Origin of the sequence: Curtobacterium sp. VKM Ac-2887 (genome assembly GCF_015350935.1) — a bacterium.
In the GTDB taxonomy this organism is placed as follows: Bacteria; Actinomycetota; Actinomycetes; order Actinomycetales; family Microbacteriaceae; genus Curtobacterium.
On sequence record NZ_JADKSB010000020.1, the window covers coordinates 1 to 57,670 of the forward strand.

Annotated in this window: 49 protein-coding genes and 3 tRNA genes; 40 read left to right on the forward strand and 12 right to left on the reverse strand. The window is 71.8% G+C overall.

Annotation, left to right across the window (positions count from 1 at the left end; all coding sequences use genetic code 11):
• Window positions 1–168: 168 nt before the first annotated feature.
• The 9 genes from gltX (at window position 169) to ITJ69_RS17275 (ending at window position 14,687) form a co-directional block, all read left to right on the forward strand.
• A complete protein-coding gene (gene gltX, locus ITJ69_RS17235) occupies window positions 169–1,656 on the forward strand; it encodes a glutamate--tRNA ligase (RefSeq protein WP_194673447.1) in 1,488 nt (495 codons plus the stop codon).
• Between the two features lie 10 nt (window positions 1,657–1,666).
• Window positions 1,667–2,665, forward strand: a complete 999-nt coding sequence (locus ITJ69_RS17240) for an NAD(P)/FAD-dependent oxidoreductase (protein ID WP_159572612.1) — start codon at window positions 1,667–1,669, stop codon at window positions 2,663–2,665.
• 45 nt (window positions 2,666–2,710) lie between these two features.
• Window positions 2,711–2,782 (forward strand) — tRNA-Gln (locus tag ITJ69_RS17245).
• 339 nt (window positions 2,783–3,121) lie between these two features.
• The gene (locus tag ITJ69_RS17250) at window positions 3,122–5,917 is read left to right on the forward strand and encodes an alpha/beta fold hydrolase (RefSeq protein ID WP_194673448.1); all 2,796 of its coding nucleotides are present in this window, start codon (window positions 3,122–3,124) and stop codon (window positions 5,915–5,917) included.
• 342 nt (window positions 5,918–6,259) lie between these two features.
• On the forward strand, window positions 6,260–7,201 hold the full coding sequence (locus ITJ69_RS17255) for a glycosyltransferase family 2 protein (protein WP_123937655.1): 942 nt from the start codon (window positions 6,260–6,262) through the stop codon (window positions 7,199–7,201).
• A complete protein-coding gene (locus ITJ69_RS17260) occupies window positions 7,198–8,160 on the forward strand; it encodes a glycosyltransferase family 2 protein (protein WP_123294830.1) in 963 nt (320 codons plus the stop codon). The genes ITJ69_RS17255 and ITJ69_RS17260 overlap by 4 nt, the downstream gene beginning before the upstream one ends.
• Window positions 8,157–11,708, forward strand: coding sequence for a glycosyltransferase (locus tag ITJ69_RS17265; RefSeq protein ID WP_194673449.1), 3,552 nt, complete (start codon window positions 8,157–8,159; stop codon window positions 11,706–11,708). The genes ITJ69_RS17260 and ITJ69_RS17265 overlap by 4 nt, the downstream gene beginning before the upstream one ends.
• Window positions 11,695–13,683 (forward strand): PIG-L family deacetylase, encoded by a 1,989-nt coding sequence (locus ITJ69_RS17270; protein WP_194673450.1) that lies wholly within the window; start codon window positions 11,695–11,697, stop codon window positions 13,681–13,683. The genes ITJ69_RS17265 and ITJ69_RS17270 overlap by 14 nt, the downstream gene beginning before the upstream one ends.
• Entirely contained in the window at window positions 13,668–14,687 is a 1,020-nt protein-coding gene (locus ITJ69_RS17275; protein WP_323743142.1) for a glycoside hydrolase family 16 protein, read from the forward strand. The genes ITJ69_RS17270 and ITJ69_RS17275 overlap by 16 nt, the downstream gene beginning before the upstream one ends.
• Window positions 14,688–14,745: 58 nt before the next feature.
• Here ITJ69_RS17275 and ITJ69_RS17280 read toward each other — a convergent pair whose 3' ends face one another.
• The 4 genes from ITJ69_RS17280 to ITJ69_RS17295 form a co-directional block, all read right to left on the reverse strand.
• The gene (locus ITJ69_RS17280) at window positions 14,746–15,927 is read right to left on the reverse strand and encodes a glycosyltransferase family 4 protein (protein ID WP_194673452.1); all 1,182 of its coding nucleotides are present in this window, start codon (window positions 15,925–15,927) and stop codon (window positions 14,746–14,748) included.
• Complete coding sequence (locus tag ITJ69_RS17285) at window positions 15,924–17,468, reverse strand: lipopolysaccharide biosynthesis protein (RefSeq protein ID WP_194673453.1); 1,545 nt, start codon at window positions 17,466–17,468, stop codon at window positions 15,924–15,926. Before ITJ69_RS17285 ends, ITJ69_RS17280 begins: the two co-directional genes overlap by 4 nt.
• On the reverse strand, window positions 17,465–18,379 hold the full coding sequence (locus ITJ69_RS17290; protein WP_111086034.1) for a beta-1,6-N-acetylglucosaminyltransferase: 915 nt from the start codon (window positions 18,377–18,379) through the stop codon (window positions 17,465–17,467). The genes ITJ69_RS17285 and ITJ69_RS17290 overlap by 4 nt, the downstream gene beginning before the upstream one ends.
• Window positions 18,380–18,525: 146 nt before the next feature.
• A complete protein-coding gene (locus ITJ69_RS17295) occupies window positions 18,526–18,750 on the reverse strand; it encodes a hypothetical protein (protein ID WP_133937168.1) in 225 nt (74 codons plus the stop codon).
• Window positions 18,751–18,932: 182 nt separating this feature from the next.
• Here ITJ69_RS17295 and ITJ69_RS17300 point away from each other — a divergent pair, with 182 nt between their 5' ends.
• A complete protein-coding gene (locus ITJ69_RS17300) occupies window positions 18,933–20,225 on the forward strand; it encodes a glycosyltransferase family 2 protein (RefSeq protein WP_194673454.1) in 1,293 nt (430 codons plus the stop codon).
• A 160-nt stretch (window positions 20,226–20,385) separates the two neighbouring features.
• On the opposite strand, the gene ITJ69_RS17305 is transcribed toward ITJ69_RS17300, so the two are convergent.
• Window positions 20,386–21,705 (reverse strand): glycosyltransferase, encoded by a 1,320-nt coding sequence (locus ITJ69_RS17305; RefSeq protein WP_194673455.1) that lies wholly within the window; start codon window positions 21,703–21,705, stop codon window positions 20,386–20,388.
• Between the two features lie 295 nt (window positions 21,706–22,000).
• Here ITJ69_RS17305 and ITJ69_RS17310 point away from each other — a divergent pair, with 295 nt between their 5' ends.
• The 12 genes from ITJ69_RS17310 (at window position 22,001) to ITJ69_RS17365 (ending at window position 30,281) form a co-directional block, all read left to right on the forward strand.
• Window positions 22,001–23,284 carry an ABC transporter substrate-binding protein gene (locus tag ITJ69_RS17310; protein WP_123294821.1) on the forward strand — a complete coding sequence of 428 codons (1,284 nt, stop codon included), beginning with the start codon at window positions 22,001–22,003 and terminating at the stop codon, window positions 23,282–23,284.
• A 156-nt stretch (window positions 23,285–23,440) separates the two neighbouring features.
• On the forward strand, window positions 23,441–24,418 hold the full coding sequence (locus ITJ69_RS17315) for a carbohydrate ABC transporter permease (RefSeq protein ID WP_194673470.1): 978 nt from the start codon (window positions 23,441–23,443) through the stop codon (window positions 24,416–24,418).
• Window positions 24,415–25,326: a carbohydrate ABC transporter permease gene (locus tag ITJ69_RS17320; RefSeq protein WP_194673456.1), complete on the forward strand. Its 912-nt coding sequence runs from the start codon at window positions 24,415–24,417 to the stop codon at window positions 25,324–25,326. Before ITJ69_RS17315 ends, ITJ69_RS17320 begins: the two co-directional genes overlap by 4 nt.
• Before the next feature lie 5 nt (window positions 25,327–25,331).
• Window positions 25,332–25,802: a hypothetical protein gene (locus ITJ69_RS17325; RefSeq protein ID WP_194673457.1), complete on the forward strand. Its 471-nt coding sequence runs from the start codon at window positions 25,332–25,334 to the stop codon at window positions 25,800–25,802.
• 21 nt (window positions 25,803–25,823) lie between these two features.
• Window positions 25,824–26,864, forward strand: a complete 1,041-nt coding sequence (locus ITJ69_RS17330; RefSeq protein WP_194673458.1) for a LacI family DNA-binding transcriptional regulator — start codon at window positions 25,824–25,826, stop codon at window positions 26,862–26,864.
• 130 nt (window positions 26,865–26,994) lie between these two features.
• Window positions 26,995–27,630 carry an MBL fold metallo-hydrolase gene (locus ITJ69_RS17335; RefSeq protein WP_194673459.1) on the forward strand — a complete coding sequence of 212 codons (636 nt, stop codon included), beginning with the start codon at window positions 26,995–26,997 and terminating at the stop codon, window positions 27,628–27,630.
• 423 nt (window positions 27,631–28,053) lie between these two features.
• Window positions 28,054–28,129: transfer RNA gene (locus ITJ69_RS17340), tRNA-Glu, on the forward strand.
• A gap of 33 nt (window positions 28,130–28,162) precedes the next feature.
• Window positions 28,163–28,238, forward strand: a tRNA-Glu gene (locus tag ITJ69_RS17345).
• A gap of 67 nt (window positions 28,239–28,305) precedes the next feature.
• Window positions 28,306–28,713, forward strand: a complete 408-nt coding sequence (locus ITJ69_RS17350; protein WP_194673460.1) for a RidA family protein — start codon at window positions 28,306–28,308, stop codon at window positions 28,711–28,713.
• Between the two features lie 136 nt (window positions 28,714–28,849).
• A complete protein-coding gene (locus tag ITJ69_RS17355; RefSeq protein WP_159572581.1) occupies window positions 28,850–29,293 on the forward strand; it encodes a fluoride efflux transporter FluC in 444 nt (147 codons plus the stop codon).
• On the forward strand, window positions 29,290–29,679 hold the full coding sequence (gene crcB / locus ITJ69_RS17360; RefSeq protein WP_111086045.1) for a fluoride efflux transporter CrcB: 390 nt from the start codon (window positions 29,290–29,292) through the stop codon (window positions 29,677–29,679). The genes ITJ69_RS17355 and crcB overlap by 4 nt, the downstream gene beginning before the upstream one ends.
• On the forward strand, window positions 29,676–30,281 hold the full coding sequence (locus ITJ69_RS17365) for a histidine phosphatase family protein (protein WP_123937670.1): 606 nt from the start codon (window positions 29,676–29,678) through the stop codon (window positions 30,279–30,281). Before crcB ends, ITJ69_RS17365 begins: the two co-directional genes overlap by 4 nt.
• 115 nt (window positions 30,282–30,396) lie before the next feature.
• Here ITJ69_RS17365 and ITJ69_RS17370 read toward each other — a convergent pair whose 3' ends face one another.
• Window positions 30,397–31,464 carry an FUSC family protein gene (locus ITJ69_RS17370; protein ID WP_131846386.1) on the reverse strand — a complete coding sequence of 356 codons (1,068 nt, stop codon included), beginning with the start codon at window positions 31,462–31,464 and terminating at the stop codon, window positions 30,397–30,399.
• A gap of 167 nt (window positions 31,465–31,631) precedes the next feature.
• On the opposite strand from ITJ69_RS17370, the gene leuC reads away from it, so the two are divergent.
• The 6 genes from leuC (at window position 31,632) to ITJ69_RS17400 (ending at window position 38,183) form a co-directional block, all read left to right on the forward strand.
• Window positions 31,632–33,092 carry a 3-isopropylmalate dehydratase large subunit gene (gene leuC, locus ITJ69_RS17375; RefSeq protein WP_111086048.1) on the forward strand — a complete coding sequence of 487 codons (1,461 nt, stop codon included), beginning with the start codon at window positions 31,632–31,634 and terminating at the stop codon, window positions 33,090–33,092.
• The gene (gene leuD / locus ITJ69_RS17380; RefSeq protein ID WP_194673461.1) at window positions 33,092–33,688 is read left to right on the forward strand and encodes a 3-isopropylmalate dehydratase small subunit; all 597 of its coding nucleotides are present in this window, start codon (window positions 33,092–33,094) and stop codon (window positions 33,686–33,688) included. Before leuC ends, leuD begins: the two co-directional genes overlap by 1 nt.
• Entirely contained in the window at window positions 33,688–35,055 is a 1,368-nt protein-coding gene (murA, locus tag ITJ69_RS17385) for a UDP-N-acetylglucosamine 1-carboxyvinyltransferase (protein WP_123294811.1), read from the forward strand. Before leuD ends, murA begins: the two co-directional genes overlap by 1 nt.
• 119 nt (window positions 35,056–35,174) lie before the next feature.
• Window positions 35,175–35,948, forward strand: coding sequence for a lysophospholipid acyltransferase family protein (locus tag ITJ69_RS17390; RefSeq protein ID WP_111086096.1), 774 nt, complete (start codon window positions 35,175–35,177; stop codon window positions 35,946–35,948).
• Between the two features lie 79 nt (window positions 35,949–36,027).
• Complete coding sequence (locus ITJ69_RS17395) at window positions 36,028–37,041, forward strand: NAD(P)H-dependent glycerol-3-phosphate dehydrogenase (protein WP_194673471.1); 1,014 nt, start codon at window positions 36,028–36,030, stop codon at window positions 37,039–37,041.
• 32 nt (window positions 37,042–37,073) lie between these two features.
• A complete protein-coding gene (locus ITJ69_RS17400) occupies window positions 37,074–38,183 on the forward strand; it encodes a D-alanine--D-alanine ligase family protein (protein WP_279432384.1) in 1,110 nt (369 codons plus the stop codon).
• 29 nt (window positions 38,184–38,212) lie between these two features.
• Here ITJ69_RS17400 and ITJ69_RS17405 read toward each other — a convergent pair whose 3' ends face one another.
• On the reverse strand, window positions 38,213–38,698 hold the full coding sequence (locus ITJ69_RS17405) for a DUF3515 family protein (RefSeq protein ID WP_194673462.1): 486 nt from the start codon (window positions 38,696–38,698) through the stop codon (window positions 38,213–38,215).
• 24 nt (window positions 38,699–38,722) lie between these two features.
• Here ITJ69_RS17405 and thiL point away from each other — a divergent pair, with 24 nt between their 5' ends.
• A complete protein-coding gene (gene thiL, locus ITJ69_RS17410) occupies window positions 38,723–39,718 on the forward strand; it encodes a thiamine-phosphate kinase (RefSeq protein WP_194673463.1) in 996 nt (331 codons plus the stop codon).
• 216 nt (window positions 39,719–39,934) lie between these two features.
• Here thiL and ITJ69_RS17415 read toward each other — a convergent pair whose 3' ends face one another.
• Window positions 39,935–40,498, reverse strand: coding sequence for an RsmD family RNA methyltransferase (locus ITJ69_RS17415; RefSeq protein ID WP_194673464.1), 564 nt, complete (start codon window positions 40,496–40,498; stop codon window positions 39,935–39,937).
• 86 nt (window positions 40,499–40,584) lie between these two features.
• On the opposite strand from ITJ69_RS17415, the gene ITJ69_RS17420 reads away from it, so the two are divergent.
• The 7 genes from ITJ69_RS17420 to ITJ69_RS17450 all read left to right on the forward strand — a co-directional run bounded on the left by ITJ69_RS17420 (window position 40,585) and on the right by ITJ69_RS17450 (window position 49,924).
• Window positions 40,585–42,813: an ATP-dependent DNA helicase RecG gene (locus ITJ69_RS17420; protein WP_194673465.1), complete on the forward strand. Its 2,229-nt coding sequence runs from the start codon at window positions 40,585–40,587 to the stop codon at window positions 42,811–42,813.
• 43 nt (window positions 42,814–42,856) lie between these two features.
• Window positions 42,857–43,342: a pantetheine-phosphate adenylyltransferase gene (gene coaD, locus ITJ69_RS17425; protein ID WP_111086053.1), complete on the forward strand. Its 486-nt coding sequence runs from the start codon at window positions 42,857–42,859 to the stop codon at window positions 43,340–43,342.
• A 118-nt stretch (window positions 43,343–43,460) separates the two neighbouring features.
• Entirely contained in the window at window positions 43,461–44,042 is a 582-nt protein-coding gene (locus ITJ69_RS17430) for a YceD family protein (protein WP_111086054.1), read from the forward strand.
• 55 nt (window positions 44,043–44,097) lie between these two features.
• The gene (rpmF, locus tag ITJ69_RS17435; protein ID WP_017888273.1) at window positions 44,098–44,301 is read left to right on the forward strand and encodes a 50S ribosomal protein L32; all 204 of its coding nucleotides are present in this window, start codon (window positions 44,098–44,100) and stop codon (window positions 44,299–44,301) included.
• A 13-nt stretch (window positions 44,302–44,314) separates the two neighbouring features.
• Window positions 44,315–45,040 (forward strand): ribonuclease III, encoded by a 726-nt coding sequence (rnc, locus tag ITJ69_RS17440; protein WP_228506018.1) that lies wholly within the window; start codon window positions 44,315–44,317, stop codon window positions 45,038–45,040.
• A gap of 4 nt (window positions 45,041–45,044) precedes the next feature.
• Window positions 45,045–46,016 carry a bifunctional DNA-formamidopyrimidine glycosylase/DNA-(apurinic or apyrimidinic site) lyase gene (mutM, locus tag ITJ69_RS17445; RefSeq protein WP_194673466.1) on the forward strand — a complete coding sequence of 324 codons (972 nt, stop codon included), beginning with the start codon at window positions 45,045–45,047 and terminating at the stop codon, window positions 46,014–46,016.
• A 68-nt stretch (window positions 46,017–46,084) separates the two neighbouring features.
• The gene (locus tag ITJ69_RS17450; RefSeq protein WP_194673472.1) at window positions 46,085–49,924 is read left to right on the forward strand and encodes an AAA family ATPase; all 3,840 of its coding nucleotides are present in this window, start codon (window positions 46,085–46,087) and stop codon (window positions 49,922–49,924) included.
• Window positions 49,925–50,125: 201 nt separating this feature from the next.
• On the opposite strand, the gene ITJ69_RS17455 is transcribed toward ITJ69_RS17450, so the two are convergent.
• A complete protein-coding gene (locus tag ITJ69_RS17455) occupies window positions 50,126–51,154 on the reverse strand; it encodes a TerC family protein (RefSeq protein ID WP_111086101.1) in 1,029 nt (342 codons plus the stop codon).
• Window positions 51,155–51,371: 217 nt separating this feature from the next.
• Here ITJ69_RS17455 and ftsY point away from each other — a divergent pair, with 217 nt between their 5' ends.
• Window positions 51,372–52,241: a signal recognition particle-docking protein FtsY gene (gene ftsY, locus ITJ69_RS17460; RefSeq protein WP_111086057.1), complete on the forward strand. Its 870-nt coding sequence runs from the start codon at window positions 51,372–51,374 to the stop codon at window positions 52,239–52,241.
• Window positions 52,242–52,301: 60 nt separating this feature from the next.
• A complete protein-coding gene (locus ITJ69_RS17465; RefSeq protein ID WP_139199230.1) occupies window positions 52,302–52,460 on the forward strand; it encodes a DUF4175 domain-containing protein in 159 nt (52 codons plus the stop codon).
• Between the two features lie 162 nt (window positions 52,461–52,622).
• Here the strand turns inward: ITJ69_RS17465 and lipA are convergent, their stop codons facing one another.
• Together lipA and lipB are read right to left on the reverse strand one after the other, a co-directional pair.
• On the reverse strand, window positions 52,623–53,606 hold the full coding sequence (gene lipA, locus ITJ69_RS17470) for a lipoyl synthase (protein ID WP_111086058.1): 984 nt from the start codon (window positions 53,604–53,606) through the stop codon (window positions 52,623–52,625).
• Complete coding sequence (gene lipB, locus ITJ69_RS17475; protein WP_194673467.1) at window positions 53,603–54,394, reverse strand: lipoyl(octanoyl) transferase LipB; 792 nt, start codon at window positions 54,392–54,394, stop codon at window positions 53,603–53,605. Before lipB ends, lipA begins: the two co-directional genes overlap by 4 nt.
• Before the next feature lie 89 nt (window positions 54,395–54,483).
• On the opposite strand from lipB, the gene ITJ69_RS17480 reads away from it, so the two are divergent.
• Window positions 54,484–55,146, forward strand: coding sequence for a hypothetical protein (locus ITJ69_RS17480; protein ID WP_194673468.1), 663 nt, complete (start codon window positions 54,484–54,486; stop codon window positions 55,144–55,146).
• Between the two features lie 54 nt (window positions 55,147–55,200).
• Here the strand turns inward: ITJ69_RS17480 and ITJ69_RS17485 are convergent, their stop codons facing one another.
• Window positions 55,201–55,995, reverse strand: coding sequence for a DNA polymerase beta superfamily protein (locus ITJ69_RS17485; RefSeq protein WP_194673469.1), 795 nt, complete (start codon window positions 55,993–55,995; stop codon window positions 55,201–55,203).
• 70 nt (window positions 55,996–56,065) lie between these two features.
• Between ITJ69_RS17485 and ffh the strand changes: the two genes are divergently transcribed.
• Complete coding sequence (gene ffh, locus ITJ69_RS17490; protein ID WP_111086061.1) at window positions 56,066–57,619, forward strand: signal recognition particle protein; 1,554 nt, start codon at window positions 56,066–56,068, stop codon at window positions 57,617–57,619.
• Window positions 57,620–57,670 lie beyond the last annotated feature (51 nt).

Consider the following 57,670-nt stretch of genomic DNA (forward strand, 5'->3'; position numbering starts at 1 on the left):
AGCTAAGCCTCTCAGCGCCGATGGTACTGCAAGGGGGACCTTGTGGGAGAGTAGGACGCCGCCGGACTTAACGTAGGTAAGACCAGGGAACCCCTGACCAGCACTGGTCAGGGGTTTTCTGCGTTCACGGGTCGCTCGAGCAGGGCGTGACGGTAGCATTGGCGGGTCATGACTGCGCCATTCACCACTGCTTCCGGGTCCGAGATCCGCGTCCGTTTCTGCCCGAGCCCGACGGGGACCCCGCACGTGGGGCTCATCCGCACGGCGCTCTTCAACTGGGCGTACGCACGCCACACCGGCGGCAAGCTCGTGTTCCGCATCGAGGACACCGACGCCGCGCGGGACAGCGAAGAGTCCTACGCGCAGATCCTCGACGGCCTGCGCTGGCTCCGGCTGGACTGGGACGAGGGCGTCGACGCCGGCGGTGAGCACGGACCGTACCGGCAGTCGGAGCGGACCGCGATCTACGACGACGTCATCGCGAAGCTCAAGGCGTCCGGGCACATCTACGAGTCCTTCGTCACGCCCGAGGAGATGGAGGCCCGCAACAAGGCTGCCGGGCGCGATCCGAAGCAGGGCTACGACAACCACGAGCGGGACCTGTCCGACGACGAGCGTCAGGCGTTCCGCGACCAGGGCCGCGAGCCGGCGCTGCGACTCCGGGTCCCGGACCGTGACCTGAGCTTCGACGACCTCGTCCGTGGCGAGATCACCTTCAAGCAGGGGACGTTCCCGGACTTCGTGGTCGTCCGGCCGAACGGCAAGCCGCTGTACACGTTCACGAACCCGGTGGACGACGCCCTGATGGGCATCACGCACGTCCTGCGCGGCGAGGACCTGCTGTCGTCGACCCCGCGGCAGATCGCCCTGTTCGAGGCGCTGTACGAGATCGGGCTCGCACCGGCGATCCCGGTGTTCGGTCACCTGCCGTACGTCATGGGCGAGGGCAACAAGAAGCTCTCGAAGCGCGACCCCGAGGCGAACCTGTTCCACCACCGCGACGCCGGCATGATCCCCGAGGGGCTCGTCAACTACCTGGCCCTGCTGGGGTGGTCGATCGGCGCCGACCGCGACGTCTTCTCGATCGACGAGATGGTGGCGAGGTTCGACGTCACCGACGTCAACCCGAACCCGGCGCGCTTCGACCACAAGAAGGCCGAGGCGATCAACGGCGACCACATCCGGTTGCTCGAGCCGTCGGACTTCCGCTCCCGGCTCCTGCCGTACCTGACCGACCTCGTGGCCGACCCGCCGACCGCGGAGCAGACCGAGGTCCTGACGAAGGCGGCGCCGCTCGTCCAGGAGCGCATGCAGCTGCTCGGTGAGGCCCCGGCGATGCTCGGGTTCCTGTTCACCGCCGACGCCGACTTGGTGGTCGAGGACGACGCACTGGCATCGCTCAAGGGCGACACCGGCGCCGTGCTCACGGCCGGCATCGCGGCGCTCGAGCAGCTCGACGACTGGCGCACCGAGGCGATCGAGGGTGCCCTCCGCACGGCGCTCATCGACGACCTCGGGCTGAAGCCCCGGGTCGCCTTCGGTCCGCTGCGCGTGGGGGTGTCCGGACGCCGGATCAGCCCGCCGCTCTTCGAGTCGATGGAGATCCTCGGCAAGGAGTCCACCCTGACGCGGCTCCGCACCCTCGCGGCCCGCTGAACGGCGAACGATGAGCACCGCGGGAAGCGCTGCAGGACCCACCGACGCGCCGAGTACCCCGGTCGTCCACGACGTCGCGGTCATCGGCGCCGGGCCGGCCGGCTTGAGCGCTGCGCTCAACCTGGTGCGGGCGAAGCGCACGGTGCTCCTCGTCGACGCGAACCGGCCACGCAACGCCGCGACCCTGCGCTCGCACGGCTTCCTGACGCGTGACGGGATCTCCCCGCTCGAGCTCCGGAAGCTCGGTCGCGCCGAGGTCGAGGAGTACCCCGAGGCGACGATCGTGCAGGCCGTGGTCGACCTGGTGACCCCCGACGCCGACGGCTGGCGGCTGCACGGGACGTGGCGTGGTGCCGAGGTGGACGCGCGGGCGCGGTCCGTCGTCGTCGCCACGGGGCTGCGCGAGGAGTTCCCGGCACTGCCGATGCTCCGTGCGTTCTACGGCACCGCGGTGCACAGCTGCGTCGAGTGCGATGCGTACGAGAAGGCGGGGGAGCCCCTCGCCTTCATCTGCGAGACCGACGACGTCGTGGACCGGGCACTGCTCATCGCGGCGTGGGCCGACGACCTCATCGTGTACACGAACGGTGTCGCCCCGCTCGACGACGCGGGGCGAGCCCGACTGGCACGTGCCGGTGTCGTGGTCGACGAACGAGTGATCGAGGACCTCGAGGGCGACCGGACCGGCATGACCGGGGTCCGGTTGGTCGACGGCCACGTGGAACCGCGGACCGGCGGGTTCGTCCGGCCGACGTGGCACGCCGACCTCGACTGGCTGCGCGCCGACACGCCCGGTGCGCCGACGGCCCCGGAGCGCGATGCCCACGGACTCCTCGTCGTCGACCGGGTCGGTCGGACCACCGTTCCCGGGCTGTACGCCGTGGGGGACGTGACCCCTCCCGGGCCGGAGCAGCTCATCGTCGCCGCCGGGCACGGTGCCACGACGGCCGCGGCAGTGCACCGAGACCTCGTGGGTGGTCTCGTGGACCTCCGGGATGCTGTACAGTAGTTGATCGTGCCCCGGACAACGGGGACAGAAGGCCAGCAGGCCTTTTGGGGTATGGTGTAATTGGCAACACAGCGGTTTCTGGTACCGTCGTTCTTGGTTCGAGTCCAGGTACCCCAGCACTCGAAGAACAGCCCCCGGGATCCCCGGGGGCTGTTCTCGTCTCCGGACTCGTGCGCCGCCATCGCCTCCATCGGCGATCCACAGGCTCCGGACTGCGCATTCCGAGGTTGCGCGGAACCGCACGATGCTCCGCGCCCACCCGGGCCGCCCCCGGCTCTGGACCGTCCCCGTACGGGGGCCGAGCACGCTGGCGGAGGTGCACCGGGCCTCCCGGTCGGGTTGCGTGACCCCGCACCCCGCGCGACACGGCTCGTGGGCCGTACCGCGTCGGACGTACCGTCGCAGGACCGGCGCGGGACCCGCGGCGGCCCGCCGACGAGCATCCGAGGTGTCATCGTGACCTCCGCCGACCCGCTGACGACGACCGAGCACTGGACCCACCGCGCCGCGATCCCGCTGGCCGACGACCACTCCGTGCTGGACCGCTGGGACCGTGTGGTCGCGCTCCACGGCGACGCCGCTGCTCTTGCCGGGGACGGCCGTCCCTACACGTTCAGTGAGGCGGACCGGGCGGCGCGCGACCTCGCGTCGGTGCTCGGGGCCGAGCTCCGACCCGACGACCACAGTGGTGCCGGCGTCGGCGCCGTGGCCGGTGGGGCATCGAAGCCGGTCGGCGTCATGGCCGGCCAGACCACCGAGGCCGTCGTCGCGATCCTGGCGCTCGTCCGCGCGGGGCGCACCGTGGTGGTGCTCGACGAGCACCTGCCAGCCGTGCGACTCGGGCACGTCGCGCAGCTCGCGGGGGTCGACGAGATCGTGGCGGACGCCGCGCGCGCCGACCTGGCGGCGACCGTCGTCGCCGACCGGGACGGCCGGGTGCACGCACTCGACGAGCTGATCGAACGACGCGGCGAGACCGCGGGCAACGAGACCGCGGGCAGCGAGACAGCCGGCGGCGAGACCGAGCGCAGCGAAACGCAGACGGACACAGCGGCCGACGCGCCCGGCACCCGCCCGGGCGGCCACGACGCGTTCGCGATCGTGTTCACCTCCGGCTCGACGGGCATGCCGAAGGGTGTCGTCCTGACGCACCGGCAGCAGCTCGCGAACGCCGAGCAGGACGCCGTCGCCCTCGGCACCGGACCCGGTGACCGCCTCGGCGTGGTCCTGCCGCTGTCGTTCGCCGCCGGTCTGCTGTTCTCGTTCGACACCCTGCTGAACGGCGGCAGCGTCGTGCTCCTCGAACCCCGCGAGCTCGGGGTCGAACGCCTGCTCGCACGGTTCGCCGACGGGGGCGTGAACGTCCTCGTCTGCACCCCGCACCTGCTGCGCTCGATCGTCGGCTCGCAGACGGCACCCGGGGCGCAGGCGTCCGGGGCGGGCCCCGCGCTCGGCGGCCTCCGCTTCCTGATGACCACCGGCGAGGCGGTGACCGGTGCCGACATCGCCGCCGCCCGACCGCACCTCGACCCGACGACCCTGCTGCTGAACGCCTTCGGGTCGAGCGAGACCGGCTGCGTGGCCTACTGCCCCGTGGAGCCCGGTGCCCCGGTGCCCGAGGGCGTCGTGCCCGCTGGGTGGCCGCTGCCCGGCAAGCAGGTGCTCGTGCTGCGCGAGGACGGCAGCCCCGCCGACCCGGGGGAGACCGGCGAACTCGTCATCGTCTCCCAGGGCCTGACCGCCGGGTACTGGGGTGCCCCGGAGAAGACCGCCGAGCGCGCCGGACGCACCGACGACGGCACGCCGACGTGGCGGCAGGGCGACCTGGCCCGGATCGAGCCGGACGGCCGGCTCGTGCTGCTCGGACGCTCCGACGACGCCGTCAAGGTCCGCGGGTACCTCGTGGAACCGAGCGAGGTCGAGGCGGCGCTCCGCGCGATCCCCGAGGTGCACGACGCCGTCGTCACCGCGCAGGTCGACCCGCCCGCCGTCACCCGCCTCGTCGCGTACGTCGTCGGCCGTCCGGGCCAGCGCACACCGGCGCCCGCGGCCCTGCGCCTGGCCCTGCGGGACCGCCTGCCGGAGTACATGGTGCCGGCGTCGATCGTGCCGATGACCGAGCTGCCGCGGAACGAGCGCGGCAAGGTCGACCGGGCCGAGCTGCCGGGTGCGCCGAGCATCGAGACCGAGATGGTCGAGGGCGAGTACGACCAGTGGGAGCTCGTGGTCGGGCAGATCTGGGCCGAGGCGCTGGGCCTGCGCGGCGTCCACCTCGACGAGGACTTCTCGGCCCTCGGCGGGGACTCGTTGTCGGCGGAGGAGATGCTCGCGCTCGTGCAGAGCCGTCTCGGCATCGACCTGCGATCGTCGGACGTCCTGCAGCACCCCACGCTCCGGGCGTTCGCCCGACGGGTGCGGAGCGGCACGACGGCGCTGCCGGGCCACCCCGACGTCGTCAAGGTGTCCGGCGCGCGCGAGTCCGGCCGCCCGCCGGTGTTCTGCTTCGCCGGCGGTGGAGCGCTCGCCCTGACGTTCCTGCCGTTGTCCCGCTACCTGCCCGAGCACGACGTGTACGCGTTCCAGCAGCACGGCCTCGAGCGTCGGGGCATGCCGGACTGGAGCGTCCAGGCCAGCGCCCGCCGGTACGTCGCCCTGATGCGCACCGTGCAGCCGCGCGGACCGTACCTGCTGGTCGGCCACTCGCTCGGCGGGCTGATCGCGCTCGAGATCGCCCGGCTGCTCACCGAGAGCGGCGAGCAGGTCGAGCACGTCGCGCTGCTGGACACCTACCTGCCGCGGACCGGGGCCGAGGGGGTCCGGAAGCACTTCGGACGGCTCGAGCCCCGCGAACACCGCAACCCCGCCGTCCGTGTCGTCGGCCAGCGCCTCGCCGGGGCCGTCCGGCGGGTCATGCCGTCCGGCATGTCGTGGGCCGAGCACGTCGCGAAGCGCGCGCGGGCCTACAGCGCTGGTGTGCTGCGGCACGGCGGGCAGAAGGACTTCGACGCCTTCTTCGACCAGGCCGAGCTCGTCACCCGGCGGCACCATCCGACGCCGTTCCACGGACGGGCGACGTACGTGCTCGCCGATGCGAACCCGGACGCGACCGGCTGGTCCGCGCTGCTGCGCGGGCGGACCGAGACCGTGCGGATCGCGGCCGAGCACAGCTCGCTGCTGCGGGAACCGCACGTGGCCGACCTCGCGACGGCGCTGCGTGCGGCGTTCGCGACGGAGGGCGCGGCCCGGAACTGAGCCGGGTGACGGACGGGAGGCGCGGGGCCAGCTGGCACCGCGCCTCCCGTCCGCCTGTCGGTGCGTCCACGGCACGTGGCCGGCACGCGGTGTTGCGGGTTTCCGTATCCGCGGCCGAGTGTCCGCAATGGACCGCACCGCGCATTGACCGCCTGCCAGCCCGCGACGATGGTTGGACACGCGGGGGAGAGTACCCACTCACCTGCGAAGCCGGCGGCGTCGTACCCGCGTCCCGCTGCTCGACCGACGACGGTCACCGTCGTCGATGCGTCATCCGAGGACGCGCCGCTCGTCACACGAGCCACAACCCGACAGCAACCCTGACCCGACAGGACCGCGCCCATGCCCGCACGTACCGTTCGCCCTGCAGACCCGAGGGTCTCCGTCGTCATCCCGGCGCGGAACGAGGCCCGAAACCTCGAGATCATCCTGCCGAAGCTCCCGCCGGTGTACGAGGTGATCCTGGTCGACGGCAACTCCGTCGACGACACCATCGCCACCGCGCAGCGCGTGATGCCCGACATCCGCGTCGTGCACCAGACCCGCAAGGGCAAGGGCAACGCCCTCGCCTGCGGGTTCGAGGCCGTCACCGGCGACGTCGTCGTCATGTTCGACGCCGACTGCTCCGCCGACCCGGACGAGATCCCGCGCTTCGTGCAGGCGCTCGTCGAGGGCGCCGACGTCGCGAAGGGCACCCGCTACTCGCTCGGCGGCGGCAGTGACGACATCACGATCGTCCGCAACCTGGGCAACCGTGGCCTGAACATGCTCTGCAACATCATCCTCGGCACCCGCTACAGCGACCTCTGCTACGGCTACAACGCCTTCTGGGCCGACGTCCTGCCGGAGATCGGCCTGCTGTCCTCCGAGCTGCCGAAGCCGTCCGACGGCTCGATGCTCTGGGGCGACGGGTTCGAGATCGAGACCGTGCTCACCTGCCGCTGGTCGGCCGCCGAGCTCGCGATCACCGAGGTCCCCAGCCACGAGAAGCTCCGCGTGCACGGCTCGAGCAACCTGAACGCCGTGACCGACGGCATCCGGGTGCTGAAGTCGATCATGCACGAGCGTCGTCGCGCAGCGATCGGCCGCTCCGAGGTCCGTCGTGCCGCGATGAGCGTCGTGCCGCCGGCCGAGCAGCTGGCCGCCGTACCGCACGCCGCCGCACCGCACGCTTCCGCTCCGCACGCTCCGGTCCACGCGGCCGGGCACGCCCCGCTCGGCGCGCACGCCCCGCACGGCGCCCCCGTCGCGGCCGTCGCCAGCCTCGAGGAGGAAGTCGCGTGACGACCGTCGCGGTCGTCATCTGCGCCTACACCCAGCAGCGCTGGGGCGACCTGCAGGACAGCGTCGAGTCCGCCAAGCGCCAGCCCGAGGCCCCCGAGGTCGTCGTCGTGATCGACCACGAACCCGAGCTCCTCGCCCGCGCCGCGGCGCGCTGGCCCGAGCTCCGCGTCGTCCCGAACACCGAGGACCGCGGCCTGTCCGGTGCCCGCAACACGGGCGTCGCCCTCACCGACGCCGACGTCGTCGCGTTCCTGGACGACGACGCGACGGCCGACCCGGACTGGCTCGGCCACATGCTCACCGCCCTCGAGGACCCGGACGTCGTCGGCGTCGGCGGCCGGGCCACACCGTCCTGGCCCACCGCCACCGGTGCCGGCCCGTACGCCGACGAACTCCTCTGGATCGTCGGCTGCTCCTACCGTGGCCTGCCCGAGACCCCCGGCGACGTGCGCAACGTCATCGGCTCGAGCATGGCGTTCCGCCGTGACGCGATCATGCTCGCCGGCGGGTTCCGCTCCGGCATCGGCCGCGTCGGCAACCAGCCGCTCGGCTGCGAGGAGACCGAACTCTGCATCCGCATCGCCCAGGCCCGTCCGGGTGCGCGCATCCGCCACGAACCGCGCTCGAACGTCTCGCACCGGGTCTCCCCGGACCGCGTGACGATGCGCTACCTGCGCCGTCGCAGCTACTACGAGGGCATCTCGAAGGCCGTCCTGAGCCGTCGCGTCGGCACGGGTGACTCGCTCGCCAGCGAGTCGACGTACCTGACGAAGGTCATCCCCGGAGCGGTGTTGCGCGAACTGCGCCACATCGGTCGTGGCGGTGCCCTGCGTGCCTTCGCGATCGTGCTCTCCGTCGCGTCGACCGTCACGGGCTACGCCGTCGGTCGTGTCCTCGGCGGCGTCGTCGTCCGCACCCCGGCGGCCGCCCCCGTCCCCCAGCCGGTGGGGACGCGGTGACCCGCGCGACCCTGGCGATGGTCATCTCGCCGATCGTGACCGGGCCGCTGTCCCCGACGTGGGACGGCGCCCTGTGGGTCGGCGAGGTCGACCGCGCCGACGTGCACGCGTCCAGCCACCGTGACGTGGTCGCACTCGAGGGTGCCGCGGGCTACCGGCGCGCTCGACTGCTCGTCCGCGACCACGGCGAGCCGCTCGGCTTCGTCGAGGCGGACATCACCGAGCGTCGCCGCATCGGCGGGACCATCGACGTCCGCACCCTCCAGCGCGCGATCCGGCCGATGCCGGTGCCCGAGCGTCGGCCGGCAGCAGGTCTGGTGCTGCCGTCCGTCACCGTGGTGCTCTGCACGGACGGGGCCGCTGGCACCACCATGCGGTCGGTGCTCGCCAACGAGTACCCCGACTTCGACGTCGTCGTCGTCTCGCACGGCGCCGACGACAGCGGCACCGCGACGGTCGAGATCGGCGGGCGAAGCGTCACCACGATCGCCGCGCCGACCGGTGGCCTCGCCGCCGCCCGCAACGCCGGACTCCTCGCCGCGAGGGGCGAGGTCGTCGCGTTCGTTGCCGAAGGCGCCGTCGTGGACGGTGACTGGGTCGCCGCGTTGGCCACCGCCTTCGCCGCGGACCCCGACGTCGCCTGCGTCACCGGGCTCGTCCCCAGCGCCGAACTGCGCACCCCCGCGCAGCGCTGGCACGACGACCGCACCGCAGCTGGCCGCACCGTCCGCCGTCGGGTGTTCCGCCTCGACGACACCGACGACGCGCCCCCGCACCACCCCTTCGCCGCCGCTGCCTACGGCACCGGTGACAACCTCGCCGTGCACCGCGCGACCGCGCTCCGGATCGGCGGCTTCGACACCGCCTTCGGACCGGGCACCCGCGTCGGTGCCGGCGACGACCTCGACCTCTTCACACGACTGCTGTTCGCCGGATCCGCGATCGCCGTCGAACCGGCCGCCATCGCGTGGCAGCGATCGGCGGACGACGTCGCGTCGCTCCGCGCCGCTGCAGCCGCGCACGGCCACGGACTCGGAGCCTGGATGACCAAGAACGCCATCGACCGCGAGTCGCTCACCGCATCGGTGGACGCAGCGCCCGAGGCGCTCAGCGCCTTCGCACGACTCGGCCTCGAGCAGGGCGACCGTGCGACGGACATCGCCGGCGACCAGCCCGGTGACGCGGACCGCGTGCCCGACGCGGTCGACGCCGAGTTCGCCGCCACCCAGCGGCGGCTGCGCGGGGTCGAGCAGCGCTCGGTCCTGACGGCGCCGTTCCTGGCGCTCGTCGAACGACTGCGTGGTGGTGGCACGATCGACCGGAACGCCCGCGGTCGCCACGAGCTCCGGCACGGTCTGGCCTCGGCCGGTCCCGCCCGCCCGCTCGCGGTGGACGCGATGAGCCCGATCGCACGACTCACCGCAGCGGCGATCGTCGTCCTGACGCTCCTCGTCGCCGGGGTCGCCGCGATCGCCGGACTCCCGGTACTGCGGGGGAGTGCGATCGGCGTGTACCTGTTCGCGCTGCTCGGCGTCGCACCCCTGCTGCTCGTCCGCCCGATGCCGCTGGCACGCTTCAGCGTCTTCGCGGTCACGGCGTCGCTCGTCGGCACGATCGGCATCGGCTACACGATGGCGACGTTCCAGCTCTGGAACCCCACGGCGCCGTTCGTCGGGGTCGTCGTGCTCACCGCCGTCGCCCTCGCGATCGCCGTGCCACGTGACGTCGCCGAACTGCAGCGCGCCCGCCTCGAGCCGGCCGCCGAGGGCGCCACGGCCCGTCGCTGGACCACCACCCACACCGTCACCGCCGGCTCGGTCGTCGGCCTGCTCGTCATCGTCGTCGCCGCGCTCACGCACATCGGCGACCCGGTGCCGGACGGGCTGTTCGGGTCGCTCGGCCCGGCCCTGGTCATCGGACTGGCGCTCGTCGTCGCCGCTGCCGTCGTCGCCCTGGTGCGCGGTCGCGGACTCGCGATCCCGGTCGTCGTGCTCGGCGGGTCGATCCAGCTCGCACAGGCCATCACCTACGGCATGCCCACCGTGATGGCGGCCGCTCGCCACATCGGCGTGCTCGAGTACATCCGCCGCTGGGGTTCGACGAACCCGGCCGCCGACATCTTCCAGACGTGGTCCGGCCTGTTCGCCGGCGGCGCCTGGGTCGCGGACGTCGGCGGGATCGACAACGCGATGACCATCGCCGCGTGGGTCCCCGTCCTGCTGGCCTTCAGCACGACGATCGCCGTCGGGGTCCTGGCCGCCAACTGGCTGCCGGGCAACCGTCGCCCCTGGATCGCCGCGTTCCTGACCGCGATGACCGGCTCGCTCAACACGACGTACTTCTCGCCGCAGTCGGTGGGCATCCTGATGTCCCTGGTGATCCTCGTGCTGGCCGTCGGCCCGCTGCGACGCACCGCGGTGACCGCCGCCGACGGCGTCCGCTCGACGATCCTGCGGGCCCGCCGCGTCGGCCTGTCCCGGATCATCGCCATCACGCTGATCGGCATCGTGCTGGTCGTCACCCACCAGATCTCGCCGTACCTGACGGTCGCCGCACTCGTGACGCTCATCGTGTTCCGACTGCTCCGCCCCTGGTGGCTGCCCGTCGTGGTGCTCGTCCCCGCCGTCGGCTTCGCCCTGCTGAACGACGACATCCTCGGCAAGTTCCTGTCCCTGGGAGCCGTCGGCAAGGTGCTCGACAACGTGCAGCCGCCGTCGCACGACATGACGGTCCTGCCGAAGCCGCTCGTCACACGGCTCGCGTTCGACATCCCCGCGGCGGCCCTCGTGGTCCTCGGCCTCGTCGCCGTGATCACCGTGCTGATGCGCCGCGACCGCGTGCACTGGGGACTGCTGGCCACGGCAGCGAGCCCGATCTCGCTGCTCGTCGCGACGAACTACGGCCAGGAGGGCATCTTCCGCGTCGTGCTGTTCGCGACACCGTGGATCGCGATCCTGGCGGCGGGGCTCCCGATGCCCAGCGGCCGGCTGGCTCCCGTCGGTCGACTCGTCACCCGTGCGGTGCAGCCCACGGCGGTCAAGGTCGTCGTCGCTGCGGCCGCGGTCGCCGCGATGGTCGGCATCGGCGCGTTCGGTCAGACCGCCCTCGACTGGAACCGCGTCCCGACGCGCAGCCAGTCGGCGGCGACGCAGTTCTACGACGCGACCGCGCCGATGGGCTCCATGATGCTGCTGACCGGTTCGGCGAACGCCGTCCCGAGCAACACCGGCGCACGCTACTTCGACGTCGGGGCGTTGTCCCGCGAGGTCCTCGGGGCGTACCCGGAGCCGGAGGGCTACGACGCCGAGGCCGACGTGTCCACGATGACCCGCCAGCTCGTCCTGGACTGGCCGGCGACGAAGTACTACGCACTGGTCGCCGAGCCCTTCGGCGCCTACGACGAGCGGTACGGGTACCAGACCGACGCCGACTACCAGGAGCTCGCGGCCGCGATGGCCGACTCGCCCTACTGGAAGCGCGTCTTCGGCTCCGGCACCACCGCCGTCTACGAACTGACCCCGGCTGGGCTGGCGCATGCGACGAACTGAGGAACGCACGGCCCGGGCCTCCCGGCGGACGTGGCGCACGCGCGCCGCGTCCGCCGCGGCGGTCCTGGGGGTCCTGGCGGTCGTCGTCGCCGTCATCGCCGGACCCGGCGGTGCGATGTCCGCCGACGCACGAGGTCGGAAGACACCGCCGCCGAGCACGCCGACCAGTACGCCGACGCCCACACCGACGCCGACGCCCAGCAGCACACCGACGGGTGGCACGGCCGCCGCGAACGCCGACTGCAGCGCCGGCCGGGTCCTCACGATGGTGGCGCACGCCGACGACGACCTGCTGTTCTCCGGAACCGAGCTCCGCGCCGACATCGACGCCGGCAAGTGCGTCCGCTCGGTCATCGTCACCGCCGGTGACGCCGGCAAGCCCGCCTGGTACTGGCAGTCCCGCGAGAACGGGTTGATGGCGTCGTACGCGTCGATCGCCGGCGTCTCGTCGAACTGGACCGCCGGGCAGCTCTCGGTCGCCGGCCACACGCTGCGCACGGCGACCCTGGCGACGGCCCCGCGGCTCAGCCTGGTGTTCCTCGAGCTGCCGGACGGCAACATCGACGGCTCCGGCTTCGCGGCCACGGGCGGCGAGAGCCTGGAGAAGCTCTACGAGGGTCAGATCTCCACGATCCACACCGTCGCCGGGGCAGCCCAACCGACCTCCTTCTCGCTGACCGACCTGCGCGCGACGTTCTCCGGGCTCGTCACCGGGTACGCGCCGACCGAGATCCACACGCTCGACCACGGCGGCACGTACGGCGACGGCGACCACAGCGACCACCACACCGTCGCGTACCTCGCCGACCAGGCGCAGTCCGCCTACACGGCGACGCACACGTTCACGGGCTACCTCGGGTACCCGATCGCGGACCGCCCGTCGAACCTGAGCTCCGCGCAGACGGCCGCGAAGGCCGCCGCCTTCTTCGCCTACGCCGCGTACGACGGTGAGACCTGTGGTTCCACCTCCGCCTGCGCGTCGCGCCCGGAGGGCTCCTGGCTGAGCCGGCAGTACGCCGTCGGCTCGTCGGCCCAGCCCCCGACGGACCCGCCGACCTCGCAGGGCACCGACGTCACCGCCGGCGCGACCGTCACCGCGAGCGCCGAGAACCCGGCCGACGGTCAGACCGCCGTGAAGGCCGTCGACGGCGTCGTGAGCGGCTACCCGGACGCCCCGACGGCCGAGTGGGCGGCGCCCGGTGGCCGAGCGGGCACGTGGATCCAGCTGAACTGGTCCGCGGGAACCACCCTGCAGGAGATCGACCTGGCCGACCGGCCGAACAGCGACGACCAGGTGACCGGCGGCACGCTGACGTTCTCCGACGGCACCAGCGTCGCCGTCCCGTCGCTCGACAACGGGGGAGCCGTGCAGCGTGTCGCGTTCAGCGCCCGCCAGGTCACCTGGGTGCGGTTCACGGTCGGTTCCGTGAGCAGCACGACCCGGAACGTCGGCCTCGCCGAGATCCGGGCGTTCCGGCCGGCGGACACCACGCCGACGCCCACCCCGACGCCGACGCCGACGCCGACCCCGACGCCGACGCCGACGCCGACGCTGTCGGACGTCACCGGGTCGGCCACCCCGACCGCCGCGTGGGACGACCAGTCCACCGGGCAGACCGTCGCGAAGGCCGTCGACGGCCTCGTGTCGGGCTACCCCGACAACCCGACGGCCGAGTGGGTCGCCCCGTGGGGCCGGACCGGGGTGTGGATCCAGCTGGACTGGGCCGCCTCGCAGCACCTCGGTCGGATCGTCCTGAACGACCGCCCGAACAGCTCGGACCAGGTCACCAGCGGCACCCTGACGTTCTCGGACGGCAGCCAGGTCGCGGTGGGCACCCTGCCGAACGGCGGCGACGCCCTGACGGTCGACTTCACCCCGCGTGACGTCACCTGGGTGCGGTTCACGGTGACGGGCGTCTCGAACAGCACGGGCAACGTGGGACTCTCCGAGATCCGCGCGTGGACGACCGGGTGACCGACGAGCAGGGTGACGGCCAGGAGGCCCGCCCCACCTGGTCGGAACACGTCGCCGACGACGCGGCATCCGCCCACGGCGCCCCACCGGCACACGGTCGCGGCCTGTCCCGGCACCGACCGCCGCGGCGCCCCGGCACCCGCCGGACCGCGCTCGCGGCCGGCGCCCTGCTCGTGGCTGCCGGCATCGTCGCCGGCACCACGACCGCGACCACGACGGCGAACGGTGACGACGTGACCCTCGACGACCCGAGCGGCGTCTCGATGCCGAGCTCCGAGCGCGAGGGGTGGACCCGGGTGTTCGGCGAGGACTTCGCCGACGCCGCCACGAACCGGACCTTCGAGTCCCGGTACTCGGACCGGTTCGTCGCGTACCACGGGTTCGCCGACACCGCGGGGACGGGGCGCTACCAGGCGTCCACCCTGTCGACGCACGACGGCGTGCTCGACGTGCGCCTGCGGACCACGCGCGCCGGGGTGCCGCTGGCGGGCGGTGTCGTGCCGCTCGTCGACGGCGAGTGGGGCGGGCAGACCGCCGGCCGGTACAGCATCCGGATGCGCAGCGACGAGGTCGACGGCTACGGCGTCGCCGTGCTGCTGTGGAGCGACGAGAACCTGTGGTCGGACGGTGAGATCGACTTCCCCGAGGGAGCGCTCGGTGCGCCCGCCTGGCTGAACGTGCACTGCCTGGCCGACCCCGCCGAGAAGTGCATCCACCAGCAGACCGAGGCGTCGCTGAAGGACTGGCACACCTACACGATCGAGTGGACCGCCGACCGGATGTCGTTCTTGGTCGACGACGAGGTCGTCGGCACGACCACGGAGAACATCCCGACCGCTCGGATGCACCTCGTGGTGCAGGCCGGGTCGAACGACGGGAACCCACCGGCGGACGCCGTCGGGTCGCTCCTCATCGACTGGATGACGATCGACGTGCCGGCGGACGGTGCCGCGCCGAGCGCGTCGCTGCCGGACGACACCGCGACGACGGACCCGAACGACTGAGCGGTGCCGACGTCGTCGTCGGCACCGCTCGGTCGTCGTCGTCCGTCAGTGCTCGTCGTCAGTGCTTCGCGTGCGCCTCGAGCGCCCGGAGCAGCGCTGCGACGTGTCGCTCCCGGCCGTAGCGGTCCCGCACCCAGGCGCGGCACCGGTCCGCGAGCCCCGGTTCGGTCTCGGCCGCGTGCAGCGCCTCGAGGACCTTGTCGGCCAGCGCGGCGGTCTCGGTGGGGTCGACGGTGAAGCGCGTCCACTCGCCGCTGAGGATCTCGGCGGTGCCGCCCGACGCCGCCGCGACGACGGGGCGTCCGGTGGACATCGCCTCGACGACCACGCGGCCGAACCCCTCGGGCTCGATGGAGGGTGCCACCACGACGTCGGCGGCGTGCAGCAGGGGGACGACATCGTCGCGCTCGGGCACCACGACCACGGACCCCTCGGGCAACGCGGCGATCGCGCGGTGCACGGCGGGGGCGTCCTGTGGGTACAGCGCACCCGCTAGGACGAGCACCGGAGCCGGGGCGGGCGGTGTGCCGGGCCCGACGAGGACGCGGGCCGACGCGTGGACGCGACCCCACGCCTCCAGGAGGGCCAGGACGCCCTTCGACCGCGTGAGCCGTCCGTAGTAGAGCACCACGGGGCGGTCCTGGTCGAGGCCGAGCGCAGCGCGTGCTCGGCGCGTGCTCGCCGGCGTGGCGGCGGGGAACGCCGCGGTGTCGACGCCGTTCGGGACCACGTCGACGCGGTCCGGCGGAGCACCGACGGCGGTCCAGGCACGTGCCATCGCCGCCGAGACCGCGAGGTACCGGGTCCGGCCGCCGGCGAACGGGCCGAGCCGACGGTAGTTCGGGGCGTGGTGCAGGTGCACCGCCAGGGGGACGCCGGACACGAAGGACACGACGCGGCCCCACGGCAGGAACTCCGGACGGTTCAGCCACAGGACGTCCGGGCGCGACCGGCGGAGGCGCAGGCCCTCACGGACGAAGCGGAACACGTCCGTCGGGGCGGTCCGGATGCCGAAGCGGTAGTCGCGGGCGTGCCGCAGTCGGACACCGAGCCGGTCGAACACCGCGCGGCCCTCGTCCGGGTCGCCGTCCGGACCGGCGCGGTGCCACACCTCGACGTCGTGGCCGGCTGCGACGAGCTCGCCGACGTCCTCGACGACGCAGCGTTCGACACCGCCGGTGATGGCGAGCCCGTTGGTGGCGACGACGACACGCAGCGGACGGGGGGTGGGACGGGTCATGCGGATCCTCCGCGAGCGAGTTTCAGACGGCGGAAGAACCAGGGCAGGCACGCGGCGACGCCGACGATGCGCACGATGTTCCACGCCAGGTCCTGCGGCGGGAGGAGCGAGGCCGCAGCGACGACGATCGCGATCGCGATGGCGAGCAGCACCCGGCGTCGAGGGCCGCGCCACTCACGGCGGTCCGGCAGGGAGGCCTGCTGCAGTGCGGCGAGGATGGCGTAGGCGATGACCGTGGCGATGCCCGCGCCGACGATGCCGGTCACGGGCACCAGCACCAGGTTCGCCGCGATGTTCACGACACCGGCGACGGCGCCGATGACGCCGACCGTCACGCCGCGCCGCTCGACCAGCAGGAGCCGGCCGGTCGCACCGCTCGCGACCACCGGGAACGCGGTCAGGGCGACCACGAAGACCACGATGGTGAGGGACTCGACACGATACGACGCCGGGGCCAGGATCGGCAGCGCCACCGGCGACACGAGCGTCACGGCGACGAGCACGGGGGCGAGCAGCATGTAGAGCTCGTCCCGGGCGTGCATGGCGAGCCGGCGGCGGGCCACGGCGTCGCGGAGAGCGGCGAAGTGCGGCGCCCAGGCCTGGTTCGTGAAGGTCAGCAGCAGGATGACCGCGGAGCCGACGACGTAGGCGATCTGGTAGCGGGCGACCTCGTCGGCACCGAGCAGACGCTGCACGACGAGCCGGTCACCGGCGTTCAGGACGAAGTACGACAGGCTGCCGAGCGCGATCGGGACACCGAGCTTGAACGCCCGGACCGTGGTGCGGTGGTCGAAGAGCCCGCGGAACCGCGGCTTCGTGGCGATGATGCCGATGACCATCGCAGCGCCCTGCGCCACGACCCCACCCCACGCGTACGTGGTCGCGTCAGCGTGCACGGCGGCGAGGAGCCCGAGACCGATGATCGACCCGCCGACGGACGACAGCAGGCTCGTCACGGCGAACACGCGGATGCGGTCCTGGGCGACGAGCAGCGCGAGGGACAGCTGCACGATCGCGGCGGGCCCGGTCCAGAGCACGGCGACCAGCAGCAGGGGGTGCTGGTCGACGAAGCCCGCGGCGTCGCCCCAGAGCGGGATCGACACCAGGGCGAACACGGTGACGGTGACCGCGGTGACCATGCCGACGAACATCAGGCCGCGGGCACGCCGGTCGTCGCCGTCCTCGGCGCGCTGCAGCACCGACGCCTGGTCGATGCCGCAGACGGCCACGACCACCAGGGCCTGGTACAGCGCGATCGCCGAGGCCAGCACGCCGAACTCGGCCGGTGGCATCAGGTGCGCGAGCACGGGGGAGATCAGCGAGCTCACGACGAGCTGCATCGACCAGACGACCACGTAGAGCAGGCCCCGGCCGAACAGGACGGACGAGCCGCGTGCGACGGCGATCGAGTCCGTGTCGGTGGACAGCGCGCCGGGGGCCGCGGGCTGCACGGACGCCTCGAGCTCGTCGTCGTCGGGCTGCGCCGCCAGCGCAGCCGCCTCGGCCGCACGCGCCTCGCGTCGGGTCTGGGGGACGGTCACTGTGCCACCACCACCGGCTGGTCGTCGGCTGACGTGCGGAGCCCGAAGGTCGCGTCGACCACGTCGAGCAGGTCGGTGCTCCGGGACGTCGAGAACTTCCGGGCGAACACGTACGGGGTCGACTGGTCAGCCGCGGTACGACGCTCCAGCACCCGGCCGGCGTCCTCGATCCCGAGCCACGGCGGGCTCTTCTGCTTCGTGCCGTCCCACCCGATCCACCAGAGCGGCTGCACCGCGTGGGCGTCCGCGAAGTCCGGGGTGAACGCCGGGGTCAGCAGGACCGACGGCACGAAGGTCTCGTCGCCGATCCACACCCGCTCCCAGAACGCCACCAGGTCGGGGCGCCCGTCGAACACGTCGACGACCCCCTGCGCGTGGTGCCGGGCCAGGACCTTGAGCTGCGAGCCGCCGCCGAACACGACGTCACGCGGGACCCGACGGGGGACCGGCAGACGCAGCATGTGCTTCCGCCACGCCCAGTGCCGGAACCGCACGCGCGACCGACCGCCGTCGCGACCCCACGCGGGGTGCGGGAGCGGCTTCGCCTCGACGAACGACCGCCCGGGGTTCGCCGTCAGGAGCGCCGAGATCTCGTCGGCGTCGGCCAACGGGTAGTCGCTGCCGGTCAGCAGCGCCACGTGCGTGGCGTCGGTCTGCGCCAGGGCAGCACGGTAGCCGGCGACCTCGGCCGCGACGTTCTCCCACTTCGCCCACCCGGTGCGCATCCGTGGCAGCACGTGCACCCGTTCGGGCAGGCCGGCGGTCATCGCCTCGAAGACGTCGTCGTCGGTGCTCGCGTCGCAGTGCAGGAACACCGGGAACGGGTCGAGCGCCGCCACGAGCCGACGGACGTGCGTCGGGTCCTCGTGGGCGAGGACGATGCACGCGAGTGGCGTGGGAGTGATGGCCATGTCCGCGACGCTAAGCGGGCCCGGCAGCACCGACAAGGGAGGTCGGGACCACCTGCGGGGGAACGGCGGTTTCCCGCAGGCGCCCCCCCCGATCGAGGGGGTCGCGAGGGGGATCGCGCGAGGGGGATCGCGCGAGGGGGATCTCGTCAGCGGGCGCGGCGGAACTTCGGGCAGTCGCAGAGCGCGCAGTCCGTTCCCGGACGGTAGTGCTCGTGTGCCGCCTGGGCGTGCCCGCACGTGCCGCACGCGGCGTCGTCGGCATCGAGGTGCACCACGACGAGGTCGGACGCTTCGGGGTCCGGAACCAAGTGCAACGTCGGGCGCGGACGCCTGGTCAGGCCGAGCCGGTCCATCGTTCGGGCCAGCGGCATGCGTCCTCCTCGTGTCCGGCGGGGACCGGGGTCGCACCGGCGGGTCGACCGGCGTCTCCCGCGAGTCTAGTGGCGGGAAACCGCAGCCTCCCCGCATCCTCCGAGCATCGCGGTTGACCCCCTGTCGACGCGCGCGGAGCATTGCCACGTCCACCCGACCAGACCGGCCCGACGGGACGAACATGACCGACCACACCACCACCGCGGAACGAGCCCTCACGCTCGACCCCGCGATGCCCTCGCCCGACGCCCCCACCTGGGTCGGAGCTGCCTGGGTCGGCGCCGTCGACCGGTCCGCAGCGCTCGCCGCCGACACCGTGCACCTCGCCGGCGCCGACGGCTTCCGCCGCGCCCGCCTCATGGTGCGCGACGGCCGCGACGTCGCCGGGTTCGTCGACGTGCGCGTCGACGACCGCGGGGCGGTGGACCCGGCCGAGCTGGGACCGGCCCTGCGTCGGTTGCCGGCCCCGGGCCTCCCGGTCGACGCCCCTGCGGACGGCGCACGCGTCTCCGTCGTCATCGGCACCCGCGAGCGCCCCGTGGCGCTCGCGCGCGCCGTGCGCTCCGTCCTCGACTCCGCCTACGACGACTTCGAGCTGTTCGTCGTCGACAACGCCCCCGTCACCAGCGGCACCCGCGACGTCGTGGCCGCCGTCGACGACCCGCGCGTGCACTACGTCCTCGAGGCACGTGCCGGCGTCTCCCGGGCCCGCAACGCCGGACTCGCACTGGCCACCGGCGGCATCGTCGCGTTCATCGACGACGACGTCGTCGTCGACCGCCACTGGATGGCCGCCATCGCCGCCGCCTACGAGCGCGACGCCGACGTCTGGTGCGTCACCGGACTCGTCCCCAGCGGCGAGCTCCGCACCCCCACGCAGCGCTTCTTCGACGAGCGGGTGACCTGGGCGCGGAACCTCGAGCGCCGGGTGTACCGCACGTCCGCCCCGCCCGTCGACGAGCCCCTGTTCCCCTTCACCGTCGGCGCGTTCGGCACCGGCGCGAACATGTCCGTGCGCCGCGACGCCGTCCGCCAGCTCGGCGGCTTCGACGTCGCCCTCGGCCCCGGCACCCGCGCCCGAGCCGGTGAGGACCCCGACCTGTTCACCCGCGTCCTGCTCGCCGGTGGGGCGCTCGCCGTGGAGCCCTCGGCCGTCGTCTGGCACGAGCACCGCAAGGACCGTGCCGCGTTGCGCTCGCAGGCGATCGGCTACGGCACCGGGCTCGGCGCCTGGGTGACGAAGCTCGTGCTGCGGCCCTCGACGGCGTTCGCGGTGCTGCGGCGTGCGGCCGGCGCGCTCCGCCGGCTCGGTGCGCTCGGGCAGGGTGCCGACGAGCGCCCCGTCGACGCGAGCGGCGGCTGGCCCGTCGACGCCGAGTTCACCGAGGCGACGCGCGGGCTCAAGCGCGCCGAGCTGACGGCCGCGCTGGGTGGGCCGTGGCGGTACCTGGCCGGGCGGCTGACCGCGCGCTGAGGCGCGGGCGCCGGCGCCGGCGGGCGGAGTCGCCGCACCCGGTTTGCGACAGAGCACGCGTCGATCGACGCGTGCTCTGTCGCGTTCCGCGTGCGCGTCGGAACAGACGGGAGGCCCGTGGCGACACTGCCACGGGCCTCCCGTCCGTCACGCTGCGCGACTACGGCCGGAAGCGGCCGGCCTCGACGTCGCGCCAGCGGCGTCGGCTGCGGAACCAGGCGGCCGGGCCGGCGGGGAACCCGCGCAGCTCGTGGTACGCCAGGGTCTTCGGGATGCGCGTGGTCGAGGCGTCGTTGGTGACCTCGGTCGCGGCGTCCCGGCGTCCGGCCAGGCGGGAGAGCATCTGCTTCGACTTGACCTTCGCAGCGAGCGGCATCAGGCGTGCGAGGACGGCGACGTGCCGCTTGTCCTTCGCGGCGAGCGCGAACATCAGCGCGGTGAAGCCGACGCCGTTGCCGTGCAGCTGCTTGTGCAGGTCCTCGATGGTCTGGCGGTGCCGGTGGTGCACGACCGCGCGGGGCTCGAAGCCGATCTTCCCACCGCGCCACAGCGTCTCGATGAACATCGCCAGGTCCTCGCCACCACGGGCGGGGGAGCCGGCGCCGAGGGTGTGGTCGAAGCCGCCGACGGCCTCGATCAGGGTGCGACGGTAGGCCATGTTCGCGCCGGCGCCGTACGCGCCGATGCCGTAGACGGCGAAGTGCTTGAGGACCTCGCCGGACGGGGTGACCGCCGAGACGCGGGCGTGCCGCATGGTGCCCTGCACGTCGTCCGGGACGATCGTCACGGGCGAGAAGGTGCGCTCGGCGCTGAACCCGCCGTAGTACGCCTCGTACCAGATCTGGGCGGGAGTGGTGAGCTCGCTCGGCAGGATGACGCCGGTGACGGCGTCCAGGCCGGGCTCGCTGACGAACCGGGACCCGATGGCGCGGAGCCACTGCGGGTCGACGCGGACGTCGTCGTCGGTGAAGGCGATGACGTCGCCGGTCGCGGCGGCGACACCGGCGTTCCGTCCGGCGGACAGACCGGGGCGGCGTTCCTCGACGAGGCGGACGTTCCGCCCGGCGAGCATCGCGGGCAGCGCGTCGCCGGCGGGGACGCGGACGCGGTTGTCGACGAGGATGACCTCGTGCCGCGGGTAGTCGAGGTGCTCGAGGACGTCGAGCAGCTTGCCGAGGTCCTCGACGCGGTCGACGATCGTGGACACGACGACCGAGATGGTCGGCAGGTCGTCGTCGGACACCGCGGGGACCTCGGCCAGGACGGTCTCCTGCAGCGCCTCGAGGGCGCGGGCCGCGTCGGCGGGGTCGTCGGTGAGCAGCACGTCGAGGGTGCCGGTGGGGTGGCCGCCGCGGTAGCCGATCACCATGGCGGACTCGCCGGTCTCGTCGGCGACGAGACGGGGGAGCGGGGCGTCGAGGTCGACGCCGATGACACGGCGCGGTGCGGGCACGGTGTCGGCGGGGTGGAGGGTGGCCATGTCGTGGACGCTACGTGCGGCCGTGGGTCCGGACAACGGCGCGGGACACCGGTGGCGGTGTTCATGCGGAGTTCCGCAGTGGCGCGCAGGGGTCCCTCGAACGAGGGTGAGCGCTCACCCAGGAAGTCTCCGGGACTTCCAAGGTCACGCTCAGGTCACGGAACCGATGCAACCGGTTGCGGAACCCCTGCGGCGGGCGTAGCTTCCTCCACCAGCAGGCAGCGGCGCCTGCTCCAGGGCAGTGTCGTCGAACCCGATCGATGCCCCCTGGTGATCTCAATGAGGAGACAACGCTGTGAAGACAACACGCTCCAGGGTGCGGTTCGCATCCGTTGCCGGGGTCGCCGTCATCGGCCTCGTGCTCACCGGCTGCTCGAGCGGGAGCTCCGGCGCCGGTTCAGACGACGCCAAGAGCGGCCAGGACAGCCGCGGACCCATCACCTACGTGCAGGGCAAGGACAACTCGAACGTCGTCCGCCCGCTGATCGCGAAGTGGAACAAGGCCCACCCCGACGAGAAGGTCACCTTCAAGGAGCAGTCCGACCAGGCCGACCAGCAGCACGACGACCTCGTGCAGCACTTCCAGGCGAAGGACGCGAACTACGACGTCGTCGACGTGGACGTCGTCTGGACCGCCGAGTTCGCCGCGAAGAGCTGGCTGACGCCGCTGACCGGTGACATGAAGATCGACACCTCGAAGCTGCTGCCGGCCACGGTGAAGACCGCGACCTACAACGACACCCTCTACGCCGCCCCGCAGACCTCGGACGGTGCGCTGCTCTACTACCGCAAGGACCTCGTCAAGACGCCTCCGACCACGTGGAAGGAGATGATGGCCGACTGCCAGATCGCGAAGGACAAGGGCATCGGCTGCTACGCCGGGCAGTTCGCGAAGTACGAGGGCCTGACGGTGAACGCCTCCGAGGCGATCAACGGCTCCGGTGGTTCGGTGCTCAGCAAGAGCGGGGACCCGGACGTCGACACCTCGGACGCCAAGGCCGGCCTGCAGAACCTGGTCGACGCGTTCAAGGACGGGAACATCCCGGCCGAGGCGATCACGTACCAGGAGGAGCAGGGCCGCACGGCGTTCGAAGCCGGCAAGCTGCTGTTCCTGCGCAACTGGCCGTACGTCTACAACCTGGCGAAGACCGACGGGTCGAGCAAGGTCAAGGACACGTTCGGCATCGCGCCCATCCCGGGTGCAGACGGCACCGGCGCCTCGACGCTCGGCGGCCACAACGCCGCGATCAGCGTGTACTCGAAGCACAAGGCGACGGCGCACGACTTCCTCGAGTTCCTCATCTCGAACGACACGCAGAAGTTCTTCGCAACGCAGGGGTCGCTCGCCCCGGTCGTCGGTGACCTCTACACCGACTCCGAGCTGACGGCGAAGCTGCCGTACCTGCCGACCCTGCTCAAGTCGATCGAGTCGGCGGAGCCGCGGCCGGTCACGCCGTTCTACCCGGCGGTGACGAAGGCGATCCAGGACAACACCTACGCGGCGCTCAAGGGATCGAAGTCGGTCGACGAAGCCATGAAGGACATGCAGGACGCCCTCAAGGCGGCGACCAGCAGCTAGCGACACGCGGCGCACGCCGCATCGGACTGGAGGCACGGTGCCATCCCGGCACGTGCCTCCAGTCCGCCCCTACTTGCGTTCCGACACCCCCGGCAAGGAGGCCGACACGTGTCAGCAGCAACCGAGATCCCCGCAGCCATCCCCAACCCGACGGGCATGGAACCGAAGCGCCAACGGCGCAAGGGCGGACTCAACGCCGAGCACGGCCGGTGGGCCGTGTACCTCATCGGCCCGACGATCTTGCTCCTCGCGATCGTCATCGGCTACCCGGTCATCAGCGCGATCATCCAGTCGTTCCAGCTCGACCAGGGCCTCGACAAGACCACGCAGCTGTTCGTGGAAGGCGGTTTCGCCGGCATCACGAACTACGCGCACTGGCTCGGCCAGCAGTGCGGCAACGTCACGTGCCCGCCCGGCAGCCTCGGCTCCCAGTTCTGGGTGTCGATGGGCAACACGTTCTTCTTCACGGTCGTCACCGTGGCGTTCGAGACGGCCATCGGCGTGTGGATGGCGATCATCATGAACCGCAACTTCAAGGGCCGCGCGCTCGTCCGTGCCGCGATCCTGGTGCCGTGGGCGATCCCGACGGCCGTCACCGCGAAGCTCTGGTACTTCATCTTCGACGCGAACGGCGTCCTGAACCACGTCCTCGGGCAGCAGATCCTCTGGACGAGCGGCGAGTGGGCGTCCCGGTGGGCGGTCATCATCGCCGACACCTGGAAGACCACGCCGTTCATGGCGCTGCTCATCCTGGCCGGGCTGCAGCTGATCCCGGAGGAGGTCTACGAGGCGGGCAAGATGGACGGCGCCTCGACGTTCCAGCGCTTCGTGCTCATCACGCTGCCGCTCATCAAGCCCGCGCTGATGGTCGCGATCCTGTTCCGCGTGCTCGACGCGCTGCGCATGTACGACCTGCCACAGATCCTCACCGGCGGTGGCGGTGGTTCCGGCAACGCCACCACGACCCTGTCGATCCTGGTCGTCGAACAGATCCGGCAGGGCTTCAACTCCGCGTCGGCCCTGTCGACCATCACCTTCCTGGTGATCTTCATCGTGGCGTTCGTCTTCGTCCGGTTCCTCGGCGCCAACGTCGTGCAGACGCAGGCCGCCCAGCAGAAGGGTGAACTCAAGTGACCCTCGCAGCAGACCGACCCCGGTCAGTGCCAGTCCCCGGCGAACGTGCTAGCGCACGCGCCGAAGTCCGGGTCCGCCGCGACACCGGCCCCCGCGTCCGCACGGCCGTGCAGGCGATCGTCATCGCCGTGTGGTGCCTCCTGCCGTTCTACTGGATGGTGGTGACGAGCTTCCGCGACGTCGGGTTCACGTTCGACGCCACCCCGTGGCCGACGCACGTCACGCTCGACAACTACGCCACGGCGTTCTCCACGTCGCTCGGCAACCACCTCGGGCGGGCGCTCGCCAACAGCCTGCTCATCGGCGGCGTCGTGACGATCATCGCCCTGCTCGTCGGCACCACGGCGGCGTACGCCCTCGCCCGCCTCGAGTTCGGCGGCAAGTCGCTCATCGCCGGCGCGATCCTGGCGGCCTCGATGTTCCCGGGGGTCGCGCTCATCTCCCCGCTGTTCCAGCTCTTCACGGACATCGGGTGGATGGGGACCTACCAGGCGCTCATCCTGCCGAGCATCTCGTTCGTGCTGCCGCTGACGGTCTACACGCTCGCGTCGTTCTTCCGCGAGATGCCGTGGGACCTCGAGGAAGCAGCGCGCATCGACGGCTGCACCCGCGTGCAGGCGTTCCGGCGGATCATCCTGCCGCTCGCCGCCCCCGCGGTGTTCACGACGGCGATCCTGGCGTTCATCTCCAGCTGGAACGAGTACCTGATCTCCTCGCAGCTCTCGAGCGACGCGACGCAGCCGGTGACCGTGGCGATCGCCTCGTTCGCCGGGTCGCAGCCGCACCAGGAGCCGTACACGGCGGTCATGGCCGCGGGCACGATCGTCACGATCCCGCTCGTCATCCTGGTCCTCATCTTCCAGCGACGCATCGTGGCCGGCCTCACCGCCGGTGGCGTGAAGGGTTGACGACCATGGCACAGCGCGGACCCACCCGGCCCACGGCCCGGATCGAAGAGGCGATCGGCTTCGTCGGCATGTTCGGCATCCTGTTCCTCGGCGCCACGGTGTTCTGCGAGGTCACCGGTCGACCGGCACTCGGCTGGGCACTCACCCTGCTGGTGTGCGTGCTCGGGGTCGTGGCGCTCGACCGGTGGCGGGTGCGGGTACTCCGCCGCCACGCGGTCGTCGACGGGGCCGCCGACGGCATCGGTGCCGCTCCTGCCGTCGCCCCCGTCCGCACCGCTCGCGGCGACGACACCCGTCGTCAGCCACGGCCCTCGGCGGACGGGCGGGTGCACCAGCACAGCGGGTGGGACGAGCTCGCACCAGCGGGTCGTCGTGCACCGCACCGGGCGCGCCGGGCCGCAGCGGCCGTCGCGCAAGCCGTCCCCGGCACTGCAGCCGACCGTCCGGCGGGCGTGACACACGGTACGGACGGCTGACGGGCCTCCCGGGTCGCATCGATGGGGATCCAGGAGATCGCGACCGTCACGGGACTGTCGAAGTCCACGGTGTCGCGGGCGCTGCGCGGCATGGAGAACGTGGCGGAGACCACGATCGACGAGGTCCGACGGGTCGCCGACGAACTCGGGTACGTCCCGAGCTCGGCGGCGGCCGGACTCGCCACCGGGCGGCAGCGTGCCGTGGGCGTCGTCGTGCCTGTGATCGACCGGTGGTTCTACGTCAAGGCACTCGGCGGCGTCGACGCGGAACTCCGGCGGGCCGGGTACGACCTCGTGCTCTACAACCTGGGCGGGCCGGGCGGCGACCGCGACCGGGCGTTCCGGCGTTCGATGCTGCGGCACCGTGTCGACGCTCTGGTCCTGCTGTCCCTGGTGCTCGACGCGACCGAGCGTGCCGAGCTCGAACTCACCCGGCACCCGATGATCGTCATCGGCGGACCCGCACCGGGCCTGCGGAACATCGGGGTCGACGACCGAGCCGTCACCCGGATCGCGGTCGACCACCTGTGCGGCCTCGGCCACCGACGGGTCGCCTACGTCGGCGGGCAGGACGAGGCCGGCATGAACGTGGCGGTGCCGCACCTGCGGCGGGACGGGTTCGTCGACGCGATGCGGGCCGCCGGACACGCGGTGCCGGACCGGTGGCTGCTCGACGGGCGGTTCTCGTTCGCCGGCGGGCTGGCGGCGGGGAACGCGCTGTTCGGCGGGCGCACTGGTGCCGCCGCCGTCACCGGTGCTGGGGCCGGGCCCGATCGCCCGACTGCCGTGTTGTGCGCGTCGGACGAGATGGCGCTCGGGGTGCTCCTCGCCGCTGGGCGGGCCGGGCTGTCGGTGCCGGGGGACGTCTCCGTGATCGGGATCGACGGCCACGAGTACGGCGCCACCGTGGGCCTGACGACCGTGGCACAGGACCCGGAGGCGCAGGGGCGGGCAGCGGCGCGGGCAGTGCTGGCCGAGGTCGACGGTGGCGCTGCCGGAGCGATCGTCGCGGCGCCGGCGCACCTGGTGGTGCGGGGGACGACGGGGCCGCCGCCGGGGTGAGGCGTGTGTGGTGGTGTGTGGGCGGGATCGACTCGGAACGACGATCGCGATGTCGTACGACAACGGAGACGTCGTTCCGAGTCGGCCCCCGCCCGAGCCCGCCCGGCCCGCCGCGGGTAGCGTCGCCCGCATGGAGGTCACGAAGCTCGAACACGCCTGCCAGATCCTGTCGGACGGCGATGCCCGCCTGGTGCTCGACCCGGGCGACTTCACCCGCCCCGTCGACGCGACCGGGGTCGTCGCGGTCGTCGTCACCCACGAACACCCCGACCACGTCACGCCCGAGCAGCTGCAACGGATCCTCGCCGCCAACCCCGACGCCGTGGTATTCGGCCCCGAGGGCGTCCGCGCGGCGCTCGCCGACTCCGGCATCGCGGTCGAGGTAGTCACCGACGGCGACCACCGCACCGTCGGCCCGTTCGAGCTCGACTTCCACGGCACGCGGCACCAGCTCATCCACTCCTCGGTGCCGATCGTCGACAACACCGGCGTGCTCGTGAACCGCGCGCTCTTCCACCCCGGCGACTCGTACACCGACCCGGGCGTGCCCGTCGAGGTCCTCGCCGCACCCGTCGGTGCCCCGTGGCTCAAGGTCGCCGAGATGATGGACTACGTCGCCGCGCTCGCCCCGGCCCGTGCCTACCCGATCCACGAGGCCACGCTCTCCGACGTCGGCTACGGCATGCACACCGGTCGGCTGCGCGAGGCGCTCACCCCGCACGGCGTGCTCGAGATCCTGCGGCCGGGGGAGTCCCTCACGATCTGACCGCGCGGGACCGCGCCGTGGTCGCTTCGTGAGCAGAAATGGTCGGGTGGGACCGACCGACGCGACCATTCCTGCTCACGAAGCGCGGCTCCGGACGTGCGCGCGGTCGGACGGGAGGCCCGTGGGGGGGCCCGCCCCGCGCCTCCCGTCCGATGGGCGGTCGCGTCCACGGCCGCGCGACGGATGCGTGTGCATGTTGCGACAGAGCGCGCGTCGTTCGACGGGTGTTTCGTCGCTCGATGCGCACGCAACCGATGCGTGTGCATGTTGCGACAGAACGCGCGTCGTTCAACCGGTGTTCTGTCGGAATCTGCACGCGCAGCGAGCGCCGTATGCCGGGCGCGGCATGGCGGCACACCCGGGCGACACGCCTCGTTTTGGCGCGATGCGCGGCTTGTGCAATACTTGTCGAGTTGTCGGAACGGCCCCATCGTATAGCGGCCTAGTACGCTGCCCTCTCACGGCGGTAACGCGGGTTCGAATCCCGCTGGGGTCACCACAGGTGACATGCTCCGAGTCCGACAACAGCCGCGGCCCCATCGTATAGCGGCCTAGTACGCTGCCCTCTCACGGCGGTAACGCGGGTTCGAATCCCGCTGGGGTCACCAGCACCACGAAACCCCCGACGAGCTCCGGCTCGCCGGGGGTTTCGTCGTCGTGTGCCAGGCTGCTTCCGTGTCCAGTGCCGTCCAGCTCATCCGGTCCGCAGCGCTCAGTGACGTCGCGGAGTACGCCTACGCGTGCACCGTGGCGGCCGGGACACGGCTCGTGTTCCTCGCGGGGGCGTGTCCGCTCGACGAGCACGGCGCGACGGTCGCCGTCGGTGATGTGGCCGGGCAAGCCGCGCAGTGCATCGCGAACCTGCGGACGGCGCTCGCAGCCGCCGGCGCGGGGGTCGACGACCTCGTCCAGACGCGGGTGCTCGTCGCGACGACCGAGCAGCAGGACCTCGTCGCCGCCTGGGACGTCGTCCGCGCCGCGATGGGAGACCACGACGTGCCGAGCACGCTGCTCGGCGTGACCGTCCTCGGCTACGACGACCAGCTCGTCGAGGTCGAGGCGATCGCCGCCGTCGTCGACTGAGCAGTACGCTGGACGGGTCGTCAGACCCGGCAGTGGGGCCTGCCGGACCCAACCGCGCACGAGGCGCCAACGGTCCCTATCCCGAGAACACCGCACGCGCGGAGACGATCCGGCGTGCTCGGCGATAGGAGTACCGATGACCGATGCGCGACCGCCGCACCTCCGCTGGCGCTTCCTCGCCCTCGTCGCACTCGGCGGCGCGATCGGGACCGCGATCCGCGCACTGCTCGCCGAGGCGTTCCCCGGCCACGACGGCATCAGCTGGCTGATCCTCGCGATCAACGTCGTCGGGGCCTTCTGCCTCGGGCTCCTGCTCGAGGCGCTCGCGATGCGTGGGCCCGACGTCGAGGGGCGCCGCACGCTCCGGCTGTTCGTCGGCACCGGCGTGCTCGGCGGCTTCACGACGTACAGCACGCTCGCCGACGACACCGCGCAGTTGCTCGACGTCGGCCGGTGGGGTGCGGGCAGCGGGTACGCGCTGCTGTCCGTCGTCCTCGGGCTCGTCGCCGTCGCGCTCGGGGTGTTGATCGCCGGGCGGCTCCGACCGCGTCCGACCGGCCGGGACGGAGGCGCGTCGTGAACCCGCTCGACCTGCTGCTCGTCGCCGTCGGCGGGGGAGTCGGAGCCGCGCTCCGGTTCCTGCTCGACGGCCTCGTCAAGACGCGCACGTCCCGCTCGCGGACTGCCGGGTTCCCGCTCGGGACCGTGCTGATCAACGTGTCGGGATCGCTCGTCCTCGGCCTGCTCACCGGCCTCGGGCAGGCCGGGACGATCCCGCTCCCGGCGGTCGCGGTGCTCGGGACGGGCATGATGGGTGGGTACACGACGTTCTCGACGGCGAGCGTCGAGACCGTCCAGCTCCTCCGATCCGGCAAGCCCCGGCTCGCCGTCCTGCACGGCCTCGGGATGCTCGTCGTCTCGGTCGGCGCAGCTGCGCTCGGCCTCTGGATCGGAAGGAACTCATGACCTCGGAACGCCCCGGCGAACTCGTCCTCGTCCGTCACGGAGAGACGGAGTGGTCGAAGAGCGGGCAGCACACCGGCCGCACCGACATCCCGCTGACGGACAACGGTGTCGAGCAGGCGAAGCGCGCCGGCCGGTACCTGGCCGACCGCTCGTTCGCGTTGGCCCTGTCGAGTCCGCTGCAGCGTGCCCGCGACACCGCGCACCTGATCGGCGTCGACCCCGAGCTCGACGAGGACCTGTACGAGTGGGACTACGGCGCGTACGAAGGGCTCACCACTCCGCAGATCAAGGTGCTGCGCCACGGGCCGTGGGACCTCTGGACCGATGGAGTACCTGCCGGTGACACCCCCGGTGAGAACGCCGCCGAGGTCCGGGTCCGCGTCGAGCGCATCCTGAACCGCGCTCGTCCGGTGCTCGCCGAGGGCCAGGACGCCGTGTTCGTCGCGCACGGCCACGTGCTGCGTGCCCTCGGCGCCGCGTGGATCCGGCTCGCGCCGCAGGACGGTGCCGTACTGAAGCTCGGTACCGCATCGGTCAGCGTCCTCGGGTACGAGCACGGCCGCCCGGTCATCGACGCCTGGAACATCCAGCCCCGCGACTGACGCGCCCGTTCTTTCCCCGAACGCGCGCGATGGTCGGTGAAATCGGGCATACCTGGTCAGAAGAAACGACCAGGTGTGCCCGGAACGACCAGGTACGGCACGGGTCTCCAGGTACTCAGACGGTACGGATCGCGCTCGTGGCACCCAGGGCTCGGCCGCGCCGCCGCTCGATCGCACGCCCCACGAACAACAGCCCGACGCTGACGAGCGCACCGAGGGTGGTCTGCGCGACCCGGTCGAGCGCGAGGAGCTCCGGGGCCTCGGGCAGGCTCAGCCACGACACGGCGAGGGCGAGCGGGGTCAGGAACAGCAGGCAGACGGCGTAGTTCCGGGCGACGAAGATCTCCGCGAAGAACTGCCCCACGACGGCGATGACGACGATCCACCACGCCGACGGCTCGAGCAGCAGGATCCCGACGGCGATCACGGTGCCGCCGATCGTGCCGATGAAGCGCTGGAACGCCCGGATCACGGTGTGCCGCTGGCGGAGTGCGGGCAGGGTCGACACCACCGCGATGACGGCCCAGTACGGGTGCCCGAGCCAGGGGATGGTCGACGCCACCGCGCCGGCGACGAGCGACCCCACGACGTTGAGCGCCACGGTCTCCCACAGCGCGGCCGTGCGGAGGATGCCGAAGCCGCGCTCCTTGAGCGGCGCCAGCGGCCGGAACCGGTGCGGGGCGCGCGGGTGCCACACGTGCCGGATGACGAACCCGGACATCGCGACGAGCCACGCCCAGACGACCGAGCAGACGATGATCGTGGCGACGAGCGGGACGTCCGCGGGCCTGAGCGGCACGAGGGCGGAGACCACGAACGCGAAGACGGGGAAGATCGGCTGCGCGGGGATCGTCCGCAGGGTCGACAGGGTGCAGACCGCGACGACGAGCACGACGACGAGTCCGGTCGCCTGCAGCCAGAGCGGGGAGCCGAGCAGGGCGACGCCGATGCCCGCGAACATGCACAGGGTCTGCAGCGCACCCGCGACGCCCGTGGTGACGGCGCGCTGCCGGTACGGCTCGGTCGCCCCGAAGATCGCGGTGAACCCGGCGAACATCGCGAACGCGGCGTAGCCCGGCATCCCGAGGGCGATGAGCAGCGCCAGTGGTGCACCGCCCGCGATCGCTGCGCGTGCCGCGCCCTCGAGGTTGATCGTCCGGGTCGAGTGCGCAGGTGTCGTCATGTCCCGACCATCTTCCCACCGCGACGGGTGTCGTCGAGTCGCCACGGGCCTCCCGGTCGACCGTCGCACCACGTGGAGAACGCGACGACGCGTTGGTATACCAATGGTAGAGTCGCCTGATCGTGCCGCGGTCGCGGCGCAACGACGAGAACGAGGGAGTCGAGCTCATGGGTAGGACGCTCGCCGAGAAGGTGTGGGACGACCACGTCGTGGTCAAGGGTGAGGACGGGAACCCGGACCTCCTCTACATCGACCTCCACCTCGTGCACGAGGTCACGAGCCCGCAGGCGTTCGACGGCCTGCGCCAGGCCGGGCGCCCGGTGCGCCGGCTCGACCTGACGATCGCGACCGAGGACCACAACACCCCGACGCTCGCCATCGACCGCCCCATCGCGGACCCGACGAGCCGGATCCAGATCGAGACCCTGCGCCGCAACTGCGAGGAGTTCGGGGTCCGCCTGCACTCCCTCGGCGACAAGGAGCAGGGGATCGTGCACGTCGTCGGCCCGCAGCTCGGCCTGACGATGCCCGGCATCACCGTCGTCTGCGGCGACTCGCACACCAGCACCCACGGGGCGTTCGGGGCCATGGCGTTCGGCATCGGCACCTCCGAGGTCGAGCACGTCCTGGCCACGCAGACCCTGCCGCTGAAGCCCTTCAAGACGATGGCGATCACGGTCGAGGGCACGCTGCGTCCGGGCGTGACCGCGAAGGACATCATCCTGGCGGTCATCGCGAAGATCGGCACCGGCGGCGGACAGGGCTACGTGCTCGAGTACCGCGGTTCCGCGATCCGTGCGCTCTCGATGGAGGGCCGGATGACGATCTGCAACATGTCGATCGAGGCCGGTGCCCGCGCCGGCATGGTCGCCCCCGACCAGATCACCTACGACTACGTCCAGGGCCGCGACCACGCCCCGACCGGTTCCGACTGGGACGATGCCGTCGCGTACTGGGACACCCTGGCGACCGACGACGACGCCGTGTTCGACGCCGAGGTCTTCATCGACGCCGACGACCTCGAGCCCTTCGTCACCTGGGGCACCAACCCCGGCCAGGGCGTCTCGCTGTCGGAGAACGTGCCTTCGCCTCTCGACTTCGAAGACCCGAACGACCAGGCCGCTGCGCAGCGGGCCCTCGACTACATGGACATCGCCGCCGGCACCCCGATGAAGGACATCGCCGTCGACGCGGTCTTCATGGGCTCGTGCACGAACTCGCGCATCGAGGACCTGCGGGCCTTCGCGTCGATCATCCAGGGCCGCAAGAAGGCCGACGGCGTCCGGGTCATGGTGGTGCCGGGGTCCGCTCGGGTCCGGCTCGAGGCCGAGGCCGAGGGGCTCGACGTCGTGATCAAGGAGTTCGGCGCCGAGTGGCGGTTCGCCGGGTGCTCGATGTGCCTCGGCATGAACCCCGACCAGCTCGCACCGGGGGAGCGCTGCGCGAGCACGTCGAACCGCAACTTCGAGGGGCGCCAGGGCAAGGGCGGGCGCACCCACCTGGTGTCGCCGCTCGTCGCCGCCGCCACCGCGATCCGCGGCACGCTGTCCAGCCCGTGGGACCTGGCGACCGACGACGCACTGGCGAACGTGACCGACACAGCGAACACCACCGAGGGGACCTTCTGATGGACAAGATCACCACCGTCATCGGCATCGCCGCCCCGCTCAAGCGGTCGAACGTCGACACCGACCAGATCATCCCCGCGGTCTACCTCAAGCGCGTCACGAAGACCGGCTTCGAGGACGCCCTGTTCTCCGGCTGGCGCCAGGACCCCGACTTCGTGCTGAACCAGCCCGAGTACCAGGGCGCGAAGGTCCTGGTGGCCGGCCCGGACTTCGGCACCGGCTCGTCCCGCGAGCACGCGGTCTGGGCACTGCGTGACTTCGGCTTCGCGGTCGTCATCTCGCCCCGGTTCGCCGACATCTTCAAGGGCAACGCGGGCAAGCAGGGCCTCGTCACCGCGATCGTGACCGAATCGGAAGTCGAGCGGCTCTGGGCCGAGATCGAGCGGAACCCGGGGGTGTCGGCGACCGTGGACCTGGTGGCGCAGCGCGTGTCGCTCGGGGATGTGGACGTCCCCTTCGAGATCGACGCTTACACTCGTTGGCGGTTGATGGAAGGGCTCGACGACATCGGGCTCACCCTCCGTGACGAGACCTCGATCACGGAGTTCGAATCCCGCCGCTCCAGTTGGCGGCCGAAGACATTGCCGGTGAAGTAGTGAACTCTCTCGTACAGGACGCAGCGGCCGCAGGGGCGCGCGTGGGCCTCAAGTCGGACGAGATCGTCATCCGCGGGGGCAAGCCGCTCGTGGGGCGCATCGAGGTCCGCGGGGCGAAGAACCTCGCGACCAAGGCCATGGTGGCGTCGCTGCTCGGTGACACCCCGTCGATCCTCAAGGACGTCCCGGACATCTCCGACGTCAAGGTCGTCCGTGGGCTGCTCGAGGTGCACGGCGTGCGCATCACCGATCCTGCACGAGGCGAGCTCATCCTCGACCCGGCCAACGTCGAGTCGGCGCACTTCGCCGAGATCGACGCCCACGCCGGCTCGAGCCGCATCCCGATCCTGTTCTGCGGCCCGCTGCTGCACAAGCTCGGCGAGGCGTTCATCCCCGACCTCGGCGGCTGCCGCATCGGCGACCGCCCGATCGACTTCCACCTCGACGCGCTCCGCGCGATGGGTGCGGTCGTCGACAAGCAGGTCAACGGCATCCACCTGACGGCTCCGAACGGGCTGAAGGGCGCGTCCATCGAGCTGCCGTACCCGAGCGTCGGCGCGACCGAGCAGGTCCTGTTGTCGTCCGTCCTGGCGACCGGCGTCACGGAGCTGCGGAACGCGGCGATCGAGCCCGAGATCATGGACCTCATCGCGATCCTGCAGAAGATGGGCGCGATCGTGTCCGTCGAGCCGAACCGCGTCATCTTCATCGAGGGCGTCGAGTCGCTGCGCGGCTACACGCACCGTGCGATCAACGACCGCAACGAGGCCGCCAGCTGGGCCTCCGCCGCGCTCGCCACCGACGGTGACATCTTCGTCGAGGGGGCGAACCAGCAGGAGCTCATGACGTTCCTCAACGTCTTCCGCAAGGTCGGCGGCGGTTTCGACGTGCAAGAGGACGGCATCCGGTTCTACCGCGAGCGCGACACCCTCAAGCCCGTCGTCATCGAGACCGACGTGCACCCCGGCTTCATGACCGACTGGCAGCAGCCGCTCGTCGTGGCGCTGACCCAGGCCGAGGGGCAGAGCATCGTGCACGAGACCGTGTACGAGAACCGCTTCGGCTTCACCGATGCGCTGAACGAGATGGGCGCCGACATCGTCGTCCACAAGGAGGGGCTGCCCGGGCACGACCGCCGTGTCGCCCGTCGCCCGTTCGAGCAGGCCGCGGTCATCACCGGTCCGACGACGCTGCACGCGGCGAACGTCCGGGTCCCCGACCTGCGCGGTGGCTTCAGCCACCTCATCGCGGCGCTGACCGCCGACGGCGAGTCCCACATCACCAACGTCGGCATCATCAGCCGCGGCTACGAGCACTTCATCCCGAAGCTGCGGAAGCTGGGCGCCGACTTCGACTTCGCGGGTTAGTCGCGGTGTCGGTTCCGCAGCCGGGTGACGGTCCGTCGCGGCCGGGTGACGGTCCGTCGCGTCCTGGTGACGGCCCGTCGCGCCAGGGCGATGGCCGGGAGGCCCGTGGTGCGTCCGCCGTGCAGGTCGCGACCGGCCTGCCGGTGCGTGGACGGCGCTGGAAGCGTGGGGAGCTCAACCCCGCGTTCCGCATCGTGGCGTCGGTCGTCATCCCGACGTTCCGGTTCTCGTCGAACTACCACTGGTACGGCCCGAACCGCCTGCCGGCAGACGGTGCCTTCGTGCTCGCCCCGAACCACTTCACGAACATCGACCCGCTGGTCGTCGGCACCGCCGTCTACATCAGTCGGCGGGCCCCGCGGTTCCTGGCCAAGGCCTCGCTGTTCAAGGTGCCCGTCTTCGGCAAGCTCATGTCCGGCATGGGGCAGATCCCGGTCGAGCGCTCCGGCCGCACCCGGTTGAGCGACCCACTCGGCGGCGGGCGGTCGCTCATCGAGCAGGGTGGGGCGATCATCGTCTACCCCGAGGGCACGCTCACCCGCGACCCCGACCTGTGGCCGATGCGCGGCAAGACCGGTGCCGTCCGCATCGCGCTCGAGAACGACGTGCCGTTGATCCCGATGGCCCACTGGGGCACGCAGGGCATCATGGCGCGCTACTCCAACAAGCTCCGCCTGTTCCCGCGGTCGCGCGTGGACGTCATCGTCGGCGACCCCGTCGACCTGTCCGCCTACCGTGGCCGGCCGATCGACCAGCAGATGCTGATCGAGGCCACCGAGCTGCTCATGCAGCGCATCACGTCGCTGCTCGAGCAGCTCCGTGGCGAGCAGGCCCCGAAGACCCGCTGGGACCCGGCGGCGAACAACCAGAAGGAGACCGGCCGGTTTGAGTGACCTCCGCCCGCACGACGATCGTCCCGACCCCGTCGCCGCAGCGCCGGGTGCCTTCGACACCGCCGCGATCCGGGTGGTGATGCAGTCGACCGACAAGCCCCGCGTGGCGGTCATCGGTGCCGGCAGCTGGGGCACCACGTTCGCGAAGGTGCTCGCCGAGGGCGGTGCCTCCACGGTCGTGTGGGCCCGGCGTCCCGAGGTCGCCCGCGAGATCACCGAGACGAAGCGGAACTCCGACTACCTGCCCGGCATCAACCTGCCCCGCACCCTCACGGCGTCGACATCGCTCGAGCGGGTGCTCGACGGCGCCACCCAGGTGTACGTGTCGGTGCCGTCGCAGACCCTGCGCTCGAACCTCGACGCGATCCGTGAGCTCCTGCCCGCCGGTGTTCCCGTCGTCAGCCTGATGAAGGGCGTCGAGAAGAGCACCGGCCTGCGGATGAGCGAGGTCCTGCTCCAGGGGCTCGGCATCGACCAGGACCGCATCGCCGTCGCGAGCGGACCGAACCTGGCGCTCGAGATCGCCCGCCGGCAGCCGACCGCCGCCGTGGTGTCGTCGTCGAGCGTGGAGACCGCGACCGCTGTCGCCGCGGTCGCGACGAACCCGTACTTCCGGTCGTTCATCAACACCGACGTCATCGGCACCGAGTTCGGCGGCGTGCTGAAGAACCTCATCGCCGTGGCGATCGGCATCGTCGACGGTGTCGGCTACGGCGAGAACACCAAGGCGTCGATCATCACCCGCGGCCTCGCCGAGATGACCGAGTTCGCGGTGTCGCTCGGCGCGCAGCCGTCGACCCTGTCGGGCCTCGCGGGCCTCGGTGACCTCATCGCCACCTGCCAGTCACCGCTGTCCCGGAACAACACCGCCGGGCGCCTGCTCGGGCAGGGGTACCGGTTCGACGAGGTCGTGCGGCAGATGAACCAGACCGCCGAGGGCCTGGCGTCCGTCGCACCGATCCTCGAGCTCGCCGCCGCGAACGGCGTCGACATGCCCATCGTCAGCCAGGTCGGCGAGGTCCTCGCCGGTAGGCTCGATCCGCGCAACATCGCGCCGCACCTCACCGAGACCGACGAGCCCCAGGGCGAGTGACCGGTCCCGCACCGAGTCACGAAGGGACTCCCGTGCCCACGATCCCCGAGGGAACCGACGTTCCCACGACCACCGTCGCCGTCCTGTTCGGCGGGCGCTCGAGCGAGCACGAGATCAGCTGCGTGACCGCCGGCGGCATCATGGACGTCGTCGACCGCACCGAGTACCAGATCGTCCCGATCGGCATCACGAAGGACGGCGCGTTCACGCTGCAGTCCGACGACCCCTCGCAGTGGGCGATCCGCGACGGCTCCCTGCCGACCGTGCCCGACAACGGCACGCGTGTGGCGTTCCCGACGTCGCCGGCGACGAACGAACTCGTCGTCTCGCACCCGGACGGCTCGGTCACGACCGTCGCCGTCGACGTGGTGTTCCCGATCCTGCACGGTCCGTTCGGCGAGGACGGCACGATCCAGGGCCTGCTCGAGATCGCTGGTCTGCCGTACGTCGGTGACGGCGTGCTCGCCAGCGCCCTGGCGATGGACAAGCACGTCGCGAAGGCTGTCCTCGAGCACGCCGGTCTGCGGGTCGCTCCCTGGACGACCGTGCTCCGCCGCGAGTGGGCGGCCGACCCGGTCGACGTCGCCGAGACGATCGCGGCGCACGGCTGGCCGCTGTTCGTGAAGCCGGCACGCGCCGGGTCGAGCATGGGTGTCTCGCGCGTCGACGGCCCCGACGAACTCGGCGCCGCGATGGACCTGGCGTTCGAGCACGACTCCAAGGTGATCGTCGAACCCCGCGTCGTCGGCCGCGAGGTCGAGGTCGCCGTGCTCGAGGGCCGTGACGGTGCGCCGCGCACGAGCCTGCCCGGCGAGATCGTCGTGGCGGAGGACGGCTTCTACGACTTCGCGTCGAAGTACCTCGGTGGCGATGAGTCCCTGCTGTGCCCGGCGCCGCTCACCGAGGCGCAGACCGACGAGATCCGGTCGATCGGTGCCCGTGCGTTCGAGGCCATCGGTGGCTCGGGGCTCGCCCGGGTCGACTGCTTCCTGACCGACGACGGCTTCGTCGTGAACGAGGTCAACACGATGCCCGGGTTCACCCCGCTGTCGATGTACCCGCGCTGCTGGGCGGCGTCGGGTGTGTCCTACGGCGAGTTGGTCACCGAGCTCATCGAGCTGGGGCGCGCCGCCGTCCGCTGACGCTGGCGGGGCGACGGGGTCGGCCCGCGTCAGCCCTGCACGTCGGACGGGTCCAGGCACTTGTGTCCGTCCTTCGGCAGCGTCGACACCGCCGTCGCGATGTCCTGCAGCACCGCGCTGCCGGTCTTCGACGTGTCGACGACGACCTGCACCGCGGGGGACCGTCCGAACGTCGTGTAGACGATCTGCTTGCCGCGGTCGTCGCGGATCCAGTCGACCGACCCGAGCGTGAAGCACGGCAGGTCGGACACGGTCGGCACGGCCACGCCGCAGTGGTACAGCGCGGCCTCGGGGTCGCCCCAGGCCGCGGTGGACTGTGCGTTGGTGTTCCGCAGGTCGTACGTCGAGTCGACGGTCGCGGGCAACCGCACCTGTGCGGCCGCGCACGCCGCTGCGTTCGCGGAGGGTGCCGCGCTCATGCCGACGGAGTTCGTGCACCCGGTCAGCCCTGCCGCGAGGGCGATCACGACCCCCGCGATCGCGAGGGTGCGAGGGGTGCGGCGCGCGGTGTCCATCGCGGTCCAGGCTACCGTTCTCGTGTGGACGCGACGTACGACGCCTGGGCCGGACCGACCGTGGGGGAGCTCGGTGAGCTGGTCGTCCTCGACCGGATCACGAGCCGGCTGCCGGCGGGCTCGCCGCTCGTGGGGCCCGGGGACGACTGCGCCGTGGTCGCCGCTCCCGACGGCCGGTTCGTCGTGACGACGGACATGATGGTGCACGGCCCGGACTTCCGGTGGGCGTGGTCCTCGCCCGAGGACGTCGGCTGGAAGGCCGCCGCGACGAACCTGTCGGACGTCGCGGCGATGGGTGCCGTGCCGAGTGGCCTCGTCATCGCCCTCGCCGCACCCCAGGACACCCCCGTGGCAGTGCTCGAGGGCATCGCGGACGGGTTCCGCCTCGCTGTCGACGCCCTCGCGCCCGGATGCGGTGTGGTCGGCGGCGACCTCTCCACCTCGGCGACCTTCACGGTGGCGGTGACGGCGTTCGGCGACCTCGGTGGTCACGCCCCGGTGCTCCGGTCAGGGGCTCGTGCTGGGGACGTCGTGGCGGTCTCCGGCGAACTCGGCCGTGCTGCCCGCGGGCTCGCACGGCTCTTCCGTGACGGCGTGGACGCGCAGGGCGAGCCGGACCGTGCAGCGACGATGGAGAGCGGTGCGGACGCCGATCCCGACGTCGACCGCCAGCGCCGACCCGTGCCGCCGATCGGCGACGGGCCCCTCGCCGCCGCGGCCGGGGCGACGGCGATGCTCGACCTGTCCGACGGCCTGGCGATCGATGCCGGACGGCTCGCCCGTGCGAGCCGGGTGACGCTCGACCTCGATGCCGACGCCCCGCTCGACGAGGTCGCGCTGCACGGCGGCGAGGACCACGGCCTGCTCGCGACCTTCCCCGCCGAGGCTGCGCTGCCGGGTGGCTTCCGCCGCATCGGTGTCGTGCGCGACCGCGGCGACGCGGACCTGCTGCGCGCCGGTTCCCCGGTGCCGACGACGGGCTGGGACCCCTACGCCGACTGGGACGGCGCCGCCGGCTGACCCACACGGCCCAGGCCGGGCGGAGGCGACGTGGCGGAGCCGAGCCGGGCCTCCCGGTCAGTGCGCGCGCATCTGTCGACGGAACACGCGTCGATCACCTGGCGTCCTGTCGGAAGATGCGCACGCATCCGATGCATGCGCATCTTGCGACACGGCACGCGTCGATCGACTCGTGGATCGTCGCGAAACGCGCCCACGCCCCGAGACCCGCGCGGCTCAGGACGCGACGGCCACGGCCTCCCACGCCACGGTCTCGCCGTAGCTGCGCTTGCTGAACGGCTCGAGCCCCGCGGGCCACGTCGGTTCGGCGGAGCGCTTGCTCCGCTCGACGACCACCACGGCACCGGCGGTCAACCGCGGCACGAGCGTCTCGAGCACCTCGGCGATCTCGTGCTCGGTCACGTCGTAGGGCGGGTCGATGAACACCAGGTCGAACGTGCGCACCGTCCCGCGCAGGTACCCGAGCACCGGCTGCGGCTGCACGTCGATCCGCACCCCGGGAATCCGCTGCTGCACGGCCTTCGCGTTCGCCCGGCACGCCTGCGCCGCGGCCGACGCGCGGTCGACCAGCACGACCTCGACCGCACCGCGCGACGCCGCTTCGAGCCCGAGGGCACCGGTGCCGGCGTAGAGGTCCGCGACGGAGGTGTCGTCGACGAGCCCACGGGCCTCGAGCGACGAGAACAGCGCCTCGCGCACCCGGTCGCTCGTCGGCCGGGTGCCGGACTTCGGCACACGGAGCGTCGTGTTGCCGGCGGCGCCGGCGATGATGCGGGTCATGCAGCCACCGTATCGGCCGGCGGCGTCGTCCACAGGCCGGACGGGAGGCACGTGGCACGTCGGTCGTGCCCGGTACCGTGGTGTCCGTGGTCACCACCGGAACCCCCGCTGCGCCGGCCGCGCCCGACCTCGGTCCGGCGCCCCTCGACGCGCGGCTCGCGAACGTGCTCGGTGGTCGGACCGCGTCCGCGATCCAGAAGGCGTTCGGCCACCGCACGGTGGGGGAGTTCCTCGAGCACGCACCCCGGCGCTACGCCGAGCGCGGGGCCCTGACGGCGCTCGACTCCCTGGCGATCGGCGAGCCGGTCACCATCGTGGCCGAGGTGGTCGACGTCCGCGAGCGCACGATGCGTGCCCGCCGCGGATCGATCCTCGAAGCCAAGATCGGCGACGGCAAGGGGCTGCTCACCCTGACGTTCTTCAACCAGGGCTGGCGCACCAAGGACCTGGTGCCCGGTGCCCGCGGCATCTTCTCCGGCAAGGTCAGCGACTACCGCGGTGCGCGCCAGCTCGCCCACCCGGACTACGAGCTCTTCGACCCCGACGACCCCCGCGCCACGGCCGACCCGGGTTCGGACGAAGCGATCCGGTGGTCGCGGCAGCCGATCCCGATCTACCCGGCGACGGCCTCCCTCACCTCGTGGCAGATCGCGAAGTCGATGGGCATCGTGCTCGACACCCTGCCGGACCTGCCCGACCCGGTGCCGGCCTCGGCGCGCAGCCGGCTCGACCTCGTCCCGTTCCGCCGGGCGCTCGAGCTGCTCCACCGGCCCGAGAAGGTCGCGGACTTCAAGCGCGCGCAGGACGCCCTGCGCTACCGCGAGGCGTTCGTGCTGCAGACCGCCCTGGTGCAGCGCCGGATCCGCGCCCGACGCACCGCGGCGACCCCGCGGGTGGCGGTTCCCGGTGGCATCCTCGCGCGCTTCGACGCCACCCTGCCGTTCACCCTGACCGACGACCAGCGTGCCGTCGGTGCCGAGATCGACACCGACATCGCCCGCACCTGGCCGATGCACCGGCTGGTGCAGGGCGAGGTCGGTTCCGGCAAGACCCTCGTGGCCATCCGCGCCATGCTCACGGTGGCCGAGTCCGGTGGGCAGTCCGCCCTCATCGCCCCGACCGAGGTGCTGGCCGCGCAGCACCTGCGGTCCATCGTGAAGTTCCTCGGACCGGACCTTTCGGCCGAGCTCCGTCCGGTGATCCTGACCGGGTCGCAGTCCACCGACGAACGCCGACGGGCCCTGCTAGCCGCGGCGTCGGGCAGCTCGCGGCTCGTGGTCGGCACCCACGCCCTGCTCGGCGACCGCGTCGACTTCGCCGAGCTCGGGCTCGTGGTCGTCGACGAGCAGCACCGCTTCGGCGTCGAGCAACGTGAAGCGCTCCGGACCAAGGGCGCCACCCCGCCGCACGTCCTGGTGCTCACCGCCACGCCGATCCCACGCACCGTCGCGATGACGGTGTTCGGCGACCTCGACGTCTCGACGATCACCGGGCTGCCCTCCGGCCGTGCCGGCGTCGAGACCTTCACGGTCCCGCTGGCGGAGCACCCCGGGTGGGAGTCCCGCATCTGGTCGCGGATGGCGGAGGAGCTCGACAAGGGGCGTCAGGCCTTCGTGGTCTGCCCCGCCATCGACGACGCCCACGCCGAGGACGACGGCGAACCCGCGCCCGCCGAGTCCGAGGACGACGCCCCCAAGCGCGCCCCGGCGACCGTGCTCGCCACCGCCGAGCGGATGCGCACGATGCCCGTGCTCGAAGGCCGAAGGATCGCGGTGCTGCACGGCCGGATGACGGCGGAGGAGAAGGACCGCGTGATGACGTCCTTCGCCGCCGGCGACCTGGACGTCCTCGTCGCCACGACCGTGATCGAGGTCGGTGTCGACGTGCCGAACGCCGCGATGATGGCCGTGCTCGACGCCGATCGCTTCGGCGTCTCCCAGCTGCACCAGCTGCGCGGCCGCATCGGCCGTGGGCAGTGGGCGGGCGTCTGCCTGCTCGTCACCACCGCCGAGCTCGAGACCACCTCGCGGGAACGCGTCGACGCGGTGTCCGCCTCGGACGACGGCTTCGAGCTCGCCCGGGTCGACCTCGAGCTCCGGCGCGAGGGCGACGTGCTCGGCGAGCGGCAGTCGGGCGGCCGGTCGTCGCTGAACCTGCTGCGCGTGGTCGAGCACGCCGACCTCATCGTGGACGCCCGTGGCGAAGCCGAGCGGGTCCTCGAACCCGATCCCGAGCTCGACGGGTCCCCGGCCCTGCGCGAGGCACTGGCACGCCGCCTCGACGAGTCCGACGCGGCGTTCCTCGGCAAGAACTGACCCGGAGCCGGACGCCCTGGCACGGACCGGTATCGTCGCTGCCATGGCGCAGATCGCGGTGGTCCCCGGTTCCTTCGACCCCGTCACGCTCGGGCACCTCGACGTCATCGGTCGAGCTGCCGGGCTGTTCGACGAGGTGCACGTGCTCGTGGTGCACAACCCGGACAAGAAGCCCGCGATGTTCGAGGCGGTCGACCGCGTCCGGCTCATCGAGGAGTCCCTGGCCGAGGTCGGCACGCCGGGAACGGTCCGGGTCGGGGAGTGGACCTCCGGGCTCCTGGTCGACTACTGCCGGCAGGTCGGGGCGAAGGTGCTCGTCAAGGGCGTGCGGTCGGGCGAGGACGTCGCGTACGAGACCCCGATGGCGATCATGAACCGGCACCTCGCCGACGTCGAGACCGTGTTCCTGCTGCCCGACGCCTCGCGCTCCCACGTGTCGAGCTCGCTCATCCGCCAGGTGTCGACGCTCGGCGGCGACGTCACCCCCTACGTGCCGAAGGCCGTGGCGGCAGCCCTCGCCGCACGCTGAGGCGTGCGCTGAGCCGCGCGCCGAGCCGGAGGCACGGCCGGCCGACGCGCGGACACACCCCCGCCTGCCTCGACTCTCGGCTGCGTTCACGCTAGGGTTGACGATCGTGTCTTCCCACGTGAACAGCCCCTACGCCCTGCGCGTGCGCGACCTGGCGCACCGTCCGGGCGAGATGCGCGAGCACTCGCTCGACATCGTGGTGCCGGACGCGCTGGGAGCCGGTGTGATCGCGGTGCGCGAAGGTGCTCCGCTGCGCATCGACCTGCGGCTCGAGGGCCTGCACGAGGGTGTCCTCGTGTCCGGTCACGCCTCGGCCGACGCGACGGGGGAGTGCTCGCGCTGCCTCATCGACATCAGCGAACCCGTCGAGGTCGATTTCGCCGAGCTGTTCGCGTATGATGCCTCGGAGGATTTCGACTTCTTCGTTCGCGATGACCACGTGGACTGCGAACAGGTCGTTCGAGATGCGGTGGTGCTGGCGCTGCCGTTCCAGCCGGTCTGCCGACCGGACTGCCCAGGCCTCGACCCGGTGACGGGCGAGCGACTGGCCGACCTCGATGAGCAGCCCGTTCACGAGACCCTGGACCCGCGCTGGGCAGCCCTGACCGGCATCCAGCTCGAAGCAGCCGAGCGTGCCGCCCACGGCGACACCACCGACACGAAGACCACCGAGGGCGAGGAGCGGGCCGAGGCCGAGTAGGCCCCGACACCGCCAGCCCCCGTACCGACCACCGACCAACCGAAAGAGATTCACCATGGCCGTTCCCAAGCGCAAGCAGTCCCGTGCGAACACGCACGCCCGTCGTTCGCAGTGGAAGGCCACGCCGATCCAGCTCGTCAAGACGATCGAGAACGGTCAGGTCACCTACAGCCTCCCGCACCGCGCGAAGGTCGTCGAGGACTCGGCCGGCACCCCCCTGTACATGGAGTACAAGGGCCGCAAGGTCGCTGACGTCTGATCGGACCGAACGCATGACGACGACGTCCGGCGCCACGGGGTCCCGCCCCGTTGGGCCGGACGTCGTTCGTCTGCAGGGCCAGCTCGGGGTCGACATCGACCTCGAGCTGCTCCAGCTCGCCCTGACGCACCGCTCCTACGCCTACGAGCACGGGGGCATCAAGCACAACGAGCGCCTCGAGTTCCTCGGCGACTCGATCCTCGGCCAGGCCGTGACCGTGAAGCTCTACCGGTCCTTCCCCGACCTCGACGAGGGTGACCTCGCGAAGCGTCGCGCCAGTCTGGTGTCGACGGTCGCGCTGGCCGAGATCGCCCGGATGATCGGGCTCGGCCAGTACCTGCGCCTCGGCAAGGGCGAGGAACAGACCGGCGGCCGCGACAAGTCGTCGATCCTCGCCGACACCGTCGAAGCCGTCATCGGTGCCACCTACCTGTCCGCGGGCCCCGACCCGGCGACCGACCTGGTGCTCCGCCTGGTCGAGCCGCTGATGATCGACCCTGATCGCTTCGGCGCCGCGATGGACCCGAAGACGAGCCTGCAGGAGCTCGCGGCGAGCCTGTCGCTCGGCAACCCGGCCTACCGCGTCACCGAGACCGGCCCGGACCACGACAAGACCTTCAGCGCGACCGTCGTCCTGCAGGGCGAGGACATCGCCGTCGGCACCGGCTCGAGCAAGAAGGCCGCCGAGATGTCCGCGGCGCTCGACGCCTGGACCCGGCTGTCCGGCCGAGCGGCCTGACCGCGTGCCCGAACTCCCCGAGGTCGAGGTCGTCCGCGCCGGCCTCGAACCCGCGGTCAGCGGCGCTCGGGTGCTGCACGTCGACGTCCTGGACGAGCGAGCGCTCACCCGGCACGACGGCCCGGCCGAGGACTTCGCCGACCGCCTGACCGGTCGCACCATCGCCGCAGCGGTCCGTCGGGGCAAGTTCCTCTGGATGCCGTTGCAGCCCGAGCACGAGGGCGACCGGCCCGAAGCGCTCGTCGCCCACCTCGGCATGAGCGGCCAGATCCTGCTCGGCCGCGGTCGACCGGCGGCGAAGCACCGCCGCATCCTCATCGACGTGCAACCCGCCGGCACCGACCGCGACGGCACCGCCGAACCCGCGGTCGAGCTCGAGTTCGTCGACCAGCGCACCTTCGGCTCGATGGCGATCGACGCGATGGTGCCGACGGTGGACGGCGCCCCCGCCGGGTTCGCCGGGCACGTCGACGCATCGGACCCCGACGCCGTGTGGCGCCGGAGCGTGCCGCAGCAGGTGTCGCACATCGCCCGCGACCCGCTCGACCCCGCGTTCGACGACGATCGCTTCACCGCCATCGCCCGGAAGCGTTCGAGCGGCATCAAGCGGATCCTGCTCGACCAGGGCGTCGTGAGCGGCATCGGGAACATCTACGCCGACGAGTCCCTCTGGGCTGCGAAGCTGCACTACGACCGACCGGCCGAGCGGCTGACCCGTGCCGACCTCGCACGCCTGCTCCACGAGGTGCGCAGTGTCCTCCGGCGTGCGCTGGAGGACGGCGGGACGAGCTTCGACGCCCAGTACGTCAACGTCAACGGGCAGTCCGGGTACTTCTCGCAGCGGCTGAACGTGTACGGACAGCAGGGGAAGCCCTGCCCCCGCTGCGGCACGACGATCGTGCGCGAGGCCTTCATGAACCGGTCGAGCCACATCTGCCCCGTGTGCCAACCGCGTCCCCGCGCCCACACGCGTTAGCCTGACGCCCAGCAGCACAGCCCAGCAGCGGCCCCGCCGCAGCACGCGTGAGCACACCCGGAGACCGCATGTACTTGAAGAGCCTGACCATCAAGGGGTTCAAGTCCTTCGCGCAGCCGACGACGTTCGCGTTCGAGCCGGGCGTCACGTGCATCGTCGGCCCGAACGGCTCGGGCAAGTCCAACGTCGTCGACGCCCTGGCCTGGGTGATGGGGGAGCAGGGGGCGAAGACCCTGCGCGGCGGCAAGATGGAGGACGTCATCTTCGCGGGCACCTCGACCCGCGGGCCGCTCGGCCGCGCCCAGGTGCTGCTGACGATCGACAACACCGACGGGCTGCTGCCGATCGACTACTCCGAGGTGACGATCGCGCGCACGCTGTTCCGCAACGGCGGCAGCGAGTACGCCATCAACGGCGAGAACTGCCGGCTGCTCGATGTGCAGGAGCTCCTGAGTGACACCGGCCTCGGCCGCGAGATGCACGTCATCGTCGGGCAGGGGCAGCTCGACAAGGTCCTGCACGCCACCCCGGAGGACCGCCGCGGCTTCATCGAGGAAGCCGCCGGCATCCTGAAGCACCGTCGCCGCAAGGAGAAGACCCTCCGGAAGCTCGACGCGATGCAGACGAACCTGACCCGCCTGTCCGACCTCGCGGGCGAGATCCGGCGCCAGCTGAAGCCGCTCGGACGCCAGGCCGAGGTCGCGCGCAAGGCCCAGTCCGTCGCCGCCGTCGCGCGGGACGCCAAGGCCCGCATCCTCGCCGACGACGTCGTCCGGCTGCGCCGCGAACTGCACGACCACCAGGAGGTCGAGGCGGGCCGCAAGTCCGAGCGCATCGTCCTGACCGAGCGACTCGACCAGACCCGGGTCCGCCAGCAGCACGTCGAGCAGAGCATGGTCGGCGATGACGTCGATCGCGCCCGGACCGTGGTGCACCGCCTGGAGAGCGTGCAGGAGCGCCTGCGCGGGCTGTCCAGCCTGGCGAACCAGCGGCTGATGTTCCTGGCGCAGCAGGCCGACGCCCCGCAGCAGGGCCCCTCGATCACCCCGGAGCGGGTGGCCGGTGTCCGTGCCGAGGCCGATCGGCTCGCCGCCCGTGCCGACGAGATGCAGGGCGGTTCCGCCGAGACCGCCCGTGCGGTGCAGGCCGCCCGTGACGCGCTCGACGCCCTCGACGAACGAATCGCCGCGCAGGCCGCCCGCGTCTCGCAGCACGACCTCGAGGCGCAGCGGCTGGCGAACGCCGTCGACGTGGCCCGGTCGAAGCGCGGGTCCACGGTGGCGGACCGTGAGCGTCGCCAGCGGGCCCTCGCCGAGGCGGGCGAACGCGCCGAGCGTGCGACCGCGGCCCTCGCCGAACTCGGCACCGATCCGTCCGAGGGCGTCGACGACGAGGCCCTCGCCGCCACGCTCCAGGCGGCTCGTGCCCAGCTGGAGACCGCGCAGGCCGCCCGCGACGAGCAGCGCGACCGACTGCACGCCCTCGAGCGCGAGCGGGACGCGCTCGACGCGCGGGTCGCGGCGCTCGGCATGTCGATCGACGTCCGCGACGGTTCGCAGGCGCTCATCGACGCCGGACGTGCGGGCATCGTCGGGCGCCTGGCCGACGCGCTCACGGTGACGCCCGGGTTCGAGGGCGCCGTCGCCGTCGCGCTCGACGGGCTCGCGGACGCCGTCCTCGCGGACGACCGCGCGGTCGCGCTCGACGCCGTCGACCACGCCCGCTCCGCGGACATCGGACGCATCGACGTCGTCGTCGCGGATGCCGAGGTCGTCCCCACGGACCTGCCGGACACGCTGCCGGCCGGCGTCCGCCGCGCCCTCGACCTGGTGCAGGGCCCGCCGGCGATCACCGCGATCCTGCGGAACACCCTGATCGCGGAGACTGCCGACGGCCAAGGCGCGAACGCGGACACGCTCGACCTGGAGGCCGTGCTCGCCGCCGCCCCGCACGCGACGGTCGTCACCCGGTCCGGTGACCTCGTGCGCGCCACCCGCGTCACCGGCGGCGGGGAACGCGTGACCTCGCGGATCGAGCTCGTCGCGGAGCGCGACGACGCCGCGACGCGACGCGACGCCATCAGGGCGGACGCCGAGGACGCGGCCACGGGCCTCCAGGCAGCACGCACCGCCGTCGAGGACGCACGCCGCCGTGCGGACGAGGCCGACGCGGCATCGCGCGCGCACGCGAAGGCGACGGCCGAGTACGACCGGGCCAGCGCCTCGACGCGGGCGAAGGCCGAGAACGCAGCGGCCGAGGTGGAGCGCCTGCGTGCCGCCCTCGCCGAGACCGACGGCGCCGTCGAGCTCGTCGACGACGCCCTGGCAGAGGCCGAGACGGCACACCGCGCGTTCACCGAGCAGGAGCGTCCCGTCGTCGATGCCTCCGAGCGTCCGGGCCTGCAGGACGCACTCGAGGCCGCACGCGCCGCCGAGGTCGAGCAGCGCATCCAGGTGCAGACCGTGCGCGAGCGTGTCCGCGCCGAACGGCACCGCGCCGACCAGCTCGAACGGCAACTCGAGGCCGAGCGCGCGGCGGCAGAGGAAGCAGCGCGCCGTGCGGTGATCCGCCGCGGGCAGATCGAGACCGCCGAAGCCGTCCTCGCCGACCTGCCGGGCGTGCTGGGCGCCGTCGACCGGTCGCTGGCCGAGGCGCGCGTGCAGCTCGCGACCGAGGAGTCCGAACGGTCGAAGCGCAACACCGAACTGCAGGCGATCCGGAACGAGGAGCGCGAGCTCCGCGACCGGCTGCAGACGATCACCGACGGCGTGCACTCGCTCGAGATGGAGATCTACGAGAAGAAGCTGCACGTGTCGGGCGTGCTCGACCGGGCGCTGAGCGACCTCGGGCTAACCGAGGCCGTGCTCGTCACCGAGTACGGGCCGACCGTGCCGGTGCCGGTCGACGTGCTGGTGGACCCGCGGGTGCTCGCGCGGAAGCACCGCGACGCCGAGCGCGCGGCGGCTGCCGCGGCGGGCCTCGACGAGCCGGCGGAGGGCGACACGGTGCCGGCGGACGGCGACACGGCGCCGGTCGACAGCGACACGGTGCCGATCGACGATGCCGACACCGACATCGCCCCCGACGACGGCACGGCGGACCTCGACACCAGCCCCCGCGACGACTCGGTGGCGCTCGTCGACGCCGAATCGACCCTGCCCGGCGGCCCCGCCCTGCCCGAGTTCGACGTCACCGACGAGGTCGACCCCGCCGACGTCGAGACCGTGCCGTACGTCCGCGCCGAGCAGGAGCGCCGCCTGCAGGCCGCCGAACGCGACCTCGGCCGCCTCGGCAAGGTGAACCCGCTCGCGCTCGAGGAGTTCCAGGCGCTCGAGCAGCGGCACGCGTTCCTCGCCGAGCAGCTCGAGGACCTGCAGAAGACCCGCACCGACCTGATGACGATCATCGACGAGCTCGACACGAAGATGCAGACGATCTTCGAGTCGGCGTTCAACGACACGAAGGACGCCTTCGACGTCATCTTCCCGATCCTGTTCCCGGGCGGCTCCGGCTCGATCAACCTCACCGACCCGACCGACCTGCTCGGCACCGGGATCGACGTGCAGGTGAAGCCCGCCGGCAAGAAGATCGACCGCCTGACGCTGCTGTCCGGCGGCGAGCGGTCCCTGGCCGCAGTGGCGCTGCTCGTCGCGATCTTCACCGCGCGCCCGTCGCCGTTCTACATCATGGACGAGGTCGAGGCCGCCCTCGACGACGCCAACCTCGGCCGCCTGCTGACGGTGTTCGAGCGGCTCCGTGAGTCCTCGCAGCTCATCGTCATCACGCACCAGAAGCGCACGATGGAGATCGCCGACGCCCTGTACGGGGTGTCGATGCGGCAGGACGGCGTGTCCGCCGTCGTCGGGCAGCGGGTGCAGAAGCGCGAGCCCGCCGACGCGGTCGCGTAGCCGGCTGGCCGGCCGGCCGGTTGGTTGGCTGGCTGAGACTCGCGCTGAGCGACAGTTCACGCGCTCCGGAGCGCGTGAACTGTCGCCCAGGCCGAGACTCGGCGCGCGCGGCCCGAGACTCGGGGACGGACAGACGGGAGGCACGGTGCCAGCTGGCACCGTGCCTCCCGTCCGTGTTGCCGCCCGTCCAGGGCGTGACGCTTACTCCGCGTCGGCCGCGACCGACTCCTTCGGCTCGCCCGTCGGGGTGAGCCCGCGCTCCTGGCGCTTCTTCGAGACGACCAGCGAGGCGGTCGTCGCGACCGCGATGGTCAGCAGGATGAAGCCCAGCGAGAACCAGATCGGGATCTCCGGCGCCCACTCGATGTGCTCGCCACCGTTGATGAACGGCAGCTCGTTGACGTGCATGGCGTGGAAGACGAGCTTCACACCGATGAAGCCGAGGATGACCGCGAGGCCCTGGCCGAGGTAGATCAGGCGCTCGAGCAGTCCGGCGATCAGGAAGTACAGCTGCCGCAGGCCGAGCAGCGAGAACGCGTTCGCGGTGAACACGATGAAGGCGTCCTGGGTCAGCCCGAAGATCGCGGGGATCGAGTCGAGCGCGAACAGCACGTCGGTCAGACCGATCGCGACCATGACGAGCAGCATCGGGGTGAACAGGCGCTTGCCGTCGACCTTGGTGGTCAGGCGGTCGCCGTCGTAGTGGTCCGACGTCGGGATGATGCGCTTCAGGATGCGGATCAGGCGGGAGTCGCCCTCGTCGCCGCCGTGGTCGTTGCCGCTGCGGGCCTGCGACCACGCGAGCCAGAACAGCAGCGCACCGAACAGGTAGAACACCCACGAGAAGTTCTCGATGATCGTGACGCCGAGGGCGATGAAGATGCCTCGGGCGACGAGGGCGATCGCGACGCCGACGAGCAGGACCTTCTGCTGGAACTCCTTCGGCACGGCGAAGCTCGTCATGATGATGAGGAAGACGAACAGGTTGTCGACCGACAACGCCTTCTCGGTGAGCCACCCGGCGAAGTACTCCCCGCCGGCCTGTCCGCCGCCGAAGACCAGGATGCCGAAGCCGAACAGGATCGCGAGTCCGATGTAGAACACGGACCAGAACGCGGATTCGCGGATGTGCGGCACGTGCGGGGTGCGCACGTGCGAGTAGAAGTCGAACACCAGCAGGGCGAGGATGCCTGCGATGGTGAGGAGCCAGACGAAGAGTGGGACGTCCACGGTTTCCTTCAGGTAGGGCGCGCCGCTGATGTGCGGGTACGCCGAGGCCTGAAGGTCTCTTCCGCCGCACGACACCGGAACCGGTGCTGCACGACCGGCGCCCCGGGTCCGGATCGTTCCGGGCCGTACTGACGGGGTCACCGAGAGGGAATACTCCCCTTCGTGAGACCGAGCATACCGGGCACAGCGGACATGCGCCGCGCTCTAAGCTGGGAGCATGGCGAGTTCCTGGTCACTGTCCTCACGGCTGCGCGGCCTCTTCCAGCGCAAGACGATCGACGAGACCACGTGGGAGGACCTCGAGACCGCGCTGATCGGCGCCGACTTCGGTCCGGACATCTCCGAGGCGATCATCGAGGACCTGCACGCGCGCGTCGACCGTTACGGCACGACCGACCCGGCCGACCTGCAGCGCATGCTGCGCGAGGTGCTCGAGGAACGGCTGTCGAAGCTCGACACCACGCTCAAGCTCAGCGCGCGGCCCGCCGTCGTGCTCGTCGTCGGGGTGAACGGCGTCGGCAAGACCACGACGATCGGCAAGTTCGCCAAGTTCCTCAAGACCTACGACCGCACGGTCCTCGTCGGAGCGGCCGACACCTTCCGTGCTGCCGCGGTCGAGCAGGTCGCGACCTGGGCCGAGCGCGCCGGCGTCGACGTCGTCCGCCCCTCGCAGCCCGGGCAGGACCCGGCCTCGGTGGCGTACCAGACCGTCGAGAAGGCGATCCGCGACAACACCGAGATCGTGGTCATCGACACCGCCGGCCGCCTGCACACCAAGGCAGGCCTGATGGACGAGCTGACGAAGATCAAGCGCGTCGTCGAGAAGCAGACCGAGATCAGCGAGGTACTGCTCGTCCTCGACGCCACCACCGGGCAGAACGGCCTGGCCCAGGCGCAGGCGTTCATCGAGGGCGCCGGGGTCACCGGCCTCGTCATCACCAAGCTCGACGGCTCCGCGAAGGCCGGGTTCGTGCTCAGCGTGCAGGAGAAGACGGGCATCCCGATCAAGCTCATCGGGCAGGGCGAGGGCATCAACGACCTGACCGGTTTCACCCCGCACGTGTTCGTGCAGAACCTCGTCGGCTGATTCCGGGTACTGTCTCCGCAGTACAGGGATCGTCCAGGTACACCGGAAGGAGCCCTTTCAATGCCAGCACTCCTGATCATCGCGATCATCGTCGGCCTCGTCCTGCTCTTCAGCGGCATCTTCGTCGGTGCGCTGAAGTTCCTGCTGTGGGTCGGGATCGTCCTCATCATCCTGGCCGTCATCGGCTGGCTCCTCAGGAGCATCCGCGGTCGCGCATAGCGCTCGCGTCGCCCTGAACGGGCGGATGGACGAACGGGAGGCACGGTGCCAGCTGGCACCGTGCCTCCCGTCTGTCCGTGGTCGCGACCAGTGCCGCCAAAGCGACAGACTGCCGCGAACTGTCGGCGGAGATCTGTCGCTTTCGCGGACCGGTGGACGGCTTCAGACCGCCTGGCGACCCGGCGCCGCGTCGAGCAGGTGCGACAGGTGCTCGGGAACCGAGCCGCCGCGCGCGACCGTGGCGCGTGCCCACAGGCGTCCGGCGCGGTACGACGACCGGACGAGCGGGCCGGCGAGGACCCCGGCGAAGCCCATCTCCTCGGCGACCTCACGCAGCGCGACGAACTCCTCCGGCTTGACCCACCGCGCCACCGGCAGGTGCCGCGGCGACGGGCGGAGGTACTGCGTCAACGTGATGATGTCCGTGCCGGCGTCGAACAAGCGCTGCAGGGCGTCCTCGATCTCGATGCGCTCCTCGCCCATGCCGAGGATCAGGTTCGACTTCGTGACGAGTCCGGCGTCGCGGCCCTGCGTGATGACGTCGAGGGAGCGCTCGAACGTGAACGCCGGTCGGATCCGCTTGAAGATCCGCGGCACGGTCTCGACGTTGTGGGCGAAGACCTCGGGGCGGGCGTCGAACACCTGGCCGAGCTGGTCCGGGCGGCCGTTGAAGTCCGGCACCAGGATCTCGACGCCGGTGCCGGGGGAGTGCTCGTGGATCTGGCGGATGGTCTCGGCGTAGAGCCAGGAGCCGCCGTCCGGCAGGTCGTCGCGGGCGACGCCGGTCACTGTGGCGTACTTGAGTCCCATGGACACGACCGAGTCGGCGACCCGGCGGGGCTCGTCGCGGTCGAGCGGCTCGGGCTTGCCGGTGTCGATCTGGCAGAAGTCGCACCGGCGAGTGCACTGCGAGCCGCCGATCAGGAACGTGGCCTCGCGGTCCTCCCAGCACTCGAAGATGTTCGGGCAGCCGGCCTCCTGGCAGACGGTGTGCAGCTGCTTGTCCTTGACCAGGGCGGACAGCTCGCGGAACTCCGGGCCCTGGGTGGCGCGGGTCTTGATCCACCCGGGCTTCGTCTCGATCGGGGTCTCGGCGTTGCGGGCCTCGACGCGGAGCATCCGGCGGCCTTCGGGGGCGAGGGTCATACGAGGGTCTCCTGTCGTGCGGGCGCGGTGCTGGGGGACGTGGTGTCGGCGGTCGTGATGGGGGCCGTCGTGGTGCTCTGGGCGGCGCTGCCGATCCGCTGGCCGGTCCGCATGCCGTGCTCGGCGGCGCGGATGCGGTCGACCACGACGTCGGCGAGGTCGACGACCGTGACGGGGCGCCCGGCGGCGGCGCTCAGCGTCGTCACGCCGGCGTCGGCGATGCCGCACGGCACGATCGCGGCGTAGGCGTCGAGTGCGTTGTCGCAGTTGATCGCGATGCCGTGGGTCGTCACGCCCTCGGCGACGTGCAGGCCGATGGCGCCGACCTTGGCGGGCGGCGTGCCGGTCGTCGGCGCGGACCCGGGCGTCGGTACGGCCGTGGTCGTCGGCGCCGACCCGGACGTCCACGCGCCGCTCCGGCCGTCGATGCGCCGCGCTTCCACCCCGACGGTCGCCGCCGCGTCGATGATGACCTGCTCGAGGTCACGCACCCACGCCACGACGTCGAACGGAACGGCCAGTCGGACGATCGGGTAGGCCACGAGCTGTCCGGGGCCGTGCCAGGTGATGCGTCCGCCGCGGTCCACGTCGACCACCGGGGCTCCGTTCGTCGGCAGGTCGGACGGCTCGGTGCGTCGGCCGGCGGTGTACACGGACGGGTGCTCGCACAGCACGAGGGCCCCGGGGGAGCGGCCGGCGACGACGTCGGCGTGGAGGTCCCGCTGCAGCGCGAGTCCGTCGGCGTAGTCGAGCAGCCCGGCTGGCCGCACGATCTCGAGTTCCGGCATGCGAGCGAGCCTACGACGGTTTCTGGACGGAGTACAACAACGCGGACGACCTTGACCTGAACCGTGGTTGAGGGCTTCGGATGGCGGACATGGACATCCGCCAGGCACAGCTCGCCACCCGCTCGCTCGACGACACGGCCCGGTTCTGGGAACGGCTCGGGTGCCCGGTCGACCGCGCCGACGAATCGGTCGAGGTGCACGTGGGGTCGACGCGGCTCCTGTTCCGGGAGCTGCCGGGGATGACCGGTGCGCTGCACCTCGCGATCACGATCCCGGCGGGCACGTTCGCCGCGGCCGCGGCGTGGATCGCCGGGGTCGCGACGGTGCTGGTCGACGCCGACGGCCGTGACGAGTTCGAGGGCCCGCCGAACTGGAGCTCGCGATCGGTGTACTTCGAGGGTCCGGACCAGCAGCTGCTCGAACTGATCGAGCGACGGGACCTCGCCGCGGCCACACCCGCGTCCGGGCCCGCGTCCGCTGTTCCGCTTCTGTCCGTCAGCGAGGTCGGCATCGCCGTGCCCGACGTCCTCGGTGCCGTCGAGACACTGCGCCGCGCCGGACTCGAGCCCTACGCCAACCCAGCAGGCGAGGGCTTCGCCGCGGTCGGCAACGTCGACGGTCTCGTCATCCTGGTGCCGCCGGAGCGGCGCTGGTTCCCGACCGCTGACCGCCTGCCGTCGACCGCGCCGGTGGTCCTCGACGTCGGGCTGGACACCCCGGTCGAGCTCACCGAGGGGGTCGTGCTCCGCTGAGCCGTTCTGCGCCGCACCGCGCCAACCGCCCCGCTCCGCGCCGTCCGGTCGTGGTCAGCGCAGGCGGTCGAGCTCGCCGAGGAAGTACGCATCCGCTCGGGCGTACGCCTCGACCGAGGTGTTCTCGGGCGGCAGGTCGTCGAACGGCCGCGCCAGGTCGAGTTCCGCGTCGACGAAGCGGACGAGGACCTCGGGTGGGGTACCGGCGCCGAGCTCGCGCGTCCGTTCCTTCACCGCGATGAGTTCCGTCGTCGCCTCCGTCACCGCACGCTCGACCGTCGACTCGGCGAGCAGCGTCGGCAGGTCCATCGGTGGCATGGCGCTCTCCGGGTGGTCCCGCAGCCACCGGAGCGAGGCCGCGGTCCGGAGCACGTAGAAGAACCGCTTCAGCGTGATCTCGCGCTCGTACTGCCGCGCGGCGACGTGCAGGTAGTGCCGGCCGATGCGCCCCCGGTCGGCCACGCTCGCGACGAACGCCAGGAGCCGGTCGCGGAAGGCCTCGTCACCCGCGTACACGATCGGTGAGCGCAGCCACTCGCCGACCGTCGCGTTCCCGTTCACGGCGAGGCGGACCGTCTTCGCGAGGTCCCACCCGTTGACGTCGAACACCTTGTCCAGCGGTGTCTCGATGACGTCGCGGCTGGGCCAGAGCGACAGGTAGTCGTCGGACCGTCGCACGTACAGGAACCGGCAGTCGTAGTCGCTGTCGGGCGACGGGAAGCCCCAGGCGCGACTGCCGCTCTCGATCGCCCAGGGGATCGTCACACCGAGGTCGGACTGCAGGCGCGCGAGCCGCCCGTCGATCTCGGCGACCACCGCTGGGTCGAGGTCCTCTGGGACGGCGCGCATGCCTCGACGATACCGAGCGTCGGACACCGGATCAGGGAACCTGCTCGTGAACCAGTAGAATCGACGGATCATGGCGCAATTCGGTTCACTCTCCGATCGGCTGACCGAGACCTTCCGCAATCTGCGGAGCAAGGGTCGGCTGACTCCGTCCGACGTCGACGGCACCGTCCGCGAGATCCGGCGGGCGCTCCTCGACGCCGACGTCGCGCTCGAGGTCGTCAAGGCGTTCACCGCTTCCGTGCGCGAGCGTGCCCTCTCCGACGAGGTCAACCGCGCGCTGAACCCGGCGCAGCAGGTCGTCCAGATCGTCAACGAGGAACTCGTCGGCATCCTGGGCGGGCAGCAGCGTCGCCTCGAATTCGCGAAGAAGCCGCCGACGGTCATCATGCTCGCGGGTCTGCAGGGTGCCGGTAAGACCACCCTCGCCGGCAAGCTCGGCAAGTGGCTCAAGAAGGACGGCCACACCCCGATGCTCGTCGCGGCCGACCTCCAGCGTCCGAACGCCGTGCAGCAGCTGCAGGTCGTCGGCGAGCAGGCCGGCGTCCACGTCTTCGCGCCGGAGCCCGGCAACGGCGTCGGTGACCCGGTCAAGGTCGCCAAGAACGCCATCAAGGCCGCGGTCGACCAGCAGTACGACACCGTCATCGTGGACACCGCCGGTCGCCTCGGTGTGGACGCCGAGCTGATGAAGCAGGCCGCGAACATCCGCAAGGCCGTCGACCCCGACGAGGTCCTGTTCGTCATCGACGCGATGATCGGTCAGGACGCCGTCGTCACCGCCCGTGCCTTCCAAGAGGGCGTCGACTTCACCGGAGTCGTGCTGTCGAAGCTCGACGGCGACGCCCGCGGTGGTGCGGCACTCTCGGTGGCCAGCGTCACCGGCCGCCCGATCATGTTCGCCTCCACTGGCGAGGGGCTCGACGACTTCGAGCCGTTCCACCCGGACCGCATGGCGAGCCGCATCCTCGACCTCGGCGACATCATGTCGCTCATCGAGCAGGCCCAGTCGGCCTTCGACGAGGACGAAGCCCGCGCGGTCGCCGAGAAGATCGCGTCCGACTCGTTCACGCTGAACGACTTCCTGCAGCAGATGCAGCAGCTCCGCAAGGCCGGCTCGATCAAGGGCATGCTCGGCATGCTCCCGGGCGCCAAGGGCATGCGCGAGGCACTCGACAACTTCGACGAACGCGAGATCGTGCGCACCGAGGCGATCATCCAGTCGATGACGCCCAAGGAGCGCGAACTCCCGAAGCTCCTCAACGGCTCGCGCCGACTCCGCATCGCCAAGGGTGCCGGCTCCACGGTCACCGAGGTCAACGCCCTCGTGAACCGGTTCGAGCAGGCCGCGAAGATGATGAAGACCGTCGCCCGTGGTGGCGTGCCGCAGATGCCGGGCATGGGTCCGATCCCGGGCATGCACGGCGGCAAGAAGCAGCAGCAGGGCGGCAAGAAGAAGTCGAAGGTCGGCAACCCGGCCAAGCGTGCGGCGATCGCCGCCGGGACCGCTGCCGCTCCGCAGCAGGCGCCGAAGGGCTCCGGCCTCGGCCTCGGCGGTGCCGCCAAGGGCGGCAAGGCGCCGACCGAGGAAGAGCTCGCGAGCCTGCAGAAGTTCCTGGGTCGCTAGTCGCGATCCCCTGACGGACGGGAGGCCCGGTGCCAGCTGGCACCGGGCCTC

Excerpts from the sequence above, each read along its gene's own strand:
- leuD (WP_194673461.1), top strand. The coding sequence starts at position 33,092 with ATGGACAAGATCACCACCGTCATCGGCATCGCCGCCCCGCTCAAGCGG.
- ITJ69_RS17300 (WP_194673454.1), top strand. The coding sequence starts at position 18,933 with ATGACCGACCACACCACCACCGCGGAACGAGCCCTCACGCTCGACCCC.
- ITJ69_RS17295 (WP_133937168.1), bottom strand. The coding sequence starts at position 18,750 with ATGCCGCTGGCCCGAACGATGGACCGGCTCGGCCTGACCAGGCGTCCG.
- rpmF (WP_017888273.1), top strand. The coding sequence starts at position 44,098 with ATGGCCGTTCCCAAGCGCAAGCAGTCCCGTGCGAACACGCACGCCCGT.
- ITJ69_RS17315 (WP_194673470.1), top strand. The coding sequence starts at position 23,441 with ATGGAACCGAAGCGCCAACGGCGCAAGGGCGGACTCAACGCCGAGCAC.
- ITJ69_RS17465 (WP_139199230.1), top strand. The coding sequence starts at position 52,302 with ATGCCAGCACTCCTGATCATCGCGATCATCGTCGGCCTCGTCCTGCTC.
- ITJ69_RS17270 (WP_194673450.1), top strand. The coding sequence starts at position 11,695 with ATGCGACGAACTGAGGAACGCACGGCCCGGGCCTCCCGGCGGACGTGG.
- rnc (WP_228506018.1), top strand. The coding sequence starts at position 44,315 with ATGACGACGACGTCCGGCGCCACGGGGTCCCGCCCCGTTGGGCCGGAC.
- ITJ69_RS17415 (WP_194673464.1), bottom strand. The coding sequence starts at position 40,498 with ATGACCCGCATCATCGCCGGCGCCGCCGGCAACACGACGCTCCGTGTG.
- ftsY (WP_111086057.1), top strand. The coding sequence starts at position 51,372 with ATGGCGAGTTCCTGGTCACTGTCCTCACGGCTGCGCGGCCTCTTCCAG.
- lipB (WP_194673467.1), bottom strand. The coding sequence starts at position 54,394 with ATGCCGGAACTCGAGATCGTGCGGCCAGCCGGGCTGCTCGACTACGCC.
- lipA (WP_111086058.1), bottom strand. The coding sequence starts at position 53,606 with ATGACCCTCGCCCCCGAAGGCCGCCGGATGCTCCGCGTCGAGGCCCGC.
- ITJ69_RS17305 (WP_194673455.1), bottom strand. The coding sequence starts at position 21,705 with ATGGCCACCCTCCACCCCGCCGACACCGTGCCCGCACCGCGCCGTGTC.
- ITJ69_RS17365 (WP_123937670.1), top strand. The coding sequence starts at position 29,676 with ATGACCTCGGAACGCCCCGGCGAACTCGTCCTCGTCCGTCACGGAGAG.
- ITJ69_RS17255 (WP_123937655.1), top strand. The coding sequence starts at position 6,260 with ATGCCCGCACGTACCGTTCGCCCTGCAGACCCGAGGGTCTCCGTCGTC.
- ITJ69_RS17290 (WP_111086034.1), bottom strand. The coding sequence starts at position 18,379 with ATGGCCATCACTCCCACGCCACTCGCGTGCATCGTCCTCGCCCACGAG.
- ITJ69_RS17405 (WP_194673462.1), bottom strand. The coding sequence starts at position 38,698 with ATGGACACCGCGCGCCGCACCCCTCGCACCCTCGCGATCGCGGGGGTC.
- ITJ69_RS17370 (WP_131846386.1), bottom strand. The coding sequence starts at position 31,464 with ATGACGACACCTGCGCACTCGACCCGGACGATCAACCTCGAGGGCGCG.
- leuC (WP_111086048.1), top strand. The coding sequence starts at position 31,632 with ATGGGTAGGACGCTCGCCGAGAAGGTGTGGGACGACCACGTCGTGGTC.
- ITJ69_RS17330 (WP_194673458.1), top strand. The coding sequence starts at position 25,824 with ATGGGGATCCAGGAGATCGCGACCGTCACGGGACTGTCGAAGTCCACG.
- ITJ69_RS17485 (WP_194673469.1), bottom strand. The coding sequence starts at position 55,995 with ATGCGCGCCGTCCCAGAGGACCTCGACCCAGCGGTGGTCGCCGAGATC.
- ITJ69_RS17280 (WP_194673452.1), bottom strand. The coding sequence starts at position 15,927 with ATGACCCGTCCCACCCCCCGTCCGCTGCGTGTCGTCGTCGCCACCAAC.
- ffh (WP_111086061.1), top strand. The coding sequence starts at position 56,066 with ATGGCGCAATTCGGTTCACTCTCCGATCGGCTGACCGAGACCTTCCGC.
- ITJ69_RS17240 (WP_159572612.1), top strand. The coding sequence starts at position 1,667 with ATGAGCACCGCGGGAAGCGCTGCAGGACCCACCGACGCGCCGAGTACC.
- coaD (WP_111086053.1), top strand. The coding sequence starts at position 42,857 with ATGGCGCAGATCGCGGTGGTCCCCGGTTCCTTCGACCCCGTCACGCTC.
- ITJ69_RS17480 (WP_194673468.1), top strand. The coding sequence starts at position 54,484 with ATGGACATCCGCCAGGCACAGCTCGCCACCCGCTCGCTCGACGACACG.
- ITJ69_RS17450 (WP_194673472.1), top strand. The coding sequence starts at position 46,085 with ATGTACTTGAAGAGCCTGACCATCAAGGGGTTCAAGTCCTTCGCGCAG.
- gltX (WP_194673447.1), top strand. The coding sequence starts at position 169 with ATGACTGCGCCATTCACCACTGCTTCCGGGTCCGAGATCCGCGTCCGT.
- ITJ69_RS17335 (WP_194673459.1), top strand. The coding sequence starts at position 26,995 with ATGGAGGTCACGAAGCTCGAACACGCCTGCCAGATCCTGTCGGACGGC.
- ITJ69_RS17355 (WP_159572581.1), top strand. The coding sequence starts at position 28,850 with ATGACCGATGCGCGACCGCCGCACCTCCGCTGGCGCTTCCTCGCCCTC.
- ITJ69_RS17395 (WP_194673471.1), top strand. The coding sequence starts at position 36,028 with ATGCAGTCGACCGACAAGCCCCGCGTGGCGGTCATCGGTGCCGGCAGC.
- ITJ69_RS17325 (WP_194673457.1), top strand. The coding sequence starts at position 25,332 with ATGGCACAGCGCGGACCCACCCGGCCCACGGCCCGGATCGAAGAGGCG.